This is a genomic window from Pseudomonas cyclaminis (assembly GCF_015163715.1).
Lineage (GTDB): Bacteria > Pseudomonadota > Gammaproteobacteria > Pseudomonadales > Pseudomonadaceae > Aquipseudomonas > Aquipseudomonas cyclaminis.
Genome location: NZ_JADDUM010000088.1, coordinates 1 through 41,069, shown reverse-complemented (window position 1 = coordinate 41,069; position 41,069 = coordinate 1). Strand labels below are relative to the sequence as shown.

At 63.2% G+C, this 41,069-nt stretch carries 27 protein-coding genes and 2 pseudogenes; 14 read left to right on the top strand and 15 right to left on the bottom strand.

What is annotated here, in order from left to right:
* Window positions 1-53: 53 nt before the first annotated feature.
* From IQK56_RS12495 to IQK56_RS12475, 5 genes and pseudogenes are all read right to left on the bottom strand, one after another.
* Window positions 54-275, bottom strand: a complete 222-nt coding sequence (locus IQK56_RS12495; protein ID WP_017527671.1) for an MbtH family protein — start codon at window positions 273-275, stop codon at window positions 54-56.
* Window positions 276-357: 82 nt separating this feature from the next.
* Entirely contained in the window at window positions 358-1,770 is a 1,413-nt protein-coding gene (locus tag IQK56_RS12490; protein ID WP_150760376.1) for an aspartate aminotransferase family protein, read from the bottom strand.
* Window positions 1,771-1,931: 161 nt separating this feature from the next.
* Entirely contained in the window at window positions 1,932-2,699 is a 768-nt protein-coding gene (locus tag IQK56_RS12485; RefSeq protein ID WP_122306655.1) for an N-acetylmuramoyl-L-alanine amidase, read from the bottom strand.
* A 124-nt stretch (window positions 2,700-2,823) separates the two neighbouring features.
* A pseudogene (locus IQK56_RS12480) lies at window positions 2,824-4,145 on the bottom strand (ATP-binding protein).
* Window positions 4,142-4,822: a response regulator gene (locus IQK56_RS12475; RefSeq protein WP_099586384.1), complete on the bottom strand. Its 681-nt coding sequence runs from the start codon at window positions 4,820-4,822 to the stop codon at window positions 4,142-4,144. Before IQK56_RS12475 ends, IQK56_RS12480 begins: the two are co-directional and overlap by 4 nt.
* Before the next feature lie 176 nt (window positions 4,823-4,998).
* Here IQK56_RS12475 and dsbD point away from each other — a divergent pair, with 176 nt between their 5' ends.
* The 3 genes from dsbD to dsbG are packed head-to-tail and all read left to right on the top strand — an operon-like array spanning window position 4,999 to window position 8,314.
* Entirely contained in the window at window positions 4,999-6,726 is a 1,728-nt protein-coding gene (gene dsbD / locus IQK56_RS12470) for a protein-disulfide reductase DsbD (RefSeq protein WP_122306657.1), read from the top strand.
* The gene (locus tag IQK56_RS12465) at window positions 6,726-7,577 is read left to right on the top strand and encodes a TlpA disulfide reductase family protein (protein WP_150676467.1); all 852 of its coding nucleotides are present in this window, start codon (window positions 6,726-6,728) and stop codon (window positions 7,575-7,577) included. The genes dsbD and IQK56_RS12465 overlap by 1 nt, the downstream gene beginning before the upstream one ends.
* Window positions 7,553-8,314 carry a thiol:disulfide interchange protein DsbG gene (gene dsbG, locus IQK56_RS12460; RefSeq protein ID WP_122308108.1) on the top strand — a complete coding sequence of 254 codons (762 nt, stop codon included), beginning with the start codon at window positions 7,553-7,555 and terminating at the stop codon, window positions 8,312-8,314. The genes IQK56_RS12465 and dsbG overlap by 25 nt, the downstream gene beginning before the upstream one ends.
* Before the next feature lie 91 nt (window positions 8,315-8,405).
* Here the strand turns inward: dsbG and IQK56_RS12455 are convergent.
* A pseudogene (locus tag IQK56_RS12455) lies at window positions 8,406-21,294 on the bottom strand (non-ribosomal peptide synthetase).
* 51 nt (window positions 21,295-21,345) lie between these two features.
* Window positions 21,346-22,098 carry a thioesterase II family protein gene (locus IQK56_RS12450; RefSeq protein ID WP_122308110.1) on the bottom strand — a complete coding sequence of 251 codons (753 nt, stop codon included), beginning with the start codon at window positions 22,096-22,098 and terminating at the stop codon, window positions 21,346-21,348.
* 299 nt (window positions 22,099-22,397) lie between these two features.
* Between IQK56_RS12450 and IQK56_RS12445 the strand changes: the two genes are divergently transcribed.
* A complete protein-coding gene (locus IQK56_RS12445; RefSeq protein WP_005789991.1) occupies window positions 22,398-22,949 on the top strand; it encodes an RNA polymerase factor sigma-70 in 552 nt (183 codons plus the stop codon).
* A 49-nt stretch (window positions 22,950-22,998) separates the two neighbouring features.
* Here the strand turns inward: IQK56_RS12445 and IQK56_RS12440 are convergent, their stop codons facing one another.
* The 3 genes from IQK56_RS12440 to IQK56_RS12430 all read right to left on the bottom strand — a co-directional run bounded on the left by IQK56_RS12440 (window position 22,999) and on the right by IQK56_RS12430 (window position 25,585).
* The gene (locus tag IQK56_RS12440; protein WP_193863558.1) at window positions 22,999-24,012 is read right to left on the bottom strand and encodes a GNAT family N-acetyltransferase; all 1,014 of its coding nucleotides are present in this window, start codon (window positions 24,010-24,012) and stop codon (window positions 22,999-23,001) included.
* Between the two features lie 67 nt (window positions 24,013-24,079).
* A complete protein-coding gene (locus IQK56_RS12435; protein ID WP_193863557.1) occupies window positions 24,080-24,868 on the bottom strand; it encodes a substrate-binding periplasmic protein in 789 nt (262 codons plus the stop codon).
* 93 nt (window positions 24,869-24,961) lie between these two features.
* Complete coding sequence (locus IQK56_RS12430) at window positions 24,962-25,585, bottom strand: TetR/AcrR family transcriptional regulator (protein ID WP_122308113.1); 624 nt, start codon at window positions 25,583-25,585, stop codon at window positions 24,962-24,964.
* A gap of 153 nt (window positions 25,586-25,738) precedes the next feature.
* On the opposite strand from IQK56_RS12430, the gene IQK56_RS12425 reads away from it, so the two are divergent.
* From IQK56_RS12425 to ppnP, 7 genes are all read left to right on the top strand, one after another.
* A complete protein-coding gene (locus IQK56_RS12425; protein WP_193863556.1) occupies window positions 25,739-27,517 on the top strand; it encodes an acyclic terpene utilization AtuA family protein in 1,779 nt (592 codons plus the stop codon).
* A gap of 90 nt (window positions 27,518-27,607) precedes the next feature.
* Window positions 27,608-29,224 (top strand): geranyl-CoA carboxylase subunit beta, encoded by a 1,617-nt coding sequence (atuC, locus tag IQK56_RS12420; RefSeq protein ID WP_150760384.1) that lies wholly within the window; start codon window positions 27,608-27,610, stop codon window positions 29,222-29,224.
* A gap of 21 nt (window positions 29,225-29,245) precedes the next feature.
* Entirely contained in the window at window positions 29,246-30,403 is a 1,158-nt protein-coding gene (atuD, locus tag IQK56_RS12415; RefSeq protein WP_193863555.1) for a citronellyl-CoA dehydrogenase, read from the top strand.
* On the top strand, window positions 30,400-31,161 hold the full coding sequence (locus IQK56_RS12410; protein ID WP_122308117.1) for an enoyl-CoA hydratase/isomerase family protein: 762 nt from the start codon (window positions 30,400-30,402) through the stop codon (window positions 31,159-31,161). Before atuD ends, IQK56_RS12410 begins: the two co-directional genes overlap by 4 nt.
* A 234-nt stretch (window positions 31,162-31,395) precedes the next feature.
* The gene (locus tag IQK56_RS12405; RefSeq protein WP_193901714.1) at window positions 31,396-33,279 is read left to right on the top strand and encodes an acetyl-CoA carboxylase biotin carboxylase subunit; all 1,884 of its coding nucleotides are present in this window, start codon (window positions 31,396-31,398) and stop codon (window positions 33,277-33,279) included.
* Window positions 33,280-33,352: 73 nt separating this feature from the next.
* Window positions 33,353-33,895 carry a 3'-5' exonuclease gene (locus IQK56_RS12400; RefSeq protein WP_122308119.1) on the top strand — a complete coding sequence of 181 codons (543 nt, stop codon included), beginning with the start codon at window positions 33,353-33,355 and terminating at the stop codon, window positions 33,893-33,895.
* Between the two features lie 64 nt (window positions 33,896-33,959).
* Window positions 33,960-34,244 (top strand): pyrimidine/purine nucleoside phosphorylase, encoded by a 285-nt coding sequence (gene ppnP, locus IQK56_RS12395; protein ID WP_010208796.1) that lies wholly within the window; start codon window positions 33,960-33,962, stop codon window positions 34,242-34,244.
* Window positions 34,245-34,309: 65 nt separating this feature from the next.
* Here ppnP and IQK56_RS12390 read toward each other — a convergent pair whose 3' ends face one another.
* Window positions 34,310-35,116 (bottom strand): MOSC domain-containing protein, encoded by an 807-nt coding sequence (locus tag IQK56_RS12390; protein WP_122308120.1) that lies wholly within the window; start codon window positions 35,114-35,116, stop codon window positions 34,310-34,312.
* Between the two features lie 37 nt (window positions 35,117-35,153).
* On the bottom strand, window positions 35,154-36,089 hold the full coding sequence (locus IQK56_RS12385) for a chemotaxis protein CheV (RefSeq protein ID WP_122308121.1): 936 nt from the start codon (window positions 36,087-36,089) through the stop codon (window positions 35,154-35,156).
* Window positions 36,090-36,643: 554 nt separating this feature from the next.
* On the opposite strand from IQK56_RS12385, the gene IQK56_RS12380 reads away from it, so the two are divergent.
* The 3 genes from IQK56_RS12380 to IQK56_RS12370 all read left to right on the top strand — a co-directional run bounded on the left by IQK56_RS12380 (window position 36,644) and on the right by IQK56_RS12370 (window position 38,999).
* On the top strand, window positions 36,644-37,093 hold the full coding sequence (locus IQK56_RS12380) for a hypothetical protein (RefSeq protein ID WP_183140540.1): 450 nt from the start codon (window positions 36,644-36,646) through the stop codon (window positions 37,091-37,093).
* A gap of 356 nt (window positions 37,094-37,449) precedes the next feature.
* A complete protein-coding gene (locus tag IQK56_RS12375) occupies window positions 37,450-38,343 on the top strand; it encodes a sensor histidine kinase (protein WP_150760430.1) in 894 nt (297 codons plus the stop codon).
* Window positions 38,340-38,999 (top strand): response regulator, encoded by a 660-nt coding sequence (locus IQK56_RS12370; RefSeq protein WP_193863554.1) that lies wholly within the window; start codon window positions 38,340-38,342, stop codon window positions 38,997-38,999. The genes IQK56_RS12375 and IQK56_RS12370 overlap by 4 nt, the downstream gene beginning before the upstream one ends.
* Here IQK56_RS12370 and yegS read toward each other — a convergent pair.
* From yegS to IQK56_RS12355, 3 genes are all read right to left on the bottom strand, one after another.
* Window positions 38,958-39,875 (bottom strand): lipid kinase YegS, encoded by a 918-nt coding sequence (gene yegS / locus IQK56_RS12365; protein ID WP_122308124.1) that lies wholly within the window; start codon window positions 39,873-39,875, stop codon window positions 38,958-38,960. The two genes, IQK56_RS12370 and yegS, sit on opposite strands and share 42 nt — an antisense overlap.
* Window positions 39,876-39,967: 92 nt before the next feature.
* Window positions 39,968-40,513, bottom strand: coding sequence for a hypothetical protein (locus tag IQK56_RS12360; protein ID WP_150760388.1), 546 nt, complete (start codon window positions 40,511-40,513; stop codon window positions 39,968-39,970).
* A gap of 33 nt (window positions 40,514-40,546) precedes the next feature.
* Window positions 40,547-40,873, bottom strand: a complete 327-nt coding sequence (locus IQK56_RS12355; protein WP_193863553.1) for a hypothetical protein — start codon at window positions 40,871-40,873, stop codon at window positions 40,547-40,549.
* Between the last annotated feature and the right edge of the window lie 196 nt (window positions 40,874-41,069).

Sequence of the window (41,069 nt, the reverse complement as noted above, 5' to 3'; positions counted from 1 at the left end):
CCCGCTCACCACAACAAGCGTGCTCGCCACACATATGACAAAAGCGGTCGTATTCAGGCGAGTGCAGCGCCATCCATCTTCTGGCGCAGGCTCAACGGGCGCATATCGGTCCAGGTTTCTTCGATGTAGGCCAGGCACTCTTTCTTCAGGCCGCTCTTGCCTACGGTGCGCCAGCCTTCCGGCACGGCCTTGTAGTCGGGCCAGATGGAATACTGTTCTTCATGGTTGACCACTACCTGAAACAGGATGTCGTCGCGGTCAAATACTGAGGTCATTGCTGTTCTCCATCGCAAAAAAACTGGCTGCGCACCACGCGCAGCACTGATATCTGTAGAGACGTACCAAGCCGTCGAAAAATTAGAGGCTGGCCACAGCGGCTGCCAGGGCGCGCCCGAAGATCTCGGCCACACGGTCGACTTCTGCGGCGGTGATCACCAGCGGCGGCAGGAAGCGCACCACGCTGCCATGGCGGCCGCCCAGCTCCAGGATCAGCCCGCGCTTGAGGCACTCGCGCTGTACCAGCGGCGCCAATTGGCGATGCACCGGTGGGTGGCCCTGAATGTCGAGGGTGCCGTCCGGGTCCACCAGCTCCACGCCGAGCATCAGCCCGCGGCCGCGAATATCGCCCAACTGCGGGAAGTCCCGTTGCAGGATGTGCAGGTGTTCGCCAAGGCGCTCGCCCATCGCTGTCGCATGGCCGGGCAGGTCGTGTTCCTTGAGGTAGCGCATCACCGCCGAACCCGCCGCCATCGCCATCTGGTTGCCACGGAACGTGCCGGCATGGGCGCCCGGCAGCCAGGTGTCGAGCCAGTCGCGGTAGACCACCACCGCCAGCGGCAGGCTGCCGCCGATGGCTTTGGACATCACCACCACGTCCGGGATGATGCCGGCGTGCTCAAAGGCGAACATCTTGCCGGTGCGGCCGAACCCACTCTGGATTTCATCGACGATCAACGCCACGCCCGCCTGCTCGGTGATGCGGCGCAGGCCGCGCAGCCAGTCGAGGTCGGCCGGGATAACGCCGCCCTCACCCTGCACCACTTCAACAATCACCGCTGCGGGCAGCAACACTCCGGCTTCCGGGTCGTTGAGCAGGTTTTCCAGGTAATGCAGGTTGACCCGCACGCCTTCCGCGCCGCCCAGGCCAAACGGGCAGCGGTAGTCATAGGGGAATGGCAGAAACTGCACGCCATTGCCCAGCAACGCGCCCAAGGGCTTTTTCGGCCCCAGGCTGCCCATCAGGCTCAACGCGCCTTGGCTCATGCCGTGATAGCCACCCTGGAACGACAGCACGGTGCTGCGCCCGGTGGCGGTACGTACCAGTTTCAGCGCGGCTTCCACCGCATCGGTGCCGGTAGGGCCGCAGAACTGGATCTTGGCTTCCCGCGCCAGCTCGGTCGGCAACAGGCCAAACAGATCCTGGACGAATTGATCCTTGACCGGTGTCGTCAGGTCGAGAGTGTGCAACGGCAGTTCGTCACTCAGCACTTGCTGGATGGCTTCGATCACCACCGGGTGGTTATGCCCCAGCGCCAGCGTGCCGGCTCCGGCCAGGCAGTCGATGAACTGGCGGCCTTCCACGTCTTCCACATAAATACCCTTGGCACGCTTGAGCGCCAGGGGAATGCGCCGTGGGTAACTGCGGGCGTTGGACTCTTGCTGGCGCTGACGGGCCAGCAGCGGTGTTTCGTCGAACTGGTAGAGCGTTTCCACAGGTGCTGGGCTGGCATGCACCGGGGCGCTTTCGATACGGCTGGTAGCGACAGACATCTCTCTATCCCTCAATACGCTGATGATGGTGACCAAACTGCCGATCCGTTGGCGTCTGGCCCAAGGGCATGCGCACGGATTTCCTGTTCTGGAAACGCATCAGCGGCTGGGGGATTTAGGGCTATTGATCGTTAACGGATGCGGTTGAACGGTACTCGGCGTCAAAGTCCTCGGTATTTTTCATTCAGGGCATACAGGATCGCGCACGTCTCGGCATCCAACACGCCACGGTAATCTCGCGGTCTGAAGTGCATCTGAAACGCCCGCGTCCGCTGCTCAAACGCCCGTCGGTTCTGCGCAGGTTTATACCCATACCGCTGAAACGCCCGCTCGACCTCGACCTCCGGTGGCAGCCCCACACCAAACCGACGCTGATACATCGCCCGCGTCGCCTCATCAAACCAGGCACCCACCCCGGCGTCGTACAAGCATCGCCAGGGCAGCCGGGGGCCTGGATCACTCTTGCGCCAATACGCCACGTCCGAATGCCCGAGAATGTCCGCCGGGCCGATCTGCGGGTAACGCCCAAGGATGTCGCGCACCAAGGCAATCAATACCGAAACCTGCTCCTGGGCGTACGCAGGAAAGGTAAACACCCCCGCATCATCCCGCGCCAGGTTGACGATCTCGATACCAATCGAACGGCTATTGAGGTTATCCCGCCCAGCCCATTGGCTCGCCCCTGCATGCCACGCACGCCTGGTTTCATCCACCAGACGAAACGCGCGCAGTTCGTCATACCCGGCAGCGCGGTAGCCGGGCTCATCGGGATCCGGCAAAAGATAGTGAGCGCTGACCCCATCCTGGGTCAGGGTTCGCAGGGAGGACGCGAACGGCGCGGCGGTGTAATGCAGGATCAGTTGTCCCACAGGCTCGCCGTTGCGGTCGTTGAAGTGCCTGGCTGGGAAACTGGTGTCGATGACCAACATAAGAACCATCCTTTTCAATACAGGCCGAGTCATTCGGCCCGTTCAAGCGCAAAAAAATTACCGCCATCCTGAAGACTTGAACGTCAGGAGGGCGGTAATTATTTGGCACTTGAAAGGACGGCGTTCAGCGTCGCAGCGGCATGCCCAACTCGACACGCAGGCCATCGGCCTGGCTGTCGAACGTCAGTGAACAGGAGCAGCGCTGCACAATCGCTTGCACGATCGCCAGGCCCAGGCCGCACCCTTCGCTGTTGCCATTGCGCCAGAAGCGTTGGGTCAGGTATTGCAGGTCTTCACTGGAAATCTGCTTGCCATGGTCGCGCACGCGGAACACCACTTGATCAGGGGCGGTGAACACACTCAGCTCTACCCGCGTGTCCGCCGGAGTGTGGCGCAAGGCGTTGTCCAGCAGGTTGCGCAGGGCGGCAACCGCCAGGCCCACGGGCATTTCCACCGGGGTAGCGGACAGGTTGTCCGGCAGGATCAGGTCGATGCGCGAGTTATCGCCAGCATTGGCATCCTGGATCGCCAGCCGTGCGACTTCTGCGGCGCTGGACTGCAGGCCATCGTCAAACGACAGGCTGCCTTCCACCCGGGCCAACAGCAGCAACTGCTCCAGGGTACGGTGCAAGCGGTCGGCGCCCTCCTCGGCGTGGGCCAGGGACTGGTCGCGGGCCGCGCCTTCGGTCATGCGCGCCACTTGCAGGTGGGTCTTGATCGCCGTCAGCGGGCTGCGCAGTTCGTGGGCGCATCGCCGGTGAGACGGCGTTCACGCTCGATGGTCTTGGCGATGCGTTGCAACAGTTGGTTCTGGGTGTCCAGCAGCGGTTTGAGTTCGCTGGGCAGCGGGTGGATCTGCAGCGGCTCGAGGGAATCGGCACTGCGCCGCATCAGCGCGTCGCGCATGCGGTTGAGCGGCAGCAGGCTCTGGCCGATGCCCAGCCACAGCAGACACAGGCAACCGAGCATGGCCACGCCCACCGGCACCGACGCCGCCAGCAGGATCGACATATTCAACGCCTCACGCTCCACCTGGCGGTCGGCAGTGGTGATCAGCAGGTCGCCGCGCGACAGGGTAAAGCTGCGCCAGCCCACGCCGTCGATCTCCTGGTCGCGAAAACCGCTGCGTTGCGACTCCAGGCCCTGATCCGGCGTGGTATGGCTGCGCGCCAGGATTTCCCCGCGCAACGAACTGACCTGGCAGGCCATGCCGCCGGGCACGTGCAACTGCTCGGCACTGAAATGCGCGCCGCCGCTGACGCTGGCCAGGCCCGGCATCTGCTCGGTGAGCCCCGCCACCATGCGCGCCGAGGCCACCAGGCGCTGGTCGAGGGAGAACATCATCTGGTTGCGCAGGTCGTTGAGCATCCAGGCCGCTGCCAGGGCCCAGATCAGCACGAATGCGGCGCCGAGCTTGAAGGTCAGGCGCAGGCGCAGGCTTTTCACGAAGCGTTCTCGCCATCATCCGCCGGGCCCAGGCGATAGCCCAGGCCGCGTACGGTCTCGACAATGCCATTGCCCAATTTGCGCCGCAGGTGGTGGATATGCACGTTGAGGGCGTTGCTCTCCAGCTCATCGTTGAAGCCGTAGACGCTGTCCTTGAGCTGTTCGCTGGACAGCACCCGGCCCTTGTTGTGCAGCAGCGCCTGCAGCAGCGCTTGCTCACGCCGGGACAAATCCACCGGCTGGCCGCCCAACAGGGTTTCGCGGCTGCTGGGGTCATAGGTCAACCGGCCATGTTCGATCAGGTTGACGCTGCGCCCCGCCATCCGACGCAACAGGGTTTGCAGGCGGGCAGCCAGTTCGCGCAGGTCGAAGGGTTTGAGCAGGTAGTCATCGGCGCCGGCTTGCAGGCCGTCGACGCGGTTGGTCACTGAATCCCGCGCAGTGAGGATCAGCACCGGAATCTCCAGGCCCTGGCTGCGCAGTTGCTGCAGCAGCTTGAGGCCGTCTTCGTCGGGCAGGCCAAGGTCGAGCACCATGATGTCGAAGGTCGCCGCCTTGAGCATCGCCCGCGCAGCCGCCGCCGTGGCCACGCGCTCAACCGTAAAGCCCTGGGCGGTGAGGCCGGCCACGATGCCGCTGGCAATCAGTTCGTCGTCTTCACAGACCAGTACGTGCATGGTGAACCCTTCATGAAAGATGGGGGGATTAAAGGTGCAGCGGATTAAGCGCAGATTATGCCGTGAAAAGAGTCACGCTCAGATATTCCCTACACTTTAGAATAGCGCCCGGTTAATCATCGGTTAATCAACGCCACACATTGTGTGCCTCACTTGTATCGGACTAAGGCTTGACCATGCGGCATCTGTTTACCTTTCTGCTGGTGTTGTTCGCCGGGCTGGCCCAGGCCGCACCGGGCAACCCGTTTGAGACCAAACCCGATTTCCTCCCGGTGGGCAAGGCCTTTACCTTTACCTCCGAACGTCTTGAAAGTGGCGAGACCCAGCTGTATTGGCAAATTGCCGATGGTTATTACCTGTACAAGCAGCGCATGAAGTTCGAGGGCCTGGCCGCCCAGCCGGCACTGCCGCAAGGCGAAGCCCACAGCGACGAGTTCTTTGGCGAGCAGGAAGTGTATCGCCAGGGCCTGGAAGTGAAGCTGCCCGCCGGGGCCACCGGCCAGGTCAAACTGGGCTGGCAGGGCTGCGCCGATGCAGGCCTGTGCTACCCGCCGCAGTCGATCACCGTAGACCTGGGCGGCAACCCCGCCGTCGCCGCCACCGCGCAGGCCCAGGACCAGAGCCTGGCCAGCGGCCTGCAACAGCGCAGCCTGGGCTGGAGCCTGCTGGTGTTCTTCGGCCTGGGCCTACTGCTGGCATTTACGCCGTGTTCACTGCCGATGCTGCCAATCCTCGCCGGCCTGGTGGCGGGCAGTGGCGCCAGTCCTCGCCGTGGTTTTGCCCTGGCCAGCAGTTACGTGGTGTGCATGGCGCTGGTGTATGCGGCGCTCGGCGTACTGGCGGCATTGCTCGGCGCCAATCTCGCCGCGCTGCTGCAAACACCCTGGATTCTCGGCAGTTTCGCCGCGTTGTTCGTGATCCTCGCCCTGCCGATGTTCGGCTTCTTTGAACTGCAACTGCCCGCCTTCCTGCGCGATCGCCTGGACAACGTCAGCCGCAAGCAAAGCGGTGGCAGCCTGATCGGCGCCGGGGTCCTCGGCGCGCTGTCCGGCCTGTTGGTCGGCCCTTGCATGACCGCGCCACTGGCGGGCGTCCTGCTGTATATCGCGCAAAGCGGCAATGCACTGCACGGTGGGTTGATCCTGTTCTACATGGGCATCGGCATGGGTGTTCCGCTGCTGCTGCTGGTGACCGTGGGCAACCGCTTCCTGCCCAAGCCGGGCAACTGGATGAACGTGCTCAAGGGCATCTTCGGCTTCCTGTTCCTGGGTACCGCCGTGCTGATGATTCGCCCGGTGGTCGGCGAAAGCCTGTGGATCGGCCTGTGGGGCGCACTGGCGCTGGTGATGGCCTACTGCGGCTGGACCCTGGCCCGCGAGTACGGCCTGGCGGCCAAGGTATTCGGCGCCGGTTCCCTGGTGCTGGGCCTGTGGGGCGCAGTGCTGGTTGTGGGCGCGGCCGGTGGTGGCGACGATCTGTGGCAACCGCTGAAGGTGTACAGAGGCGCGCAGGTCGCCGGTGCGCCCACCGCCCATGACGCCTTCATGACCATCAACGACCCCGCCGTCCTGCAAAACCAGCTCGACAGCGCCAAGGCCCAGGGCCAATGGGTGCTGGTGGACTACTACGCCGACTGGTGCGTGTCGTGCAAGATCATGGAAAAACAGGTGTTCGGCCAACCCCAAGTCCTCGATGCCCTCAAAGACGTGCGCCTGCTGCGCCTGGACGTCACCGCCGACAATGCCGCCAGCCGCGAACTGCTGGGCCGCTACAAAGTACCGGGGCCACCGAGCTTCGTCTGGATCGGCCCTGACGGTGAAGAACGCCGCGCCCAACGCATCACCGGCGAAGTGAATGCCGACGCCTTCCTGCAACGCTGGACCCAAGCCCGGGACGCCCTCTGATGCTGACCCTGACCATCGGCACCTTCGCCATCGCGCTGAATCACATCCTGCTGATCAGCGCGTTGATTCTCGCCACCCTGGTGGGCTGGCGCGTGGCCAAGCGTGGCGGTGAGAACCCGGAATCGGTGCTGTTCAGCCTGTTCCTGCTGGGCATGCTCGCGGCACGCGTCAGCTTTGTGCTGATGTACTGGAGTTACTACAGCAGCGACTGGCTGCAGATGGTCGACCTGCGCGACGGCGGCTTTCTCGCCTGGCCCGGCATCATCGCCCTGATCCTCGGTGCACTGGCCTACGGCTGGCGCCGCCCGGCGCTGCGCAAGCCACTGAGCGCCGGGGTCATCACCGGCCTGCTGTTCTGGGGCATGACCAGCCTGTCCTTGGGCGTGTATGAAAAAGGCACGCGCCTGCCGGACATCACCCTGCGCAACGCCAATGGCGAAGTGGTGCAACTGGCGGATTACCAGGGCGGTCCGCTGGTGATCAACCTGTGGGCCACCTGGTGCCCGCCGTGCCGGCGCGAAATGCCGGTGCTGGAAAGTGCCCAGCGCATGCGCCCTGACGTGACCTTCCTGTTCGTCAACCAGGCCGAAAGCATGCAAAGCGTCAGCACCTACCTGGCCACCCAGGGCCTGAACCTGGACAACGTCCTGTTTGACGCCAGCGGCCGCCTCGGCCAGGCCGTGGGTTCCATGGCCCTGCCGACCACCCTCTTCTACCAGGCCGACGGACGCCTGATCAACAGCCACCTGGGCGAGTTGTCCCAGGCCAGCCTGGCCCGTGCCATGGAACCTTTCGACACCGTCCCTGCTGCCACAAGGAAACCGACATGCCAAGCCTCCGCCACCTGCTGACCCTGCTGCCACTGATGGCGGCGGCCACCCTGGCCCACGCCGAAGACTGGCCCGCACCGATCAAACAGATCGAAGCCAAGGGCGCCAGGATCATCGGCAAATTCGACGCCCCCAGCGGCCTCACCGGCTACGCCGCGCAATACCAGAACCGCGGCATGGCCCTGTACCTGACCGCCGATGGCAAACACGTGATCGCCGGCAACCTGTACGACGCCCAGGGCAATGACCTGAGCACCGCGCCCCTGGAAAAGCTGGTGTACGCGCCGATGGCCAAGGAAGTCTGGGCCAAGATGGAAAAAAGCAGCTGGATCCAGGACGGCGACAAAAACGCCCCGCGCATCGTCTACCTGTTCAGCGACCCCAACTGCCCGTACTGCAACATGTTCTGGGAACAGGCACGGCCGTGGGTCAAGGCCGGCAAGGTGCAGTTGCGCCACATCATGGTCGGCATCATCCGCGAAGACAGCGCGGCCAAGTCGGCTGCATTGTTCGCCGCCAAAGACCCGCAAAAAGCCCTGGAGGAACACGAAGCGGCCGGCAAGGGCAGCAAATTGCAGGCACTGGCGAAGATCCCGGCGGATATCGAAGCCAAGCTCGATGCCAACATGAAGTTGATGGATGAGCTGGAATTGTCGGCGACGCCGGCGATTTTCTACCTGGATGACAAGGGTGGGTTGCAGCAACAGCAGGGGGCGCCGTCGCCGGATAAGTTGGTGAAGATTCTTGGGCCGAGATAGGCGTTGCCTGGGATGACGCCATCGGGGGCAAGCCCCCCTCCCACATTTTGATGTGTGAATACATTCAAGTGTGGGTGGGGGGCTGCGACGCTTAAAGCCCCTCCAACTCCGCCATCAAATCACTCAACCGATCCACCTTCTCCGCGCTGATGTCATTGGCCGCAAGCCCATCGATATACTCGGCCAATTGCGCCACCGTGCTGCACTCGAACATCGCCCGCAGCGGCACATCGCGCTGCAAGGTTTTCTGCACTCGCGAGGCGATCTGCGTGGCCAGCAACGAATGCCCGCCCAGTTCGAAGAAGTTGTCTTCCACCCCCACCCGCTCGACCTTCAGCACTTCGGCCCAGATCGCGGCCAAGGTGGTTTCCAGTTCGTTGCGCGGCGCCAGGTAGTCCTGGCTGTGCAACTGGCCAATCTCCAGGGCTGGCAGGGCCTTGCGGTCGAGTTTGCCGTTGGCGTTGAGCGGCAGGCGGTCGAGCCATAGCCAGTGCAGCGGCACCATGTATTCCGGCAGTTCGGCGCGCAGGCGCTGCTTGATGCGGTCCAGGCGTTCGCCTGGTTCAGCGCTTCATCGGCCGCCACCAGGTAACCCACCAGGTGCTTGCCGTTGACGCCCTCTTGCACGCCCACCGCGGCATCGCGCACCTCGGGTTGTTCGTGCAGGCGCGCTTCGATTTCACCGAGTTCGATGCGGTAGCCGCGAATCTTCACTTGATGGTCGATGCGCCCAACGTATTCCAGCACGCCATCGCTGCGCCGACGCGCCAGGTCGCCGGTGCGGTAGAGCCGGTCGCCCGGCGCACCGAACGGGTTCGGCACAAACACGCCGGCCGTGCGCAACGGGTCGCTGACATAACCACGGCCGACGCCAGTGCCGGCCACACACAATTCACCCACAGCACCTTGGGGCACCAACTCCAGCGCGCCATCCAACAGGTACAGGCGATTGTTGTCGGTCGGCGTGCCGATCGGCAGGTAGGTGCCACGGGTCGACGCCAAATCGACGCGGAAGAACGCCACGTCATCCGAGCATTCCGCCGGGCCATAAGCATTCACCAAACCGATCTGCGGATAGCGCAGCAACCATTGGTGTGCCAGTTCCGGTGGCATCGCTTCACCCGTCGGCAGCATCCAGCGCAGGCCATCAAGGCTGATGCGGTCCTGGGCCAGCATGCCCTGGATCAGCGACGGCACGCTCTCCAGCACGGTGATGCCCTGCGCCTCAACGTGGGCCAGCAAGCCTTGGGGATCGTGGGCGATGGTGTTCGGCACAATGTCCACCCGCGCGCCGAACAGCGGCGCGGCAAGGAATTGCCACACGGAAATATCGAAGCTTTGCGACGCGGTTTGCGCGATCACGTCCGCCGCGCTCAGGTCCAGGTACGGCAGTTTGCTCAATTGGTTGTTGAGCATGCCGCGTTGTTCGACCATCACGCCCTTGGGCAGGCCGGTGGAGCCCGAGGTGTAGATCACGTAGGCGAGGTTGTCCGGGCCGCTGTAGATGCCTGGGTTTTCCCCACGGGCAGGCACGTCTTCCCACACCAGCAACTGGCAGTCGACACCGTCGAGCAACTCAATGGCCTGCTCACGGCACGCCTCGGTGCACACCAGCAACGGCGTGCGGCTCATGTCGATGATGCGGCTCAAGCGCTGGCTCGGCAGGCCTGGGTCCAGCGGCAGGTAACCGGCACCGGCCTTGAAGCTGCCGATGATCATGCCCAGCAGGTCGAGGTTACGCTCGGCCAACAGTGCCACCGGTTGATCCAGGCCGACGCCCGCCGCGATCAGCGCATGGCCGAGGCCATTACTGCGACGGTTGAGTTCATCGTACGTCCATTGCTGGTCCAGGCAACTGGCGGCGATCCGCTGCGGATGCTCGCCGACTTGCGCTTCGAACAGCTCGATATAGCTGCGGTCCAGCGGGTAAGCGTGCTCACTCTGGTTGCAGCCTTCTACCAGGAACTCGCGCTCCTGCTCGCCAATCAACGGCAGGTCGGCCATGTCGCCATGGAAGCCCTGCACCAGCGCCAGCAGCAGGCGCTTGAACTCGCCGAGCATGCTTTGCACGGTGGTTTCGTCGAAGTAACGCTGGTCGTAAGACAGGTGCAAGCCCAGGTCATCACCGGGGTAGCACACCGCGGTCAGCGGGAAGTTGGTGTGGGTGCGGCCGGAATCCGAAGTGGCATTCAGGCTTTGTGCACGGTCCAGCACCGAGGTTTCCACCGGGGCGTTTTCGAACACGAACAGGCTGTCGAACAGCGGTTGGCCCTTGGGCAGTTCGCTGTGTTCCTGGATGGTCACCAGCGGCAAATATTCGTACTCGCGCAGCTGCATATTGCTGTCGAGCAGGCCGCTCAACCATTGGCGCACGCTGCACGGTTGATCGTCTTGCGGCAGCTTCACCCGCAGCGCGATGCTGTTGATAAACAGGCCGACGGTGCGTTGCATCTCGGGCATTTGCACCGGACGCCCGGCCACGGTGACGCCGAACAGCACGTCGCGGTCCCCGCTCAAGCGACGCAGCACCAGGGCCCATGCCGCCTGGGCAAAGGTATTGATGGTGAGCTGATGGGCCTGGGCCAATTCCCGCAGTTGCGCGCCATCGCGGGCATCCAGGCGGGTGTAGCAGTCGCCCACCACCATGCCGCCGCTGTGGCCCGCGTGTTCGCGCAGGAACGGCCGGTCGCTCGGGATCGGTGTGGTGCGCTCAAAGCCTTGCAGGTTCTGCTGCCACCACTGGCGTGCTTCATTCAGATTCTGGCGTTGCAGCCAGGCAATGTAGTCGCGATAACGCGGCGGTGTGGCCAACTGCGCCTCAACGCCTTCGCCCAGGGCCATGTAGATCTCGAAGAAGTCATTCATCAGCAGCGAACGACACCAGGCATCGATAAGGATGTGGTGGTTGCTCATCATGAACCAGTAGCGCGCTTCGCCAACGCGGATCAGGCGCAGGTGGAACGGCGCCTGGTTGAGCAGATCGAAGCCGGCTTCGCGCTCAGTCTTGAGCAACGCTTGCAGGCGCGGCTCTTGCTCAGCCTCAGGGTCCTTGCTCCAGTCCAGGTACTCGATTGGCGTGCTGCCGGGTTTGTGGATCACTTGCAGCATGTCTTCGCCGACGTTCCAGCAGAACGAGGCGCGCAAGGCTTCATGACGGGCGATCACCGCTTGCCAGGCCTGGGCGAAGCGCTCCGGGTCGAGGGCGCTGTTGATGCGGTAGCGGTCCTGCATGTAGTACAGGCCGGTGCCTGGTTCGAGCAAGGTGTGCAGCAACAGGCCCTCTTGCATCGGGGTCAGCGGGTACACGTCTTCGATGGCGCTGGCCGGAACCGGCAAGCTGTCGAGTTGCGGCTGGGTCAGGTGCGCCAGGGGGAAGTCGGACGGCGTAAGGCCGCCGGCATCGTCCCTGAGGCAATGCGCGATCAGGCTGTGCAACTCGGCCAGGTAGGCTTCGGCCAACTCGCGGACGGTGTGTGCATCGTGGCGTTCGCGGCTGAAGGTCCAGCGCAGCACCAGTTCACCGCCATACACCTGGCTGTCGACGCTCAGGGCGTTGGGCAGTGGCGCATCCGGGTCGTGGGCCAGGCCCGCCGATTCATCCAGCGGATGGAACAGCGCCTCGCTGCCGAAACTCTGGTCGAACTGCCCCAGGTAGTTGAAGGTGATGTCGGCGCTTGGCAGTGCTGCCATGGCCTGCTTGCACAGATCGTCCGCCAGGTAGCGCAGCACGCCATAACCGAGGCCCTTGTGCGGCACGCCGCGCAGTTGTTCCTTGATGGCCTTGATCGAGTCGCCCTGTTCAGCCTGCGGCGTCAGGCGCAATGGGTACGCACTGGTGAACCAGCCGACACTGCGGGTCAGGTCGATCTCATCGAACAGGGCTTCGCGGCCATGGCCTTCCAGTTGGATCAGCGCCGAGTCATGCCCGCTCCAGCGGCACAGCACGCGGGCCAAGGCGGTCAACAGCAGGTCGTTGACCTGGGTGCGATATGCGCTTGGCGCTTGTTGCAGCAACTGACGGGTGTGTTCGGCACCCAGGCGCACGCTGACGGTCTCGGCATCGCGATTGCGCAACGTGCCCTGCGCACGGTCCACCGGCAACGCCACGGCCGGGCCCGCCAATTGGTCCTGCCACACATGCAATTCTTCGCGCAGGGATTCGCTGCTGGCATAGGCCTGCAAGCGTGCGGCCCAGTCACGTAGCGCGCTGGTCTTGGCCGGCAGGCTGACGGATTGGCCTTCGCTGAGTTGGCGATAGACGTTCTGCAGGTCTTCGAGCAACACCCGCCACGACACGCCATCCACCACCAAGTGATGGATCGCGATCAGCAGGCGTTGCTGGCCTTCGGGGCCGTCCACCAGCAAGGCGCGCAGCAGCGGGCCGTGTTCCAGATCGAGGCTGCGCTGGGTGTCGGTGAACAGCGCGGTGCACTGCGCCATATCGCGCACTTGCGCCTGCATCAGCACGCCGCCCTGGGGCACGGCCAAATGCTCGGCATGCCATTGCGCATGGCGCCGGGTGAAGCTCAGGCGCAGTGCGTCGTGGTGCTCCAGCACTGCCAGCAGCGCTTGTTCCAGGCGATGAGGTTCCAGCAGTTGCAGTGGCTTGAGCACCAGCGCCTGGTTCCAGTGCTGACGCGCCGGAACATCGGTATCAAAGAACCAATGCTGGATCGGCGTGAGGCCCGAGCTGCCGGTGAGTACGCCCTGCTCCGCCGTGACCTGCTCGGAGCGCGTGGCGACGGCGGCCAGGGTTTGCACGGTCTGATGCTGGAACAGGTCGCGGGGGCTGAAATGAATCCCCGCCTGCCGCGCCCGGCTGACCACCTGGATCGACAGGATCGAGTCGCCACCCAGCTCAAAGAAATTATCGTCCAGACCGACTTGCTGCACGTTCAACACCGCGCACCAGATCGCGGCCAGGGTGCTTTCCAGTTCGTTGCGCGGGGCCACGTACTGTTGGCGATTGGCCTCGGGGTCCGGCTGCGGCAAGGCGCGGCGGTCGAGCTTGCCGTTGGCGGTCAGCGGCATGCTGTCGAGCACGATCAGGTGTGCGGGCACCATGTAGTCCGGCAATTGCGCCTTGAGGTGGGCCTTCAACGCCTCGCGCAATGGGCCGTGCTCTGCGTCGCTGACCAGGTACGCCACCAGCTGTTTGCCACTCGGCGAATCCAGCGCCAGCACCACCGCCTCGCGCACCGCTTCGTGTTCCAGCAGGCGGGTTTCGATCTCGCCCAGCTCAATGCGAAAACCACGGATTTTCACCTGATGGTCGATACGCCCCAGGTACTCCACCAGGCCATCGGCGCGTTGGCGCACCAGGTCGCCGGTGCGGTACAGGCGCCGCCATTGGCGGCAAACGGATCGGCGACAAAACGCTCCGCCGTCATGCCCGGACGCTCGTGGTAACCCTGGGCCAGGCCCGCGCCGCCGACGAACAACTCACCGGTCGCACCTTGGGGCACCAAGGCCAGATCGGCGTCGAGAATGTACGCCACGCGGTCGCCGATAATGCTGCCGATCGGCACGCTGCCGGCGCCCTCTTCCAACTGCTCGGGCGCGAGGCTGGCCAGTGGCATCACCACGGTTTCGGTCGGGCCATAGGCGTTGAAAAACACCTCGGGCTGGAAGGCTGCGCGAATGCGCTGCAAGTGTTCGCCGGTCAGGGCTTCGCCGCCAGTGATGCACATGCGTACCGGCAAGGTCTGATTCTGGGTCGCCAGCCATTGCGCCAACTGGCTGCCATAGCTCGGGGTAAAGCCGAGGATATTGATGCCATGGGTGCGGATCAGCCCGCAGATTTCCTCTGCATCCCACTGGCCCTGGGCCCGCAAGACCACTTGCGCGCCGCTGAGCAACGGCACCAGCAGACGCTCGGTGGCGGCGTCGAAGTTGATCGAATAGAAATGCAGCTCGCAGTCATCCGGGCGCATGCCGAAGCGCGCGATCACGGCCTGGCAATGCATGGCGATTTCGCCATGGGACACCACCACGCCTTTCGGTTTGCCGGTGGAGCCGGAGGTGTAGATCAGGTACGCCTGGTGTTGCGCCAGGCTGATAAACGGCAGCTCATCGGCCGGGTAGTTCGCCAGCACGGGCGAGTCGTCCTCCAGGCACCAGCACGCCACTGTGGCCGGCAGTTCACCGAGGGCTTCGAACATCGCCGCGTCGCTGAGCAGCAGGCCGATGCCGCTGTCTTCGATCATGTAGTGCAGGCGATCCAGCGGGTATTCCGGGTCCAGCGGTACATAGGCGCCGCCGGCCTTGAGGATCGCCAGCAGGCCGACGACCATTTCCAGGGAGCGCGGCAGCGCCAGGCCGACCCGCACCTGTGGGCCGACGCCGCGTTCGCGCAGCATCCAGGCCAGGCGATTGGCACGGGCATTGAGTTCTGCGTAAGTGAGGGTAACGCCGGCAAAGGTCAGGGCCGGCGCATCCGCACGCTTGAGCGCCTGCTGGCTGAACAACGGGTGGATACACTGATCAAGGCGGTGTTCACCGGCCTCGACGCCCAGGCTGTCCTGCAATGCGCGTTGTTCGGTGGCGGTCAGCAGCGGCAGTTCGCTGAGGCGTTGTTGCGGGTCGGCAATCAACGCTTCCAGCAGGTTGCGCCAATGTTCAGCCATGCGCGCAATGCGCGGCTCGTCGAACAGATCCGTGCTGTACGTCAGGCAGCAACCCAGGCGATGGTCGAGGTCGGTGACTTCCAGGTTGAGGTCGAACTTGGTCGCACGGGCATCGTTGGCCAGGTATTCGACGGTCATGCCGGCCAATTGGCGGCTCTGCTGGAATTCCCAGCGCTGCACGTTGCACATCACCTGGAACAGCGGGTTGTAGGCGGCACTGCGCGGTGGTTGCAGGGCTTCCACCAGATGGTCGAACGGCAGGTCCTGGTGGGACTGGCCCTCGATCACGGTGTGGCGCACCTGCTCGAACAATTCGCCGACATTCATCTGCCCATTGAGCTGGCAGCGCAGCACCTGAGTATTGAGGAACGCGCCGATCAGCCCTTCGCTTTCCGGGCGGATGCGGTTGGCCACCGGGGCGCCGATGCGCAGGTCGGTCTGACCGCTGTAGCGGTAGAGCAACACGGCCAGGGTCGCGGTCATGGTCATGAACAGCGTGAGGCCGCGTTCGGCGTTGAAGGCGCGCACACGGGCGGCCAATTCGTCGCTCAGATCGAAGCGGTACAGCTCGCCCTGGTGGCTTTGCACCGGCGGTCGTGGGCGGTCGCTCGGCAGTTCCAGCAGCGGATGCTCACTGCCCAGTTGTGCGGTCCAGTAATCCAGTTGGCGTTGGCGCTCGCCGGATTCCAGCCACTGGCGCTGCCACACGCTGTAGTCGAGGTATTGCACCGGCAACGGCGCCAGGGGCGACAGGCGCTCGTCGATAAAGGCTTCGTACAACGCGCTGAGTTCACGGGCAAAGATGTCCATGGCCCAGCCTTCTGTGACGATGTGGTGCAGGGTCAGCACCAGGTAGTGCTCCTGCTCGCCGGCCTTGACCACACAGGCGCGCAGCAGCGGCCCGGTTTCCAGGTTGAACGGCGTGTGGGCCTCATGATCGGCCAGTTGCTGCAAACGCTGCTGGCGCTCGGTTTCGTTCAGCGCCGAAATATCCTGCCAGTCCATGCGCAGGCCGGTCTGCGGCGAGACCTTCTGATAGGCCACACCGTCGACGCTCGGGAACGTGGTGCGCAGGGTTTCGTGGCGCATGATCAAGGCCTGCAACGCGGCTTCGAAACGCCCCACATCCAGCACACCCCGCAGGCGCGCCATGCCGCCGACGTTGTAGGCCGGGCTGTCCGGCTCCATCTGCCAGAGGAACCACATGCGCTGCTGGGAATAGGACAACGACACCGGCTGGCTGCGGTCGACCTGGGCAATCGCAGTTTGCTGGTTGCGCTGGCCCGACGCCTGGATCCGCTCGACTTGCTCGGCAAACGCGCCCAGTTCGCTGGCTTCAAACAAGGTGCGCAGCGGCAGTTCGACGTCGCAGGCCTGGCGGGTACGGGAGATGATTTGCGTGGCCAGCAACGAGTGGCCGCCGAGGGCGAAGAAGTCGTCGCGCAGGCCGATTGCTGGCAGGCCGAGCACTTCGCGCCAGATCGCGGCGATCTGCTGCTGCAACACTGTTTCGGGCTCAATGTGTTCGCGGGTTTGCCACACCGGCTCCGGCAATGCGCGGCGGTCCAGCTTGCCGCTGGGGCTCAGGGGCATGGCGTCCAGGCGCATCAGTTGCGCGGGCACCATGTACTCAGGCAGCTCGGCGGCCAGGGCGGCTTTCACGTCCTGTTCATCCAGTGCGGTGCTGGCGGTGTAGTAGCCGATCAGCGTGGCGTTGCGCACCAGCACCACGGCCTGGGCGATACCGTCCAGGGCCAGCAGGCGTGCTTCGATTTCTTCCGGTTCCACACGGAAGCCGCGCAACTTGACCTGCTGATCGAGACGGCCGAGGTATTCGAGCACGCCATTGGCATTCCAGCGCACGCGGTCACCGGTGCGATACAGGCGCGCGCCGGCCTCGCCCAGCGGGTCGGCAATAAAACGTTCGGCGGTCAAACCGGCACGCCCGAGGTAACCCCGCGCCAGGCCAATGCCACCGATGCACAGTTCGCCCGGCACACCGGCTGGCAACAGGTTGAGGTGATCGTCCAATACGCGGCAGATCACATTGCCCAGCGGCCGGCCAATAGGCGAGCGCTCGCCATCTTCTGCGGTGCAGTGCCAGTGGGTGACGTTGATCGCGGTTTCGGTCGGGCCATAGCGGTTGTGCAACTGCACCGCCGGCAACTGCGCCAATACGCGGTTGCGCAGTTCGGCCGGCAACGCCTCGCCGCCAGAGAACAGGCGACGCAGGCTGGTGCATTCGGCCACTAACGGCTCGTCGATAAACAACTGCAACAGCGGCGGCACAAAGTGCAGGGTGGTCACGCCGTGCTCCTGCACCAACTGCGCAATGCGGTGCGGATCGCGATGCTCACCCGGGCCGGCCAGCACCAGGCGGCAGCCGGTGATCAACGGCCAGAAGCATTCCCACACCGACACGTCAAAACTGATCGGTGCCTTTTGCATCAGCACGTCGGTGTCGTTCAGTGCGTATGTGGCCTGCATCCACTGCAAGCGCTCGGCCAGCGCTCCATGGGTATTGCCCACGCCTTTGGGCTGGCCGGTGGAGCCGGAGGTGTAGATCACGTAGGCAAGGTTGTCGCCGTGCAGGTGCAGACCCGGTGCCTGGGTCGGCCAGCGGTCCAGGTGCAGGCTGTCCATGGCGATGACGCACACGCCGTCGGCGCTCGGCAGTTGCTCCAGCAATGCGGTTTGGGTCAGCAGCAGTTGCACGCCGCTGTCCTTGAGCATGTAGGCCAGGCGCTCGGCGGGGTAATCCGGGTCCAGCGGCACATAGGCGCCACCGGCCTTGATGATCGCCAACAGGCCAATCAGCAGTTGCGGCGAACGCTCGGCGGCGATGGCCACGCACACGTCCGGGCCGACGCCTTTGTCGCGCAGGTAATGGGCCAGGCGGTTGGCCTGGGTGTGCAGTTGGGCGAAGGTCAGGCTGCCGTCCTGCCAGACCAGCGCGGTGGTGTCCGAGGTCTGCCGATTGAGCAGCTCGGGCAACCATTGCTGGGCCGGCGCACACGGCGCCTGGCTCCATGGCTGCTGTTCGCCCACCGGCAGCAACTGCAGGTCGCCGAGGGCTTGCTGGGGGTGCTCGCAAATGGCGTGCAGCAGGTGGGTGAAGTGCTCGGCAAGGCGCTGGATGGTTGCGCCTTCGAACAGCTCATCGGCGTAGTCGAACGCCAGGCTCAGACGGCCGTTGCGGTCTTCTTCGGTATGCAGTTGCAGGTCGAACTTGGCTTCGCGGCTGTGCCACGGCAACTCATCGGCGAGCATGCCCGGCAGGCGGCGCAAAGCGCTGAGATCGCGTTGCTGGTGGTTGAACATGACCTGGAACAGGCCCTGCTCGCGGGCCTGGGGGAAGGCTTCCAACAGTTGTTCGAAGGGCAGGTCCTGATGGGCCTGGGCGCCCAACGCGGTTTCGCGGGTGGCGGCCAATAGCTGGGTGAACGGCAGGCGCCCGTCCAGCTCGGCACGCAGCACCAGGGTGTTGATAAAGAAGCCGATCAGGCCTTGGGTTTCCTGGCGCGGGCGGTTGGCGTTGGGCACGCCGATGCGGATATCGCGCTGGCCGCTGTAGCGATAGAGCAAGGTCTGGAACGCCGCCAGCAACAGCATGAAGGGCGTGGATTCGTTGGCCTGGGCGGTCTGGCGAATCGCTTCGCTGAGGCCGGCGCTCAGGCGCACGCTATGACGCGCAGCACTGTGCAGGTGGTGGGCGGAACGCGGGTGGTCGGTGGCCAGGCTCAGGGTCGGATGCTCGTCCCCCAGTTGGTTTTTCCAGTACGCCAGTTGACGCTGGCCTTCACCTTCGGCCAGCCATTGGCGCTGCCAACTGCCGTAGTCGGCGTATTGCAGGGCGAGCGGCGGCAGCGCCAGGGATTGTCCCTGGGAGGCGGCGGCGTACAGGCGCGAGAACTCGTCGATAAGGATGTTGAGCGACCAACCATCGGCAATGATGTGATGCAGCGTCACCAGCAATTGGTGGTCTTCATCGTCCAGGCGCACCAGGGTCACCCACAGCAGCGGGCCTTTTTCCAGATCGAATTGCGTGCGCGCCTCGTCTTCGCGGATCTGCTGCGCACGGGCTTCGCGCTCGGTGGCGGGCAGGTCGCTGAGGTCGATGACTTGCAGGTCGAACGCTACGTTGGCGTCAACGCGCTGGAAGGCTTGGCCATCACGCTCGTAGAAGCGGGTGCGCAGGGCTTCGTGGCGCTGGATCAGGTGCTGGAAGCTCAGGCGCACCGCGTCTTCGTCCAGCTCGCCACGCAGGCGCAGGCCGCCGGGAATGGTGTAGGCGCTGCTCTGCGGGTCCAGTTGCCAGGTGATCCACAGGCGATTCTGGGCCAGGGACTGGGGCAATTCGTCCTGGCGTGACAAGGCATGAATTGCGCCTTGGGCGACGCCGCCGTCCTGCTGCAACTGTGCAACATGGGCAGCAAACGTCGACAGGGTCGGTGCCTCGAACAGCATGCGCAGGTTCAGCTCCAGGCCAAGGGTTTCACGCAGGCGTGCGACCACTTGGGTGGCGGTGATGGAGTTACCGCCGAGCAGGAAGAAGTGATCGTCGGCAGCGACACTCGCGACCTGTAACTGCTCGCACCAGATCGTCGCGATCTGCTGTTGCAACTCGCCGTCCAGTGCCGCATCGCCAGCCTGCCCTTGCAGATCGGGGAATTGCGCGTAGCTGTCGAGGCTGCCATCGGCGTGACGCAGCGCACAGGCCGCACGTTGCACCTTGCCGCTGGACGTCTTGGGCAACGCGCCGGGGTTGAGCAACACCACCACGCTCGGCGCCTCTTGATAGGCCTCGGCCACGGCCTGGCGGATGGCCTTGATCAGCGCTTCGGGCGGCAGGATTTTCTGCACGCTGCGGCTGATTTCGGCGGCGATGCCGATGCCTTCCAGGCCCTGGTCATTCACCGCAAACGCCGCAACCCGGCCTTTGCGCACCACTTCCACTTCGCGCTCGATGGTTTGCTCGATGTCTTGCGGGTAGAGGTTGTGACCGCGCACGATCAACAGGTCTTTGAGGCGGCCGGTGATGTACACCTCGCCAAAGCGGATAAAGCCCAGGTCGCCGGTACGCAGCCAGGTCCGCCCGGCGTGCTGGACGAAGGTCTTGGCGGTGGCTTCAGGATTGCGCCAGTAGCCGTGGGCGATGCTCGGCCCGGTGGCCCAGAGTTCGCCGACGCTGTTGTCGGGCAATTCATTCAACGTGTGAGGGTCAACGATCAGCACCGCGTGTTCCGGCTGGCTGGTGCCGCAACTCATGATCGCACTGCCCTGCCCCGGCTCGGCGCGGTTGGCGGCCAGCGCCGTCTCGTCGACGCGCAGCGCCGGGATGCCATGACCCCGGGTGCCGCCAGCGACAAACAGCGTCGCCTCGGCCAGGCCGTAAGACGCGAAGAAATTGTCTGAGCTGAAACCACAGGCGGCGAATTTCTCGGCGAAGCGCTCCAGGGTGTCGAGACGGATCGGCTCGGAACCGGAATAGGCCACGCGCCACTTGCTCAGGTCCAGGCGCTCCAGGGCTGATTCGCTGACGCGCTCGCTGCACAGGCGGTAGGCGAAATCCGGACCGCCGCTGATGGTGCCGCCGTATTCGCTGATCGCTTCCAGCCAGCGCAATGGCCGGCCAAGGAAGTACGCCGGCGACATCAGCACGCACGGCACGCCGCTGAAGATCGGTTGCAGCAGGCCGCCGATCAGGCCCATGTCGTGGTACAGCGGCAGCCAGCTGACAATCACGTCGTCGGGGTTGAGGTCGATGCCGAAGCCGCGACGGATCAGCACTTCGTTGGCCACCAGGTTGCCGTGGCTGACTTGCACGCCCTTGGGCAGTGCCGTGGAGCCGGAGGTGTATTGCAGGAAGGCGATGTCGTCGGGATGCAGCTCGGGGGCGACCCAACTGTCAGTGCCGTCCAAGGTGTCGACACTCAACACCGGCGGCGCATTTTCGATCTGCGCCAGGCCCTCGGCGAGACTGGCGATGGTCAGCAGCAGGCGCGGTTCGGCGTCGCTGATGATCGACAGCAAACGCTCCTGGTGATGACGGCGGGTGGACTCCGGCGGGTAGGCCGGCACCGCGATCACCCCGGCGTACAGGCAGCCAAAGAACGCCGCGACGTAGTCCGGGCCGCTGGGGAACAACAGCACGGCGCGGTCGCCCAACGCGGCATTGGCCTGCAGGGCGCTGGCGATGGTGCGGGCGCGCTGGTCGAGGTCGCGATAACTGAGCACAACGCTGTGCTCGGCGGACTCGGCCAGGAAGCGCAGAGCCACCTGGTCCGGGGTCTGCACGGCGCGACGTTGAAGGGACTGGACCAGGGTGCGGGGAAGTTCGAAGGCGTCCATCATGGGGTTCCTGCCTGAAATCGGCTTACGGGAAATTCGGGAATTAAGTGGCTATCAGCCGGCGACCAGTTGCCGCGTCACGCCATTGCGCCAGCGGGCCAAGTGTTCGTCGGCGTAGCGCCGCAGGCAGCGCAATACAGCGCTTTCGTGCTGCACGAGAAAGAAGTGGTGGCCGTCGAACATGTCGAGGGAAAAGCCGCTGGCAGCGTCGAGTTGCCAGTCGAGCAATTGGTCGGCGCGCACGCTGTCCTGCTTGCCGCCGAACACATGGATCGGCAAGGCCAACGGCGTGCGCTCGCCATAGGTGAAGCTGCCGCACAGCAGGAAATCGGCACGCAGGATGGGCAACATCAGTTGCATCAATTCGGGGTTGGCCAGGGCTGCTTCGGCGGTGCCCTGCAGTTCACGCAGGCGGGCGATCAGCTGCTCATCGGTCTTTTCGATGGCGTATTCGCTGACATCGCGACGCGCCGGGCCGGCAGTGCCGGACGCGAACAGCGCCAGCGGCGCAGGGACGTTGCGGGCGTTCAACGCGTGGGCCAACTCAAAGGCAAGCAGACCGCCAAGGCTGTGGCCGAACAACGCGTAGGGGCCACTCAAATCGTGGCTGATTTCATCCGCCAGTTGCGCGGCCAAGGCCTTGATGTCGCGCTGCAAGGGCTCGTCCATGCGCATGCCGCGACCGGGCAATTCCAGCGGGCAAACCTGCAGCCACTCGGGCAACGCTCGGCGCCACCGTGCGTAGACCATGGCGCTGGCGCCTGAATAGGGCAGGCAGAACAGGCGCAGCCGGGTCGGCGTGCTCATCGCTCGAAGACTCCAAACTGAAACACGCTGTGTGCACGGTAAAAACCCATTTCGTCCTCCTGCGGGTGCTGATCCTTGGCCGCCTTGCTAACGGACCTGTCACCCAGAAGAACGGACGGCAACCGCAAATAATTAGTCGCCGGGGATGAGCGAGACGTGGTTCACACCGAACAAGAAAGCATAAGATTAGTTCGCCTTCTCATTTGACAATCATTATCATTCAGCCTAATTTGTTGCCCGATGTGTAGGAGGCCTCAGCAAGGACGCCCTCCCCCAACCTATTTCTCAAGGTGATTTCCATGACGGAACAAGTATCCACAGGCAGGTGCGACTCACCACTTCTCCAGGCGTTCGTCGACAATCGATTGATTCTGGTGAAGATCGCAGCACGCATTACCGGCTGCCGCTCCCGCGCCGAAGATGTTGTGCAGGACGCCTACTTTCGCCTGCAATCGGCGCCGACGATCACATCATCGTTCAAGGCCCAACTGAGTTACCTGTTCCAGATCGTGCGCAACCTGGCCATCGATCACTACCGTAAGCAGGCCCTGGAACTCAAATACTCCGGAACGGAAGAGGAAGGCTTGAATGTGGTTATTCACGGCGCTTCACCGGAAACCTCGCACATCAATTTCAACACCTTGGAAAACATTGCCGACGCGCTGACCGAGCTGCCCCAGCGCACCCGCTACGCGTTCGAGATGTACCGCTTGCACGGCGTGCCGCAAAAGGACATCGCCAAGGAACTGGGGGTGTCGCCAACGCTGGTCAACTTCATGATCCGCGATGCGCTGGTGCACTGCCGCAAGGTGTCGGGCAGCCATAGCGATACCTTCGCACGCCGGGTCTGAGGAAAAAAAATGGGGAGCGGCCTGCCCGCTCCCGGCCGTGAACCTCGCCTCAGATCAACCCGCACCGCTCAAAAAACCGTTCCCGCCCCAGGATCATCAGCGCCGCACGCTTGTGCGGGAAGTCGAATTCCTTCTCACAGTGGAAACACTGGTTGTGCATATGGCCGATCATCTTCGCGTTATCGGCACGCGGTTCCGCCACCACCCGCTGGGTGCGCGGGTCATCCAGGAACAGGTAGTGCACCAGCGCCGATAGCCAACTGGCGACCTTGTGCGGACCACGATGGTGTTCCTCGCCCACCAGCATGTGGATGCCACGGTCGTAGTCGGCCGCAGCGTAGAACGGTGCGATACGGTCTTCCTTGGCCCAGTAGGCTTCGAAATAGGCAAAGGGTTCATCGTCGAAACAGCCGATCAGCGTGAGGGTATGCGGATCGGCGGCGAGCTTGTCGAGGTATTCCCGGTGCTGCTCCAGGCTGCCGCTTTCCTGCCAGAAATTCGCCACGCGTGCGCTGTTCTGCCAGCGATTGAAGCGCGCCAGGTCCACATCGATTTCAACGGTGCGCAGGGAAATCCAGGCGCCGAGGCGAGCGTCGTAACGTCGGTAAACCTCACCTCGGGGTTTCGGTGCGCGGACCGGGTGGCGCTTGCCGGCACTGATAATCATCTGTTGCGGGTAGCTGCCACTGGACGAATGCCCCAACCACGGCTGGGGCAACTGCCAGAACAGGGTGCGCTCGCAGCGATACTGCCCGGCGGTCTCGGCGGCCCTCAGCAAGCCACTGCGCAAGGCGTCTTCGGGCACATGTGCAAGGTGCCAGGTCAGGCGCTGCCGGGCAGGCTCCTTGGCAAACAACCAGTAGCAGGCGGCCCACAAGGCGCGGGCGGAAGGCACATCGCCGGGGTTCTGCAGATGCACCTGCAACTGATCGCCACGTTCCAGGCGCAAACGCGCCAGCGGCTGGCCTTCCAGGGTCAGGCTCAGGTGGCTTTCGGTTTCATCGGCATTCAGGGCAGGCCCGGCCGGCAACGGCAGGACCGACAGGTCATTGAGATTGGACATGGGAGGGGCTCACGTAATCGTCGACAGATAAGGAAGTGACGTGAGCCGGGGGAAGAAATTTACCCGATCAAGGTACCGCCATCACGTCGATGCGGTACGGCTCGAAAATCTTCAGCATCTCGCCGTTATCGCGCAGGCGCTTGAGCAGTTCGGCAAACGCAGGCCCTGTGATCGGCGCCTTCGGCCGTAGCAAGGCGTAATGGTGATAAACCTGATCGATACGCTCCGACACCAGGAACTGCGCGGCCATATCCGCATTGCGCACCATAAAGTCACTCAGGTACGAACGGGTCACCAGGGCAATGTCCGCCCGCCCACGCGCAACCATCAGCAGGTTGCTGTCATGGGAATAGGTCAAGGTGGCGTTGAAATGCTCGGCCATGTTCCTGGGGTCGGGATTGAAGCTGGCGAAGGCGTAGTGATATCCGCTGAACACCGCCAGGCGTTTGCCCGCGAGGTCGGCGAAATACTCCTGGCCGCGACCTGGCTCACGCTGGGCGACGAAAATCTCTGCGTCTTCCAGGCCCATATCGACGCTGGTGTGGGAGATTTTCTGCCAGCCCCAGGCGGGGTTTTCGAAGATGGCCATGTCGACCCGGCCCTGCTCGAAATCGCGGAAACGCCTGGGGATGGAGGTGGGCACCAGCACAAACTGGTAGTCGGTTTGCGAGGCGTTCAAGGCCTCGACCAATTGCGGCAGCAACCCGGTGTCGGCGCCCTGCTCCGGGCGCACGGTGTAAGGCGGGAAATGCGCCGCGCCAATGCGCACCAATTGCGCAGCCGAGGCCGGCATCCACCACACGGCGCCCAGTGCCCATATTGTCAGTCCTGCAGCCAGCCGCCATGGCGAAAACATCAAGGCACACACCGTTCAACCGATTGATGTCGATAAGCTAGGCGTTTTTGTCTGGCGAGACAACTTTCTACCGGCAAATTAATAGCTTGCGCCTCAGTCGGCTTTCAGAACCATCAGCAGGGCTTCTTCGGCCAACTGCTCCAGCGTCAGGCTGCCCTCGGCGCGAAACCACGTGGTGGTCCAGGACAAGGCACCCGTGAGGAAGCGCCGCGCGATAAACACATCGCCCTTGATATAGCCCGCGGCCTTGGCCTCGCCCAGCACTTGCAGCCAGAGGTCTTCATACACGTCGCGCAGCGCCAGGACCTGGGCCTGGCCGTCCTGCGACAGTGAGCGCCATTCATATACCAGCACCGCCATGGCTTCGCCGCTGCCGCCCATGATCGACTGCAACTCGCAGCGAATCAGCGCCAGTACACGCTCGCGCACGTTCGTCGCTTGCTCCAGCGAAGCCCGCATCATCGCCGTGTTGTAGTGGATGGTTTCCTCCATCACCGCCCGCAGGATCTCGTCCTTGCTCTTGAAGTGATGAAAGATGCTGCCGGACTGAATGCCCACCGCACTGGCCAGGTCACGCACGGTGGTGCGCTCGAAACCCTTGTTGCGAAACAGGTGCGCCGCGGTTTGCAGCAACTTGCCCCGGGCGCTGTCGGGATCGGTCAATTGGCCGCCATCGACCATGGTGCGCATCACCCGCAGGGCTTGGTGCTCATCCATGCTGCTCTCCTCTACTTCTACTGACGTCTTGGCCGGCAATTTAGGCCGTGGCCGCCAACCAAGCAAGCGCTTGGCTAAAACCTGTGACTGGAGTTTACAAACCAAGCGCTTGCTTGGTAGTCTCGCCAACAGCCATTCGAGGAAGGATTTCTCATGAGCAAGACGGTTCGTATCGGCTGCGCCAGCGCCTTCTGGGGCGACACCTGCACGGCTGCTGCCCAGTTGGTGCACGGCGGTGCGCTGGATTACCTGGTGTTCGACTACCTGGCGGAAGTCACGCTGTCGATCCTCGCCGGCGCACGGCTGAAAAATCCCCAGGCCGGTTACGCCCCGGACTTTGTCGAGGTGCTCACGCCACTGCTGGTCGATATCCAGCGCCAGGGCATCCGGGTAATCAGCAACGCGGGTGGCATCAACCCCCAGGCCTGCGCCGCGGCGCTGCAAGCGGCTTGCGATAAAGCCCAGGTACCGCTGAAGATCGCCGTGCTGCTGGGCGATGACCTGCAACCCCAATTGCAAAAACTGGCGGGCACCACCGATATGTTCAACGGCGCACCACTGCCGCCGGTATGCCTGTCCGCCAACGCCTACCTCGGCGCACCGGGCATCACCCGCGCCTTGACGTTGGGCGCCGATATCGTCATCACCGGGCGCGTGGTCGACAGCGCGGTGGTCAGCGCCGCGCTGGTGCATGAATTCGACTGGTCCTGGCACGACTACGACCGCCTCGCCCAGGCCGCCCTGGCCGGGCACATCATCGAATGCGGCGCCCAGTGCACCGGCGGCAACTTCACCGACTGGCGCGATGTGCCGGACTATGAACACATCGGCTTCCCCATCGTCGAAGTCAGCGCCGACGGCCAGTTCACCGTGAACAAGATCGACGGCACCGGCGGGCTGATCAGCACACTCAGCGTGGCCGAACAGTTGCTGTATGAAATCGGTGACCCACGCGCCTATCTGCTGCCCGATGTGATCTGCGATTTCACCCAGGTCAAACTGCAGCAGCAAGGAAAACACCGCGTGCACCTGCACGGCGCCAAGGGTTCGCCGCCCACCGGCCAGTACAAGGTCAGTGCCACCTACCCCGATGGCTTCCGTTGCACCGCCAGTTGCCTGATTGCCGGGATCGACGCGGTGGCCAAGGCCGAGCGGGTCAGCCAGGCGATCATCAACAAGACCTCGGAACTCTTCAGCCAACGCGGCTGGGCGCCGTACACCGAGGTGAATATCGAATTGCTGGGCAGCGAAGCCACCTATGGCGCACATGCGATGCGCCATGACTGTCGTGAAGTGGTGGTCAAGCTGGCGGTGCGGCACCCGAACAGGCAAGCGCTGGCGCTGTTCGCCCGCGAGATTGCCCAGGCTGCTACCGGGATGGCACCGGGGTTGACCGGGATCGTCGGCGGCCGACCGACCGTGTACCCGTTGATTCGGTTGTTTTCGTTTCTGATCGACAAGTCCTCATGTGAGTTACTGATCGACTGCCAAGGCGAGCGCCACGCGTGCACGCTGCCGATGGCCGACGCTCCAACCTTGCCGGCCATACCGATGGATCCACCCAAGCCACAAGGCCGTGCCGACGCCAGCGTGCCCTTGGTGAAACTCGCCGTGGCGCGCTCCGGCGACAAGGGCAACCACAGCAACATCGGCGTGATCGCCCGCGATCCCGAGTACCTGCCGTGGATCGCCGAAGCCCTCACTCCCGCCGTGATCGTCGACTGGATGAGCCACGTGCTCGACCCGCTCCACGGCCGTGTCGAGCGCTGGTATCTGCCCGGCAGCCACAGCCTGAACTTCCTGCTGGAAAACGCCTTGGGCGGCGGCGGCATTGCCAGCCTGCGCATCGATCCCCAAGGCAAGGCCTTCGCCCAGCAACTGCTGGAAATCCCCATCGCGGTGCCGCAACACATCGCCGATCAATGCCAATAACAGGAGCGTTGCCGTGGCCTTCGATTTGATCTTCAACGCCGAGCGGCTCAGGGTCACAGCGTGGATGTGCTCAAGGAAGGGAAATACACCATGCCGGTGATTGAAAGCCTGATCGACGCCCACAGCGCCGCCTTCGCGCACAACCGCGACGCCATGCTGGACAGCATCCGGCACCTGCGCCAACTGGAGCAGAACCTGCTGAGCAAAGCCCAGGAAGCCAAGCCTAAGTTCGACAAGCGCGGCCAACTGCTGCCCCGCGAGCGCCTCAACCTGTTGCTGGACCCCGGCGCGCCGTTCCTGGAACTGGCCAGCCTGGCCGGCTACAAACTCCACGACGACAAGGACGGCAGCACCGCCGGAGGTGGGCTGATCGCCGGGATCGGCTACGTCAGCGGCGTGCGCTTGCTGGTGGTGGCCAATAACAGTGCGATCAAGGGCGGCACCATTTCTCCCTCCGGGCTGAAAAAATCCCTGCGCCTGCAGCAGATCGCTATGGAGAACAAATTACCGGTGGTGACCCTGGCCGAAAGCGGCGGCGCCAACCTCAACTATGCCGCCGAGATTTTCGTCGAAGGCGCACGCAGCTTCGCCAACCAGGCGCGCATGTCGGCCATGGGCCTGCCGCAGATCACCGTGGTGCACGGCTCGGCCACGGCGGGCGGCGCATACCAGCCGGGGTTGTCGGATTACGTGGTGGTGGTGCGCGGCAAGGCCAAGCTGTTCCTCGCCGGACCGCCGCTGCTCAAGGCGGCCACCGGCGAAGTGGCGACGGATGAGGAGTTGGGCGGCGCCGAGATGCACGCGCAAACTGCCGGCACCGCCGAATACCTGGCGGAAAACGACGCCGACGGCGTGCGCATCGTGCGTGAAATTGTCAGCCTGCTGCCGTGGAATGATCGCCTGCCACCGACGCCAAACCGTGCTTATCAGGAGCCGTTGTACCCGATCGATGAGCTGTTGGGGCTGATCCCCGATGACCCGAAAAAGCCCTACGACGTGCGCGAAATCCTGGCGCGCCTGGCCGACGGTTCCCGGTTCCTGGAATTCAAGGGCGAGTTCGATGCCCACACCGTCTGCGGCCACCTGCATATCCAGGGCCGCGCCATGGGCGTGATCGGCAACAACGGCCCCATCACGCCCAAAGGCGCAAGCAAGGCGGCGCAATTTATCCAGTTGTGCGACCAGAGCCGCACGCCGCTGCTGTTCTTGCACAACACCACCGGTTTTATGGTCGGCACCGAGTCGGAGCAGCAAGGCGTGATCAAGCACGGCGCAAAGATGATCCAGGCCGTGGCCAATGCGCGGGTGCCTAAACTCACGGTGGTGGTCGGCGGCTCCTATGGTGCAGGCAACTATGCGATGTGTGGCCGAGGTCTGGACCCGCGTTTCATCTTTGCCTGGCCCAACAGTCGCACGGCGGTGATGGGCGGTGCACAGGCGGGCAAGGTGCTGCGTATCGTCACCGAGGCCAAGCAGCTCAAAGACGGCCTGGTGCCCGATCCCAAGGTGCTGGACATGCTGGAGCAAGTCACCGCGCAGAAGCTCGACAGCCAGTCCACCGCACTGTACGGCAGCGCAAACCTGTGGGATGACGGGCTGATTGATCCACGGGATACCCGTACGTTGCTCGGCTTTTTGCTGGATATCTGCCATGACGCCGAAGTACGGCCATTGCAGCCCAATAGCTTTGGTGTAGCGCGTTTCTAACGATCAGGAGAACGATAAGAAATGATCTTTACCCAGGAACACCAGCAATTGCGCCGCACCGTGCGTGCCTTCGTCGACCGCGAGATCAACCCCCATGTGGACGAATGGGAAAAAGCCGGGCGCTTTCCCATCCACGAGGTTTTCCGCAAGGCCGGCGACCTTGGCCTGCTGGGCATTTCCAAGCCGGAACACTTCGGCGGCATGGGCCTGGACTACAGCTACTCGATCGTCGCCGCCGAAGAATTCGGCAGCATTCGCTGCGGCGGCATTCCCATGTCCATCGGCGTGCAGACCGACATGTGCACCCCCGCCCTCGCCCGCTTCGGATCCGATGCACTGCGCGACGAATTCCTGCGCCCGGCCATCAGCGGCGAGCAGGTCGGCTGCATCGGCGTTTCGGAAACCGGCGCCGGCTCCGACGTGGCCGGGCTCAAGACCCACGCGCGCAAGGACGGCGATGACTACGTGATCAACGGCAGCAAAATGTGGATCACCAACTCGCCCAGCGCCGACTTCATGTGCCTGTTGGCCAACACGTCGGACGACAAGCCGCACATCAACAAATCCCTGATCATGGTGCCGATGAACACCCCCGGCATCCGCGTCAGCCCGCCCCTGGAAAAACTCGGCATGCACAGCTCCGAGACCGCCCAGGTGTTCTTCGACGACGTGCGCATCCCCCAGCGCAACCGCATCGGCCACGAAGGCGCGGGCTTCATGATGCAGATGCTGCAATTCCAGGAAGAACGCCTGTTCGGCGCGGCCAATATGATCAAGGGCCTGGAGTACTGCATCGACAGCACCATTGAGTACTGCAAGGAACGCCAGACGTTCGGCAAGGCACTGATCGACAACCAGGTGATCCATTTTCGCCTGGCCGAACTGGCCACCGAAATCGAATGCCTGCGGGCACTGGTCTACCAGGCCACCGAGCAATACATCAAAGGCCAGGACGTGACCCGTCTGGCCTCCATGGCCAAACTCAAGGCCGGGCGCCTGGGCCGTGAAGTCAGCGACAGTTGCCTGCAATATTGGGGCGGCATGGGCTTTATGTGGGACAACCCCGTGGCACGCGCTTATCGCGATGTGCGCCTGGTATCGATTGGCGGCGGTGCCGACGAAATCATGCTGGGCATCATCTGCAAACTGATGGGCACCTTGCCGGGGAAAAAACCATGAACACCTTGCTGCTGGAGCCCCATAACGGCGTGCTGCACATCACCCTCAACCGGCCCGAATGCCGCAACGCCATGAGCCTGGAGATGGTCAACGAACTGCGTGCGGTCCTGGCCCGACTCGACGACCAAGTGCGAGCCGTGGTGCTCAGCGGCGCGGGCGGGCATTTCTGTGCAGGGGCCGATGTGAAGGACCTGGCCAATGCGTGCGACCAACCAGCCGAGTTGAACCGGGCCTTTGGCAGCTTGCTGCAAGAGGTTGAAGCGGTATCGCAGGTCGTGATTGTGGTGCTGCAGGGCGCCGTGCTCGGCGGCGGACTTGGCTTGGCGTGTGTGAGTGATATTGCGATGGCCGATCACCAGGCGCAGTTCGGTTTGCCGGAGACCAGCCTGGGGTTATTACCGGCACAGATTGCGCCGTTTGTGGTCAAGCGGATTGGCCTGACCCAGGCGCGGCGATTGGCGCTGACGGCAGCGCGCTTTGATGGGGTTGAGGCGCAGCGGTTGGGGGTGGTGCATTTTGTCGAGCGTGATCCGCAGGCGCTGGCGCAACGGCTGGATGAGGTATTGGGGCAGGTATTGCAGTGTGCGCCGGGGGCCAATGCGCGGACCAAGGCGTTGTTGTTGGCCAGCGTCGAACAGCCGGTGGGACCGTTGCTGGATCAGGCTGCGCAGTGGTTTGCCGAGGCGGTGACGGGGGAAGAAGGGCTTGAGGGGACTCGGGCTTTTGTGCAGAAACGCAGACCCGAGTGGGCTCGGTGAGTGAATGTATATCGGTTATCAGGGTGCCCCGCCCAGGCTCGGCATGCCCGAACGGAGGCTGGGATCTACCTGATGCAGGGAGATCAACAGGTGGGAGGGGGCTTGCCCCCTCCCACCTGTGAATTGTGACCGACATGAAACACCGGTCGGCTCTAAGGCCGCTGGGGCGAAGACCCTTTGGTTAGTTAAGCCGCCGTTACCTAAATAACGGATATGTAGACAAGGACCACAGCCATGCCGCCGTTCACGAAGATCCTGATCTCCAATCGCGGCGAAATCGCCTGCCGCATCCAGCGCACCGCACAAGCCCTGGGCTACCGCACCGTCGCCCTCTACAGCGACGCTGACGCCAACGCCCTGCATGTCCAAATGGCCGATGAATCCATCCACATCGGTGCCGCCCCGGTGCAGCAGTCCTACCTCAATATCCAGGCCATCCTCGACGCCGCCCACCGCACCGGCGCGGACGCGATCCATCCCGGCTACGGCTTCCTCTCCGAAAACCCCGCCTTCGCCAACGCCTGCATCACCGCTGGCATCACTTTTATCGGCCCCAGCGCAGAAGCCATCGACCTGATGGGCAGCAAACGCCTCTCCAAACTCGCCATGCTCGACGCCGGCGTGCCCTGCATCGCCGGCTACCAAGGCAGCGCCCAGGACGACGCCACGTTGCAACACCACGCCGACCGCATCGGCTACCCCCTGATGATCAAAGCCAGCGCTGGTGGCGGCGGCCGAGGCATGCGTCTGGTGCACCAACGCGAGCACCTGCTGGAACACCTGCGTACCGCCCGCTCCGAAGCGCAGAACGCCTTCGGCAGCGACGAACTGATCCTGGAACAGGCGCTGATCGAGCCGCGCCACGTCGAAATCCAATTGTTCGGCGACAGCCACGGCCACCTGATCTACCTCGGCGAACGCGACTGCTCGATCCAGCGTCGCCATCAAAAAATCATCGAGGAAGCGCCCTGCCCCGTCATGCCCCCCGTACTGCGCCAGGCCATGGGCGAGGCCGCGCTCAAGGCCGGGCGCGCAGTGAATTACGTTGGCGCCGGTACCGTGGAATTCCTGCTCGACCGCAACGGCCAGTTCTACTTCCTGGAAATGAACACGCGCCTGCAAGTGGAACACCCGGTCACCGAGTTGATCACCGGCCTCGATCTGGTGGCCTGGCAACTGCAGGTCGCCGCCGGCCAGCCGCTGCCGTTAACCCAAGAACAAGTGAGCCTGAGCGGCCACGCCATGGAAGTGCGCCTGTACGCCGAAGACCCGGCCCAAGGCTTCCTCCCGCAAACCGGCAAGGTGCTGCGCTGGGAGCCGGCCGCAGGCGTACGCACCGACCATGGCGTCAGCGAAGGCCAGACCATCAGCCCGTTCTATGACGCCCTGCAAGCCAAGATCATCGCCCACGGCGCCACCCGCGAGGAGGCGCGGCGCAAGCTGCTGCGTGCGGTGGAAGACACCATGCTGCTGGGGGTCAACACCAATCAGCAACTGCTGGCCGATCTGCTCAGGCACCCGGACTTTATCGACGGCAATTTCAGCACCGGGTTGATCGCCGAGCACTTCAGCCACATCGCGCCGCTCGCCGCGACGAATGAGCAGCTTGCCCTCGCCGCCGCGCTGTTTTATCACCACGGCGCCAACCAGCACGCCCAAGGTCTGGCGGGATGGCGCAATAACGCAGGCATCCCCTGGACTTACCGCCTGGAAGTCAACGGCGACCTGCACACGGTCACCGTTGACGACCTGCAACTCAGCACCGACGGGCGCTACGCCACGCGGGTGCTCAATGGTATCCGTCGCCGCGTCGCTTACCACCTCGACGGCGACCAACTGTGGCTGCCGGGCCTGACCGTGACCAATCGCACCCAACAGGTCGCCAGCCGCCGGGCCGACGCCAGCAGCGGCACAGTCAAGGCGCCGATGGACGGCGCCATTGTCGAGGTGCGGGTCCGTGCCGGCGAGCGCGTCAGCAAAGGCCAACTGCTGCTGGTGCTTGAAGCCATGAAAATGGAACACCCGCTGACAGCCGGCATCGACGGTGTGATCAAGGCTGTGCAGGCAGTCGCAGGCGATCAGGTGCGCAATCGCCAGGTTTTGCTGGAGATCGAATAGGCCCTAGGCGGAACTACAGGGCCGGGCTACGCTCTATCCCCATCAGGAAGGGACGAGTACGGGAACCTGCACAATGCCTCATTGGCTGATTATTGACCTTGAAGCCACAACGGATGAAGGCGGCTGGCCCGTGACGGAGATGGAAGTCATCGAGATCGGCGCGAGCCTGGTCAACCGCCAGGGCCGTGAACTGGACCACTTCCAGCGCTTTGTGCGGCCCTTGCGCCGCCCATTGCTGACGCCTTTTTGCCGCCAGTTGACCCACATCACCCAGGCGAATATCGACGCCGCCGCGCCCATCACCGAGGTGTGGCCGCTGTTCGAACGCTGGCTGGCCCAGCATCAACCGCGCCTGGAAGGTTGGGCCAGTTGGGGCGACTATGACCGTGCGCAGCTTGAGCTTGAATGGCAGCGCAATGGCGTGGTCAGCGCACTCGCCAAGACGCCCCATGTGAACCTCAAGCAGCGCTTCGCCAAGGCCCGGCGCCTGGACAAGCCCCTGGGGCTCAACGGCGCGCTGCAATTGGCGGGGATGCAGTTCCATGGCCAGCAACATCGGGCACTGGAAGATGCACGCAATACCGCACGCCTGCTGCCGTTGATTTTACCGGTCTAGGCAGCTCCCCTGCCCTTGGGCATACTGGCCGACCTTTCCAGACCCTTTTTCCGAGGATTCGCCCATGTTCAAAGTCAACGAGTACTTCGACGGCACCGTCAAGTCGATCGCTTTCGGCACCGCAGAAGGTCCGGCGACCATCGGCGTGATGGCTCCGGGTGAATACGAATTCGGCACCGCCCAGCGTGAAATCATGCACGTGGTCTCCGGCGCCCTGACCGTCAAACTGCCTGACGCCAGCGAGTGGGAAACCTTCGCCGCCGGCAGCCAGTTCAACGTTCCGGCCAACAGCAAGTTCCAGCTGAAGGTCGCCGTGGACACCGCTTACCTGTGCGAATACCGCGGCTAAGCCTTCGCCCGCTCAAAAAAATGCCCGTCTCCTGCGAGACGGGCATTTTTTATGGAGGCTGAAAACTATTCGAGAATGGTCACCGGCATGCCCACTTCCAGGCGCCCATTACCGTCGTTGACCAGGTTCTGGCCGAACATCGCGCCGTCCTCTGTCTTGCGGTAGGTATCCAGCGTGGCGAAAGGCTCACGGTCGGCGCTACGCTCGCCGGTTTGCGGGTCGATGGTGGTGAGAATGCAGCGTGAGCAGCGTTTGACCGCACGAAACTCCACATCACCGATGCGCAGGCGCTTCCAGCCATCTTCGGCGAAGGCTTCACCGCCTTCGATCACCAGGTTGGGACGAAAGCGCAGCATCTCCATGGGGCGGCCGATTTTTTGCGAGAGGTCGTCCAGCGACGCTTGCCCGATAACGAGTAACGGATAACCGTCGGCAAACGCCACTTGGTCATCATCGCGACCATAACCGGCCTCAGTCGTGCGGGCACGGTCCAGGGGCATCTGCACCAGCCGCGTCGGCTTGCCGATAAAGGCGCTGACCCAGGCGGCGGCTTCATCACCGGCGTCCGGCACCCTCAGGGTATCGCGCCAGATGGTCACGCCGCGCAACTCGGCATCGCTGCCGGGCAGCGCCACGTCCAGCGGCGCATAGCCAGGCGAACTCAAGGTCAGGCCACCGCTGCGGTTCCACAGCGCCGCCAGTTGGCTCATCTTCGCCACCGCCCGCTGCGTAAGGAAACGCCCGCTGGCCTCGTCCACCAGCATCCAGCGTCGATCCCCGTCCAACCCGAGTTTATCCAGGCCGATCTGCTGCAAGGTTTCGGCCTTGCCGGACTTCAAGGGGTAACGGTACAACGCGCTGAGACGAAGCATGGCCTGCATTCCTGAGGGGCAAAGTGCAACCCTAAGGTCAAGCGGTGACTTCGTCCAGCATCAGTCGCTGACGCACCACGTCCACCAGCTTGTCGGGCTGGAATTTGGACAGGAAGTTGTCGCACCCGACCTTCTTCACCATCGAGTCGTTGAAGCTGCCCGACAGCGAGGTATGCAGCACCACATACAACTTGCGCAGGCGCGGGTCGTTGCGGATCTCGGTGGTGAGGCGGTAGCCGTCCATCTCGGGCATTTCGGCGTCGGTGAAAATCATCAGCAGCTTGTCGGTCATCACATGGCCGGCGTCGGCCCACGCCTTGAGCATGTTCAGTGCCTTGAGACCGTCGCTGGCGATGTGCATCTTCACGCCCAGTTGACCCAGGGTGTCGCGCAATTGCGACAGGGCAACGTTGGAGTCGTCCACCAGCAACACTTCGCGGCCACGGGCTCGTTCCAGCACCGGGTCTTCGAGTTTTTCGCGGGAAACCTTGGCGTTGTAGGGCACGATCTCGGCGAGGACTTTTTCCACGTCGATGATTTCCACCAGTTGATCATCAACCTTGCTGATGGCGGTGAGGTAGTGCTGACGCCCGGCGCTGGTCGGCGGCGGCAGGATGGACTCCCAGTTCATGTTGACGATGCGGTCCACGCCGCCCACCAGGAACGCCTGCACCGAACGGTTGTATTCGGTGACGATAATGGTGCTGTTCGGGCCGGGCACCAATGGGCGCATGCCGATGGCCTGGGACAGGTCGATCACCGGCAGGGTCTGGCCACGCAGGTTGACCACACCGCACACGAAGGGATGGCGCTGTGGCATCAGGGTCAACTTGGGCAATTGCAGGACTTCCTGCACCTTGAACACGTTGATTGCGAACAGCTGCCGCCCGGCCAGGCGAAACATGAGGATCTCCAGGCGATTCTCACCCACCAGTTGCGTGCGTTGGTCTACCGTGTCGAGAATGCCGGCCATTAAAAGCTCCTGGTGTGCGCTGGAAAATGCGCGAAGGGATTGTGCAATTCATTACTGCTGTTATCGGCGGCGAAAGCCAGACCTTGACCCCCCGCTAAAATGCCACGTAAATCCATTGATGTCACACTGACATCATGCTCTACTGCACTCACCTCTCCAGACAGCGGTACTGCGGCATTGCACGACATTCAAATCGATGCAAGGTTCCGCCATGTAAGGGATTCCCCTATACACAATCAGGCCCAACCTGATATTCGCAATATCTAATAGCCATTAATGTGACGCCATTCTCATTGCATGAATGGAGTCAGGCTTTTGTTTGTCATCGCAAGCCCTCGGCCCACGGGTCTTACGGACGTTCACGTCGCGGCAACTGAAGGTGCGCAATTGAGCCTGCTCACAAGGGCCACGCGCAGCCGTCGCCGTCATTCAAATAAACGTCCTACCGAACAATCAGAAGCAACCTACATACTCCAGTTATCTTTCAGCAGTAGTTTTACGCCATTCACCCTGTGCGACCTCTCATCACCCAACCTTATGTTGCGGAGATTTGCATGATGAACGACGGTAACGAGTGGCAACTTGCACTTCCAGAGTTCCTGTACGAGGCTGAAAAGCTACTGGCCAAGTCGGAGGAGTGCCTGAGCCACCTGCATTTGATTCGCAACGACAACGACGCGATCGACTGCATGAAAGTCAGCCTGATCAAGCTCGCCGAAAAGGCCGATTGCCTGGCCCTGCGGGCGATCAGCGAATTTTCGCGGCATATCCAGTACCTGATCGCCAACGCCGAAAACCCTTTGCAGCTGCACGATCAGGCCCTCAATGCCCTGGAAGATTGCCTGAGGCTGCTGGCCTGGCAGTTGGAGTTGATCGATGCGAAGACAGGCCTGCTGGCACTGGATGAAGCGGAACAAACCACATTGATCGCCACGGTCACACTGCAGATTCCACAAAAGGACTTCAGTTATAAACCGCAGCAGCGTATTCACCACGCGTCTTGAGGGGGTTATCCAGTCGTATTCAGCGCGAAGTTGTCTAAAAACGACAGATTTAATTAACGCGTTGAAATTGAATGACCCCTGCGTGGATATCAATTAGCCATTAAGGCTACAGGCCCTTTAAAACAATAAACCTCACTTCATTAACTCTGGGATTAGCGTCCCGGGGTGTTTGCACGTCTAAATAAGCCCGCCAGACAGGCACCTGGCGACCAACGGTAAGAGTAGTGGTACTATCACCCCGCTCGAAGTGGCTGAACTTTTGCCACTTTGAAAACGATTCAATCACGTATTGCAAACAGCGTCCGGTCAGCGTCGACCGGTCTTCCCGCAGCGAACCTTCATTGGCTCCATCCGCTATGCATGCCAGCCTCAAGACATTCATCGCAAGGTCCGCGTCCCGCAGCAATGCACGCCGTTTGATCCTCACCCTATGCCTTGGCTCGCTGCTGCTGAGCCTGTGGGCTTATTCCCACTCGGCACCGTTGCCGCTGATGGTCCTGCTGTTCAACCTGGCCACCGTGTTGGTGGTGGGCCTGCAACAGTGGTACTCGCGCAAATCCATCAAGTTCCAGCCCCAGGAGTTGGCCGATCGCCTGCTGCAAGTGCAGGAAAACGAACGCCACCGCCTCAGCCGCGAACTGCATGACGATATCGGTCAACTGCTGACCGCCGCCAAGCTGCAAAGCGAATGGCTCAAGCGCCGCCTGCCGGATGAGCTGCAAACCCAGTGCAATGTCCTGTGCAACACCTTGAACGAGACCCTGGCCAAGGTGCGCGATGTGTCCGCCATCCTCAACCCTCGCCAGCTCGCCAGCCTGGGCCTGGAAGCCAGCCTGCGCGCGCACCTGCTCAAGACCCTGGAAAACACCTCGGTGCACTGGAGCCTGGAATGCCAGCAACGGCTGACCGGCATCCCGGAAGAAATGGCCGTGGCGGCCTTTCGCATCACCCAGGAAGCCGTCACCAACATGCTGCGCCACGCCCAGGCGCGCAACCTGCTGGTACGCCTGCAACGCCTGCCCGAGGGACTGTCACTGACCATCTGCGATGACGGCCAGGGCTTTTCGCCCGCCATCAATCCCAGCCTGGAAGGCCAGCGGGGCATGGCGGGTATGTCCGAGCGGGTTGATCAGCTTGGCGGCTCATTATCCGTCAGCAGCCAGCCAGGCAACGGGACACGCATCGACGCGCTCTTCCCCTGGGCGCCCCGCGCCCTCGAACGGGCCAGCGCCCCTAAGGTTATCGAGTGAGCTGCACATTACTGCTGGTGGACGACCATGCCCTGATCCGGGCCGGCGTACGTGCGCTGATCCAGGATATTCCCGGCTACACCGTGACGGGCGAAGCCAGCGATGGCGCGCAGTTGCTGGAGCAATTCAATACGCTGCTGCCGGACATCGTGCTGCTGGACCTGTCGATGAAGCACACCGGCGGCCTGGACGCCTTGCAGCAACTCAAGCGTGCGCACCCCAAGAGCAAGGTGCTGATCCTGTCGATGCACACCGACCCGGAGCTGATCATGTGCGCGCTGGAGGCCGGCGCCCACGGCTATTTGCTCAAGGACACCACCGCCAATGAGCTGGAACACGCGCTGCAAGCCCTGCGCAACAACGAGCGCTACCTGAGCCCGGCGATCGCCCACACGGTGATCAACCAGGCGCTGGTGCGCAGCCAGGGGCCGGTCCCACCCGCCGGTCACAGCCATAACCTCACGGCTCGCCAACTGGAAATCCTGCGCCTGATCGTGCGCGGCAAATCCACCCGCGAGATCGCCCACGGCCTGGGCCTGAGCATCAAGACCGTGGAAGCGCACCGGTCGCAGATCATGAAGCGCTTGCAGATATTCGACGTGGCGGGGCTCGTATTATTTGCCGTGCGCGAGCAGATCATCAGCCTTGACGACTAGGGGCGAACCCACCGGCAAATGCACGCGAAGCGCCTTGGGCAGCGCTTCAAAACGCAGGTCATCCCCTTCAAGCGGCTCACCATCAAGGTTGATGTACAAGCCCTGCGCCACCTTGATGTTGACCCACGGCAGGCGCGCCCGCACGAACATATTGTCGAGGCCGCCGTCGCTCATCAGGTTTAGCAGCGTGCCGACCACTTCCTGGGGCGCCGGCAGAATGCTGATGTCGAGCAAGCCATCATCGGCCAATGCGCCAGGGCACAGCACATGCCCCCCGCCCGCCTGGCGACCGTTGCCGATGCCCAGCGCCAGCAGCTCGCCCTTCCAGTGGAAGTCCGGGCCTTCCAGCTCACCATAGGCGGCCTTCAACTCGCTGAAGCGCGTCAGGCCGGTGAACAGATAAGCCGCGCCGCCGAGGACTTTCTTCAGGTCTTCGGAGGTATTGGCCGTGACCTGGCTGCCGAAGCCGCCAGTGGCCATGTTCAGGAAAATCTGCCCGCCGACCTGGCCCAGGTCGATTGCCCTGGGCGGCACATCCAGCAACGCCAGGGCTTGGGCAGGTTCCAACGGCACACCGGCGGCCTTGGCAAAATCATTGGCGGTGCCCAGTGGCATCAGCACCAGGCTGGCGTCGCTCTTGGCCTGGGCCATGGCTTCGGCCACGTCGCGCAAGGTGCCGTCGCCGCCGCCGGCAATGATGTGGGTATACCCGCCGTCCAGGGCCTCCTTGACCAGCCGTTGAGCGTCACCGCCCTCCCAGGTCACCCGCACCGCCAACTCCCAACCCTGCTCGCGCCGGGCCAGCACCGCCGCGCGCACGTCCTCGTTGAGGGCTTGCTTGCCGTGGAGGATCAACAATGCCTTGGGGGTGGTCATGGGGGGCGTACTCCTGGGTTCAATGGTGCTTGAAGGATGTTGACCTTTGAGGAGTAGGAAAAAGTCATTCAGGCCGAAAAATAATTGGCCTGCTAGAAATTATCCATCGCGTTGCACATCGACACCTTGCCCCTGGGCGCAGGCTCCACCGCGACCCATTGCTTAGCGCCCGCCGGCAGTTCGTGCAGCTGGAACGAACAGCTTGCATAGATGGACGCCTGCACCATGTAGTCCACCCCCGGCCGAGGCACGAAGGTCATGGTGCTGGAGCATTGCCGGGAATACTGCAATTTCCCCAGGTAATGAAACGCGATCGGCGTGTTCGCCGGCACTACCAACTCGGACGACACGGCAGCGTCCCACGAGTAAATCGGCCCAGGCATGCCCAGGCTTTCGCCGTTGTGATCGGGGAAGCCCGCCTTCGTCGACGCCATCACCCCGGCGCCCGGCACATTCCAATCCAGGCAATCACGCCCCGGTACTGCGCGCACCAGACCGTCGGTGATCAACCGCACGCGGGCCGTTTCGCCGGACGTCGGGGCGACGTAGCCGGTGGACAGCGAGCGAATGTTCGCCACTTGGCCGCATCCCGTCAGCAGCACCAGCAACACCACGGGAACCCCACGTAAAACATTCATCGGCAATCAACTCGCAAAGGAAAAAAGAGCCGCTTACGGCTGCCGGCAATTCTGGTTGACCGACAGCTGCGGCGCCGGCTCGAACTTCACCATCTGCAAGCCATCGGCGCCCTGGAAGATGAAGTACTTGATACGGCAGTCCTTGAACATCGGCGAGTAACCCTCAGCCCGGAAGCCTTCGCCCTCGACCTGCTTGGTCACGGCGTTGTTGCGGCTGACCACCGCGAGCACCTGTGCATAGCTCTGGCCCATTTTCACCCCCGGCTCGCCGGTGACCGTCATCGACGAGGCACAACCGCCCAACCCCGCCGCCGCCAATGCCAGCGCGACGCCGTACAGTCCATTGCGTAGATCGTTCATTCCCTGCTTCCTTTCAGTGATGGATTACCGGCGGCCTTCGCACACCGGTGATTCGCCGATGAGGCCAAGCTTGCACAGGTCCAGATTATCCTTGCGTGTGAAGCCCGCATCTTTCATGCAGTAGAAGCTCCTAGCCTCTCATCGATTGAGCCTCCGCCAGTGCCCGCCACATTCTCGTACCCGCACGCGAGCATGC

Coding starts and splice junctions, on each gene's coding strand:
- IQK56_RS12465 (WP_150676467.1), top strand. CDS start 6,726: ATGCTGACCCTGACCATCGGCACCTTCGCCATCGCGCTGAATCACATC.
- IQK56_RS12430 (WP_122308113.1), bottom strand. CDS start 25,585: ATGGATGAGCACCAAGCCCTGCGGGTGATGCGCACCATGGTCGATGGC.
- IQK56_RS12475 (WP_099586384.1), bottom strand. CDS start 4,822: ATGCACGTACTGGTCTGTGAAGACGACGAACTGATTGCCAGCGGCATC.
- IQK56_RS12425 (WP_193863556.1), top strand. CDS start 25,739: ATGAGCAAGACGGTTCGTATCGGCTGCGCCAGCGCCTTCTGGGGCGAC.
- dsbG (WP_122308108.1), top strand. CDS start 7,553: ATGCCAAGCCTCCGCCACCTGCTGACCCTGCTGCCACTGATGGCGGCG.
- IQK56_RS12485 (WP_122306655.1), bottom strand. CDS start 2,699: ATGTTGGTCATCGACACCAGTTTCCCAGCCAGGCACTTCAACGACCGC.
- IQK56_RS12440 (WP_193863558.1), bottom strand. CDS start 24,012: ATGTCCAATCTCAATGACCTGTCGGTCCTGCCGTTGCCGGCCGGGCCT.
- IQK56_RS12450 (WP_122308110.1), bottom strand. CDS start 22,098: ATGAGCACGCCGACCCGGCTGCGCCTGTTCTGCCTGCCCTATTCAGGC.
- IQK56_RS12495 (WP_017527671.1), bottom strand. CDS start 275: ATGACCTCAGTATTTGACCGCGACGACATCCTGTTTCAGGTAGTGGTC.
- ppnP (WP_010208796.1), top strand. CDS start 33,960: ATGTTCAAAGTCAACGAGTACTTCGACGGCACCGTCAAGTCGATCGCT.
- atuD (WP_193863555.1), top strand. CDS start 29,246: ATGATCTTTACCCAGGAACACCAGCAATTGCGCCGCACCGTGCGTGCC.
- IQK56_RS12490 (WP_150760376.1), bottom strand. CDS start 1,770: ATGTCTGTCGCTACCAGCCGTATCGAAAGCGCCCCGGTGCATGCCAGC.
- dsbD (WP_122306657.1), top strand. CDS start 4,999: ATGCGGCATCTGTTTACCTTTCTGCTGGTGTTGTTCGCCGGGCTGGCC.
- IQK56_RS12435 (WP_193863557.1), bottom strand. CDS start 24,868: ATGTTTTCGCCATGGCGGCTGGCTGCAGGACTGACAATATGGGCACTG.
- IQK56_RS12355 (WP_193863553.1), bottom strand. CDS start 40,873: ATGAACGATCTACGCAATGGACTGTACGGCGTCGCGCTGGCATTGGCG.
- yegS (WP_122308124.1), bottom strand. CDS start 39,875: ATGACCACCCCCAAGGCATTGTTGATCCTCCACGGCAAGCAAGCCCTC.
- IQK56_RS12385 (WP_122308121.1), bottom strand. CDS start 36,089: ATGGCCGGCATTCTCGACACGGTAGACCAACGCACGCAACTGGTGGGT.
- atuC (WP_150760384.1), top strand. CDS start 27,608: ATGCCGGTGATTGAAAGCCTGATCGACGCCCACAGCGCCGCCTTCGCG.
- IQK56_RS12410 (WP_122308117.1), top strand. CDS start 30,400: ATGAACACCTTGCTGCTGGAGCCCCATAACGGCGTGCTGCACATCACC.
- IQK56_RS12390 (WP_122308120.1), bottom strand. CDS start 35,116: ATGCTTCGTCTCAGCGCGTTGTACCGTTACCCCTTGAAGTCCGGCAAG.
- IQK56_RS12375 (WP_150760430.1), top strand. CDS start 37,450: ATGCATGCCAGCCTCAAGACATTCATCGCAAGGTCCGCGTCCCGCAGC.
- IQK56_RS12405 (WP_193901714.1), top strand. CDS start 31,396: ATGCCGCCGTTCACGAAGATCCTGATCTCCAATCGCGGCGAAATCGCC.
- IQK56_RS12380 (WP_183140540.1), top strand. CDS start 36,644: ATGATGAACGACGGTAACGAGTGGCAACTTGCACTTCCAGAGTTCCTG.
- IQK56_RS12360 (WP_150760388.1), bottom strand. CDS start 40,513: ATGAATGTTTTACGTGGGGTTCCCGTGGTGTTGCTGGTGCTGCTGACG.
- IQK56_RS12400 (WP_122308119.1), top strand. CDS start 33,353: ATGCCTCATTGGCTGATTATTGACCTTGAAGCCACAACGGATGAAGGC.
- IQK56_RS12445 (WP_005789991.1), top strand. CDS start 22,398: ATGACGGAACAAGTATCCACAGGCAGGTGCGACTCACCACTTCTCCAG.